Annotated in this window: 57 protein-coding genes and 1 tRNA gene (1 of these 58 only partly in view); 29 read left to right on the forward strand and 29 right to left on the reverse strand. The window is 60.1% G+C overall.

The features are described from left to right. The first annotated feature begins 197 nt into the window (after positions 1 to 197). The 3 genes from VGI36_05960 (at position 198) to VGI36_05970 (ending at position 1952) form a co-directional block, all read left to right on the forward strand. Complete coding sequence (locus VGI36_05960; protein HEY2484672.1) at positions 198 to 656, forward strand: hypothetical protein; 459 nt, start codon at positions 198 to 200, stop codon at positions 654 to 656. Between the two features lie 79 nt (positions 657 to 735). Further along, on the forward strand, positions 736 to 1389 hold the full coding sequence (locus VGI36_05965; protein HEY2484673.1) for an alpha/beta hydrolase-fold protein: 654 nt from the start codon (positions 736 to 738) through the stop codon (positions 1387 to 1389). A 335-nt stretch (positions 1390 to 1724) separates the two neighbouring features. Further along, positions 1725 to 1952: a hypothetical protein gene (locus VGI36_05970; GenBank protein HEY2484674.1), complete on the forward strand. Its 228-nt coding sequence runs from the start codon at positions 1725 to 1727 to the stop codon at positions 1950 to 1952. A gap of 614 nt (positions 1953 to 2566) precedes the next feature. On the opposite strand, the gene VGI36_05975 is transcribed toward VGI36_05970, so the two are convergent. From VGI36_05975 to VGI36_06000, 6 genes are all read right to left on the reverse strand, one after another. Continuing rightward, positions 2567 to 2638, reverse strand: a tRNA-Arg gene (locus tag VGI36_05975). A 26-nt stretch (positions 2639 to 2664) separates the two neighbouring features. Beyond that, entirely contained in the window at positions 2665 to 4038 is a 1374-nt protein-coding gene (locus tag VGI36_05980) for an acyltransferase (protein HEY2484675.1), read from the reverse strand. A gap of 443 nt (positions 4039 to 4481) precedes the next feature. Further along, a complete protein-coding gene (locus VGI36_05985; GenBank protein ID HEY2484676.1) occupies positions 4482 to 5786 on the reverse strand; it encodes a hypothetical protein in 1305 nt (434 codons plus the stop codon). Positions 5787 to 5838: 52 nt separating this feature from the next. After that, entirely contained in the window at positions 5839 to 6672 is an 834-nt protein-coding gene (locus tag VGI36_05990; GenBank protein ID HEY2484677.1) for an inositol monophosphatase family protein, read from the reverse strand. Between the two features lie 99 nt (positions 6673 to 6771). Beyond that, positions 6772 to 7950: an acyl-CoA dehydrogenase family protein gene (locus tag VGI36_05995; GenBank protein ID HEY2484678.1), complete on the reverse strand. Its 1179-nt coding sequence runs from the start codon at positions 7948 to 7950 to the stop codon at positions 6772 to 6774. A gap of 99 nt (positions 7951 to 8049) precedes the next feature. Then, the gene (locus tag VGI36_06000; protein ID HEY2484679.1) at positions 8050 to 9417 is read right to left on the reverse strand and encodes an AarF/UbiB family protein; all 1368 of its coding nucleotides are present in this window, start codon (positions 9415 to 9417) and stop codon (positions 8050 to 8052) included. Between the two features lie 540 nt (positions 9418 to 9957). Here VGI36_06000 and VGI36_06005 point away from each other — a divergent pair. The 12 genes from VGI36_06005 to VGI36_06060 all read left to right on the forward strand — a co-directional run bounded on the left by VGI36_06005 (position 9958) and on the right by VGI36_06060 (position 22985). Beyond that, on the forward strand, positions 9958 to 11208 hold the full coding sequence (locus tag VGI36_06005) for an MFS transporter (GenBank protein HEY2484680.1): 1251 nt from the start codon (positions 9958 to 9960) through the stop codon (positions 11206 to 11208). A gap of 195 nt (positions 11209 to 11403) precedes the next feature. After that, positions 11404 to 12612: an alanine transaminase gene (alaC, locus tag VGI36_06010; protein HEY2484681.1), complete on the forward strand. Its 1209-nt coding sequence runs from the start codon at positions 11404 to 11406 to the stop codon at positions 12610 to 12612. A gap of 36 nt (positions 12613 to 12648) precedes the next feature. Beyond that, the gene (locus VGI36_06015; protein ID HEY2484682.1) at positions 12649 to 13956 is read left to right on the forward strand and encodes a homoserine dehydrogenase; all 1308 of its coding nucleotides are present in this window, start codon (positions 12649 to 12651) and stop codon (positions 13954 to 13956) included. 5 nt (positions 13957 to 13961) lie between these two features. Further along, positions 13962 to 15059, forward strand: coding sequence for a threonine synthase (gene thrC / locus VGI36_06020; GenBank protein ID HEY2484683.1), 1098 nt, complete (start codon positions 13962 to 13964; stop codon positions 15057 to 15059). Between the two features lie 9 nt (positions 15060 to 15068). Continuing rightward, the gene (locus VGI36_06025; protein HEY2484684.1) at positions 15069 to 16301 is read left to right on the forward strand and encodes a cofactor-independent phosphoglycerate mutase; all 1233 of its coding nucleotides are present in this window, start codon (positions 15069 to 15071) and stop codon (positions 16299 to 16301) included. Positions 16302 to 16314: 13 nt separating this feature from the next. Continuing rightward, positions 16315 to 17268 carry a class II fructose-bisphosphatase gene (gene glpX, locus VGI36_06030; GenBank protein HEY2484685.1) on the forward strand — a complete coding sequence of 318 codons (954 nt, stop codon included), beginning with the start codon at positions 16315 to 16317 and terminating at the stop codon, positions 17266 to 17268. A gap of 8 nt (positions 17269 to 17276) precedes the next feature. After that, positions 17277 to 17711 carry a hypothetical protein gene (locus VGI36_06035; GenBank protein ID HEY2484686.1) on the forward strand — a complete coding sequence of 145 codons (435 nt, stop codon included), beginning with the start codon at positions 17277 to 17279 and terminating at the stop codon, positions 17709 to 17711. A gap of 6 nt (positions 17712 to 17717) precedes the next feature. Next, on the forward strand, positions 17718 to 18497 hold the full coding sequence (locus VGI36_06040; protein HEY2484687.1) for an enoyl-CoA hydratase-related protein: 780 nt from the start codon (positions 17718 to 17720) through the stop codon (positions 18495 to 18497). Positions 18498 to 18622: 125 nt separating this feature from the next. Continuing rightward, a complete protein-coding gene (locus VGI36_06045) occupies positions 18623 to 19771 on the forward strand; it encodes an acyl-CoA dehydrogenase family protein (GenBank protein HEY2484688.1) in 1149 nt (382 codons plus the stop codon). 7 nt (positions 19772 to 19778) lie between these two features. Continuing rightward, positions 19779 to 21413 carry a methylmalonyl-CoA mutase family protein gene (locus tag VGI36_06050; protein HEY2484689.1) on the forward strand — a complete coding sequence of 545 codons (1635 nt, stop codon included), beginning with the start codon at positions 19779 to 19781 and terminating at the stop codon, positions 21411 to 21413. Between the two features lie 5 nt (positions 21414 to 21418). Then, positions 21419 to 21823 (forward strand): cobalamin B12-binding domain-containing protein, encoded by a 405-nt coding sequence (locus VGI36_06055; GenBank protein ID HEY2484690.1) that lies wholly within the window; start codon positions 21419 to 21421, stop codon positions 21821 to 21823. Between the two features lie 4 nt (positions 21824 to 21827). Then, the gene (locus VGI36_06060) at positions 21828 to 22985 is read left to right on the forward strand and encodes an acyl-CoA dehydrogenase family protein (protein HEY2484691.1); all 1158 of its coding nucleotides are present in this window, start codon (positions 21828 to 21830) and stop codon (positions 22983 to 22985) included. A gap of 186 nt (positions 22986 to 23171) precedes the next feature. Here the strand turns inward: VGI36_06060 and VGI36_06065 are convergent, their stop codons facing one another. Beyond that, complete coding sequence (locus tag VGI36_06065; protein HEY2484692.1) at positions 23172 to 24743, reverse strand: hypothetical protein; 1572 nt, start codon at positions 24741 to 24743, stop codon at positions 23172 to 23174. A 616-nt stretch (positions 24744 to 25359) separates the two neighbouring features. Between VGI36_06065 and VGI36_06070 the strand changes: the two genes are divergently transcribed. From VGI36_06070 to andAd, 3 genes are all read left to right on the forward strand, one after another. After that, entirely contained in the window at positions 25360 to 26493 is a 1134-nt protein-coding gene (locus VGI36_06070; GenBank protein HEY2484693.1) for an amidohydrolase family protein, read from the forward strand. Between the two features lie 92 nt (positions 26494 to 26585). Next, entirely contained in the window at positions 26586 to 27848 is a 1263-nt protein-coding gene (locus VGI36_06075) for a Rieske 2Fe-2S domain-containing protein (GenBank protein HEY2484694.1), read from the forward strand. After that, positions 27845 to 28357 carry an anthranilate 1,2-dioxygenase small subunit AndAd gene (gene andAd, locus VGI36_06080; GenBank protein HEY2484695.1) on the forward strand — a complete coding sequence of 171 codons (513 nt, stop codon included), beginning with the start codon at positions 27845 to 27847 and terminating at the stop codon, positions 28355 to 28357. Before VGI36_06075 ends, andAd begins: the two co-directional genes overlap by 4 nt. Before the next feature lie 28 nt (positions 28358 to 28385). Here the strand turns inward: andAd and VGI36_06085 are convergent, their stop codons facing one another. Next, positions 28386 to 29099 (reverse strand): tyrosine-protein phosphatase, encoded by a 714-nt coding sequence (locus tag VGI36_06085; protein HEY2484696.1) that lies wholly within the window; start codon positions 29097 to 29099, stop codon positions 28386 to 28388. Between the two features lie 121 nt (positions 29100 to 29220). Between VGI36_06085 and VGI36_06090 the strand changes: the two genes are divergently transcribed. Beyond that, entirely contained in the window at positions 29221 to 29424 is a 204-nt protein-coding gene (locus VGI36_06090) for a hypothetical protein (protein ID HEY2484697.1), read from the forward strand. Between the two features lie 546 nt (positions 29425 to 29970). On the opposite strand, the gene VGI36_06095 is transcribed toward VGI36_06090, so the two are convergent. The 3 genes from VGI36_06095 to VGI36_06105 are packed head-to-tail and all read right to left on the reverse strand — an operon-like array spanning position 29971 to position 34335. Beyond that, a complete protein-coding gene (locus VGI36_06095) occupies positions 29971 to 31983 on the reverse strand; it encodes an ABC transporter ATP-binding protein (GenBank protein HEY2484698.1) in 2013 nt (670 codons plus the stop codon). A 4-nt stretch (positions 31984 to 31987) separates the two neighbouring features. Further along, positions 31988 to 33850: an ABC transporter ATP-binding protein gene (locus VGI36_06100; GenBank protein HEY2484699.1), complete on the reverse strand. Its 1863-nt coding sequence runs from the start codon at positions 33848 to 33850 to the stop codon at positions 31988 to 31990. Continuing rightward, positions 33847 to 34335: a hypothetical protein gene (locus VGI36_06105; GenBank protein HEY2484700.1), complete on the reverse strand. Its 489-nt coding sequence runs from the start codon at positions 34333 to 34335 to the stop codon at positions 33847 to 33849. The genes VGI36_06100 and VGI36_06105 overlap by 4 nt, the downstream gene beginning before the upstream one ends. Positions 34336 to 34458: 123 nt before the next feature. Here VGI36_06105 and VGI36_06110 point away from each other — a divergent pair, with 123 nt between their 5' ends. Both VGI36_06110 and VGI36_06115 read left to right on the forward strand, forming a co-directional pair. Beyond that, on the forward strand, positions 34459 to 35265 hold the full coding sequence (locus tag VGI36_06110) for an enoyl-CoA hydratase-related protein (GenBank protein HEY2484701.1): 807 nt from the start codon (positions 34459 to 34461) through the stop codon (positions 35263 to 35265). A 5-nt stretch (positions 35266 to 35270) separates the two neighbouring features. Beyond that, the gene (locus tag VGI36_06115) at positions 35271 to 35657 is read left to right on the forward strand and encodes a cupin domain-containing protein (protein HEY2484702.1); all 387 of its coding nucleotides are present in this window, start codon (positions 35271 to 35273) and stop codon (positions 35655 to 35657) included. A gap of 15 nt (positions 35658 to 35672) precedes the next feature. Here the strand turns inward: VGI36_06115 and VGI36_06120 are convergent, their stop codons facing one another. After that, complete coding sequence (locus VGI36_06120; protein HEY2484703.1) at positions 35673 to 36677, reverse strand: LLM class flavin-dependent oxidoreductase; 1005 nt, start codon at positions 36675 to 36677, stop codon at positions 35673 to 35675. Positions 36678 to 37082: 405 nt separating this feature from the next. Between VGI36_06120 and VGI36_06125 the strand changes: the two genes are divergently transcribed. Further along, positions 37083 to 37709, forward strand: a complete 627-nt coding sequence (locus tag VGI36_06125) for an alpha/beta fold hydrolase (GenBank protein HEY2484704.1) — start codon at positions 37083 to 37085, stop codon at positions 37707 to 37709. A gap of 237 nt (positions 37710 to 37946) precedes the next feature. On the opposite strand, the gene VGI36_06130 is transcribed toward VGI36_06125, so the two are convergent. Beyond that, positions 37947 to 38249 (reverse strand): hypothetical protein, encoded by a 303-nt coding sequence (locus tag VGI36_06130; protein HEY2484705.1) that lies wholly within the window; start codon positions 38247 to 38249, stop codon positions 37947 to 37949. A gap of 405 nt (positions 38250 to 38654) precedes the next feature. Here VGI36_06130 and VGI36_06135 point away from each other — a divergent pair, with 405 nt between their 5' ends. After that, complete coding sequence (locus VGI36_06135; GenBank protein HEY2484706.1) at positions 38655 to 39122, forward strand: nuclear transport factor 2 family protein; 468 nt, start codon at positions 38655 to 38657, stop codon at positions 39120 to 39122. A gap of 105 nt (positions 39123 to 39227) precedes the next feature. Here the strand turns inward: VGI36_06135 and gspN are convergent, their stop codons facing one another. The 11 genes from gspN to VGI36_06190 form a co-directional block, all read right to left on the reverse strand. After that, on the reverse strand, positions 39228 to 40079 hold the full coding sequence (gspN, locus tag VGI36_06140) for a type II secretion system protein GspN (GenBank protein HEY2484707.1): 852 nt from the start codon (positions 40077 to 40079) through the stop codon (positions 39228 to 39230). 5 nt (positions 40080 to 40084) lie between these two features. Beyond that, positions 40085 to 40735, reverse strand: a complete 651-nt coding sequence (gspM, locus tag VGI36_06145) for a type II secretion system protein GspM (protein ID HEY2484708.1) — start codon at positions 40733 to 40735, stop codon at positions 40085 to 40087. Next, entirely contained in the window at positions 40732 to 42186 is a 1455-nt protein-coding gene (locus VGI36_06150; protein ID HEY2484709.1) for a type II secretion system protein GspL, read from the reverse strand. The genes gspM and VGI36_06150 overlap by 4 nt, the downstream gene beginning before the upstream one ends. A 13-nt stretch (positions 42187 to 42199) precedes the next feature. Continuing rightward, positions 42200 to 43156 (reverse strand): type II secretion system minor pseudopilin GspK, encoded by a 957-nt coding sequence (gene gspK / locus VGI36_06155; GenBank protein HEY2484710.1) that lies wholly within the window; start codon positions 43154 to 43156, stop codon positions 42200 to 42202. Beyond that, on the reverse strand, positions 43150 to 43806 hold the full coding sequence (locus VGI36_06160) for a prepilin-type N-terminal cleavage/methylation domain-containing protein (GenBank protein ID HEY2484711.1): 657 nt from the start codon (positions 43804 to 43806) through the stop codon (positions 43150 to 43152). The genes gspK and VGI36_06160 overlap by 7 nt, the downstream gene beginning before the upstream one ends. Beyond that, positions 43806 to 44237, reverse strand: a complete 432-nt coding sequence (locus VGI36_06165; protein HEY2484712.1) for a prepilin-type N-terminal cleavage/methylation domain-containing protein — start codon at positions 44235 to 44237, stop codon at positions 43806 to 43808. The genes VGI36_06160 and VGI36_06165 overlap by 1 nt, the downstream gene beginning before the upstream one ends. Further along, a complete protein-coding gene (locus tag VGI36_06170; protein HEY2484713.1) occupies positions 44234 to 44824 on the reverse strand; it encodes a prepilin-type N-terminal cleavage/methylation domain-containing protein in 591 nt (196 codons plus the stop codon). The genes VGI36_06165 and VGI36_06170 overlap by 4 nt, the downstream gene beginning before the upstream one ends. 7 nt (positions 44825 to 44831) lie before the next feature. Then, positions 44832 to 45248 carry a type II secretion system major pseudopilin GspG gene (gene gspG / locus VGI36_06175; protein ID HEY2484714.1) on the reverse strand — a complete coding sequence of 139 codons (417 nt, stop codon included), beginning with the start codon at positions 45246 to 45248 and terminating at the stop codon, positions 44832 to 44834. 13 nt (positions 45249 to 45261) lie between these two features. Beyond that, positions 45262 to 46479, reverse strand: coding sequence for a type II secretion system inner membrane protein GspF (gspF, locus tag VGI36_06180; GenBank protein ID HEY2484715.1), 1218 nt, complete (start codon positions 46477 to 46479; stop codon positions 45262 to 45264). A gap of 17 nt (positions 46480 to 46496) precedes the next feature. Next, entirely contained in the window at positions 46497 to 48212 is a 1716-nt protein-coding gene (gspE, locus tag VGI36_06185) for a type II secretion system ATPase GspE (protein ID HEY2484716.1), read from the reverse strand. Positions 48213 to 48356: 144 nt separating this feature from the next. Then, a complete protein-coding gene (locus tag VGI36_06190; GenBank protein HEY2484717.1) occupies positions 48357 to 48764 on the reverse strand; it encodes a hypothetical protein in 408 nt (135 codons plus the stop codon). Positions 48765 to 49038: 274 nt separating this feature from the next. Between VGI36_06190 and VGI36_06195 the strand changes: the two genes are divergently transcribed. Genes VGI36_06195 through VGI36_06205 form a run of 3 tightly spaced genes read left to right on the forward strand, consistent with a single transcriptional unit; the run spans position 49039 to position 50295 of the window. Further along, positions 49039 to 49281, forward strand: a complete 243-nt coding sequence (locus VGI36_06195; protein HEY2484718.1) for a hypothetical protein — start codon at positions 49039 to 49041, stop codon at positions 49279 to 49281. 18 nt (positions 49282 to 49299) lie between these two features. After that, positions 49300 to 50079, forward strand: a complete 780-nt coding sequence (locus tag VGI36_06200; GenBank protein ID HEY2484719.1) for an enoyl-CoA hydratase-related protein — start codon at positions 49300 to 49302, stop codon at positions 50077 to 50079. A 3-nt stretch (positions 50080 to 50082) separates the two neighbouring features. Beyond that, entirely contained in the window at positions 50083 to 50295 is a 213-nt protein-coding gene (locus VGI36_06205; protein ID HEY2484720.1) for a hypothetical protein, read from the forward strand. A 195-nt stretch (positions 50296 to 50490) separates the two neighbouring features. Here VGI36_06205 and VGI36_06210 read toward each other — a convergent pair whose 3' ends face one another. From VGI36_06210 to hisI, 4 genes are read right to left on the reverse strand one after another with little or no spacing between them, the layout of a single operon-like run. Next, the gene (locus VGI36_06210; GenBank protein ID HEY2484721.1) at positions 50491 to 51447 is read right to left on the reverse strand and encodes a crotonase/enoyl-CoA hydratase family protein; all 957 of its coding nucleotides are present in this window, start codon (positions 51445 to 51447) and stop codon (positions 50491 to 50493) included. Further along, positions 51425 to 51595, reverse strand: a complete 171-nt coding sequence (locus VGI36_06215; protein HEY2484722.1) for a hypothetical protein — start codon at positions 51593 to 51595, stop codon at positions 51425 to 51427. Before VGI36_06215 ends, VGI36_06210 begins: the two co-directional genes overlap by 23 nt. Before the next feature lie 51 nt (positions 51596 to 51646). Then, complete coding sequence (hisG, locus tag VGI36_06220) at positions 51647 to 52570, reverse strand: ATP phosphoribosyltransferase (protein ID HEY2484723.1); 924 nt, start codon at positions 52568 to 52570, stop codon at positions 51647 to 51649. Then, entirely contained in the window at positions 52567 to 52992 is a 426-nt protein-coding gene (hisI, locus tag VGI36_06225) for a phosphoribosyl-AMP cyclohydrolase (GenBank protein HEY2484724.1), read from the reverse strand. The genes hisG and hisI overlap by 4 nt, the downstream gene beginning before the upstream one ends. 242 nt (positions 52993 to 53234) lie before the next feature. Between hisI and VGI36_06230 the strand changes: the two genes are divergently transcribed. Further along, positions 53235 to 54122 carry a prolyl oligopeptidase family serine peptidase gene (locus VGI36_06230; GenBank protein HEY2484725.1) on the forward strand — a complete coding sequence of 296 codons (888 nt, stop codon included), beginning with the start codon at positions 53235 to 53237 and terminating at the stop codon, positions 54120 to 54122. Positions 54123 to 54127: 5 nt separating this feature from the next. On the opposite strand, the gene bcp is transcribed toward VGI36_06230, so the two are convergent. Continuing rightward, the gene (gene bcp, locus VGI36_06235; protein HEY2484726.1) at positions 54128 to 54664 is read right to left on the reverse strand and encodes a thioredoxin-dependent thiol peroxidase; all 537 of its coding nucleotides are present in this window, start codon (positions 54662 to 54664) and stop codon (positions 54128 to 54130) included. Positions 54665 to 54857: 193 nt separating this feature from the next. Here bcp and VGI36_06240 point away from each other — a divergent pair, with 193 nt between their 5' ends. Both VGI36_06240 and VGI36_06245 read left to right on the forward strand, forming a co-directional pair. Then, positions 54858 to 55892 carry a homoserine kinase gene (locus VGI36_06240; GenBank protein ID HEY2484727.1) on the forward strand — a complete coding sequence of 345 codons (1035 nt, stop codon included), beginning with the start codon at positions 54858 to 54860 and terminating at the stop codon, positions 55890 to 55892. Between the two features lie 85 nt (positions 55893 to 55977). Further along, positions 55978 to 56619, forward strand: the 5' portion of a protein-coding gene (locus VGI36_06245) for a methylenetetrahydrofolate reductase (protein ID HEY2484728.1). 261 nt of this gene lie beyond the right edge of the window; the window shows 642 of its 903 coding nt (coding positions 1-642); it begins with the start codon at positions 55978 to 55980; the stop codon falls past the right edge of the window.

A 56619-nucleotide genomic window follows, 5' to 3' on the forward strand; every position in this document is an offset into this window, starting at 1 on the left:
CCTGCCGAAGAACGTGGGAAGTGGAAGTCCGACGTACGCCGCAAATCGACATATAGCGAGCAGGAGAGCGAGACCTTCATTTCACGTTTCCGGCTGCGATCCCGAAACTCGCGCTGGCCACGGATAATGAGATCATTCGCGTTTGCGTCGAGAAGAAAAAACCCGACCTGCTGCCAGCCACCGGTCGAAGAGACTGGATGGCTGGCGTGTTTCAGCAACTATTAGGTGTTTACAGCGATAAAAAGAAGCTGTATACGAGCGATTACCCTGTATCGGCGGATAGATCCAACTTCGGATCCATCAAGCCAACCGGTTCCCCAGTGCTCAGCCGGGCCGTCACGCTGGTGACCGACGCCTCGGATGCGCATGCGGAGCTCAAGTTGCTTTCGACGCTCGCCAAAATGGTGGTCGACGGAGTCGTGAAATCCGGCCAGCACGTTTATTTAGGAGGTCTGAAAGCCGCCTGCAAGAAGTGCGACGCATGGATCGCGAAGTACTCGAACTGGCTTTACTACCACAGAACGATAACGCTGCACCTCCCCGCCAACGATCGGAGGCCCTCGGCGACCGCCGGTGTCTGGGAAAACCCGGTCGCGGCTGCCTCCGTTAAAGACGCTTCCGATGTTAAGGCCAATATCTCCACATTGTTCCAGTAAAGGAAGAACGAGTGCGCGCCCGCGCCAGCATAGGGGCGTCGCCGCGTGTGACTGACTAACTGACAAGGAGGCAGCGACAGTGTCGTCCATCGCAGGAGAGCTCGTCACCGAGACATTCGAGTACGACGGTGGCCGGCGGGTCAGGGTGTATGTCCCACCGGAGCCGCCCGAGGCGGTCGTGTTCGCCGGTGACGGTCAGTTGATCTCGCAGTGGGGCGGCGTCCTGGAGGCGGCCGATCTACTGCCCACGATGATTGTCGGCGTATACGGGCTGGCCGATGAAATGTTGCGACTCCATGAGTACTCAGCAGCTCTTGACCCAGAGCGGTTCGCGGCACACGAGAAGTTCTTCGTTGACGATGTCCGCGGATGGGTGCGGTCGCGTTTCGGCGTCGCGCTGCCGAACGAACGCACCGCGGTGTTCGGTGTCTCGGCGGGTGGGGAACTCGCGCTCGCCATTGGGCTGCGGCACCCGGACCTCTACGGTGCGATCTTCTGCGCCTCACCGGGCGGGGGTTACCGGCCGCCTGAGGTAATGCCGAGCTCGATTCCGCGCGCGTACCTCGTCGCTGGCACGCTGGAGCCGTTTTTCCTAGAGAACGCGACCCGGTGGGCGGTCGCGCTGCTCGATGCAGGTGCGGACGTCGTGATGAGCGAGCGGGTCGCGTCCCACGGCGACGCGTTTTGGGGAGAAGAGTTCCCGCTGATGGTGGCGTGGGCGTTTGGACGATGAACCGTCGCGATGTTGGTCGGCGGTTGCGCTCCCCCCGCCGATCATACGCAGCATGCTGGCCGGCGCGGTGCAATGCGCGCCGGCCTGGGATCCAAAACCTGACAGTTTTTCGGCCGCCCTCAGAGAGTGAAGGTCGGCCGAAAAAACTGGTATGAACCATGAGACCACAACCACAGACGACACGCCCCCGGAGGGGCGAATAACCGGCGGACTCTTCGACGCCTTCGGGCAGCTGAGCATCCTGCCTTCGAAGTTCGCGAAAGTCCGACTCGCCGATCTCACTCACCTAGAGATTAGGACGTTTCTTCGCGAACTAGATAGAAAAGAAAACGAGTGTGGGAAAGCCCCTTCAGGCAAACACTATCAACAAGATTCTCGCCCGCGTGCGCACCATGATAAACGACGCGTTCGAGGGCGGTGAGATTGCGAGTCCGCGCAATCCGATGGGCCTCGTAAAGAATCTGACCGTCCCCGAGCGGGAAACCCACTCGTTCGAGCCCAGCGAGCTACTTCGAATCTTCTCAGTATGTAAGGTCGGCAGCGTGCACTTTACATCTTGTTAGCTTTGACCGGACTTCGACCGGGCGAGGCGCTGGCACTGGTACCAGAACACCTCAATTTCACGGATGGCACCATTCTGGTACGTCAGCAGTTGGTGGAGAAAGGCGAGGTGTCAGTACGGCTAAAGACCAAGGCCTCGCGGCGCAGCGTCGAGATGTTCGAGCCGGTCAAGGTAGCGCTCTTCGAGGTGATGGCAGTCAATCACCTTCGAAGCCGTTTCATCTTCTGTGGACCTATGGGACGGCCGATGCTGGAGCGCAGCGTCGGCGATCACCCATGGCGGCGGGCAATAGCGCGAGCGGGTGTCGAGTACCGCGTGCTCTACAATCTGCGCCATACTTACACGACGCTGATGATTCGCAGGAAAACCGCTGCAGTGGATAGCGCACCAGCTCGGCCACGTTGGCCTCAAGAAAATCGACGAGGTCTACGGACGCTGGACGCGCAGTCCAGAGGAAGAGCCGCTCGACCTCGACTCATTCTTCCTCCAGATCGTACGACTGCCGAATGCGGCACAACGGCTACAGAGTCTGCCAAACCCCAGCCAAACCGCGGTTGCGGCGATCGCTAGTGCTGCGAGAAGTCTTGCACTTAGAAGGGTTTTTTCCGATGAGAGTGCCCCGGCCGGGAATCGAACCCGGACTTGAGGTTCCGGAGACCTCCGTGATGTCCTTTTCACTACCGGGGCAGAGTTTGGCGGACCTCATCAATATATCAGGGTTTGGAGCCGGACAAGCACGCCTGCGCCGGATGAGGATGAGATACGGTACCGCCCCCGCTCGCGTTAGCAGAGGAGGGGCGCATCGCAAGAAAGCGCCGTTCGACGTAACGGAAGTGCAAACCGGCGACGATCGAGGTCGCGACTAGGACGATTGCTGACACGATCGCGAATCGCATCACGGTTGGATTCATTGCGGGCGATGGCAGAACCACCAGTTGTATTGATCTCATCCGCGCAAGCGAATCCGGAGTGATTAGATGCAGCGCAAGCCATGCGATCGGCGCATGGAACAGATAAACGCCATACGAAATGCGCCCCAGTCCCGTAAGCGGTCGCCACGACAGCACGCGTGCCGCAATCGATGAAGGCTGGATGAAAACCGCACTTATCAAGGCCGCGGTAGCGCAAGCTTCCAGTGTGTAGCCAAAGGTTGCGCTGCGCCACGAAGCGCTCGAGGGTGTGCCGCCAGTCACAAAGGCGACGCAAAGGCTGGTAAGAACTACGAGTGTTTCCGGTAGCCAGCGCGATTCGCGCATCCGCCTCCACACCAATCGCGCCCGCCGATGCCTCAGCGATAAGGCCGCCGCGCAGCCGAGCAGAATCACACCGATGCGAGTATCAGTGGCGAAATAGATCCAGACCGAAGAGTCTGCTGTAGGTGCGGTCAGATGGCCCCAGTTGAGCCACGAATACAACCCGATTCGATATGCGGTCAAAGTCAAAATCGCGATCAGGCAGAACGGTAAGGCCCGCTTTACTCCCAGCCATCGCAGCACCGTCGGCCAGAAGAGATAGAATTGTTCTTCGACACACAGCGACCAGAGCACGACGATAACATCGAAATGTGTTCCGCCGACGGCGATCTGATAATTGTAGGTGTAGGTCAGCAAGGCGGGCAGAATTCGCGGAATTGCTTTAACCTGGGGTTGGTTGAACACCACAGCTCCCACCAGCACCGCAGTCAGCATCGAGAGATATGCCGGACCTAAGCGTAAGAAACGTCGGCTGTAAAATCGCTTCAGGTTGATGGTGCCGGTGGCGGCGATTTCGCTCTGGAGAATCCAGGTGATCAGAAAGCCGCTGAGCACAAAAAAGAGATCGACGCCGTACCATCCGCGGGTGAGTTCAGACAGAAGTGGTCCATTTGGCAACACGCTGGCGCCGACATGGAGCAGCAGCACCGGCAGTATCGCGACGCCACGTAGCCCATCAAAGGCAGGAACGTAGGCATGGCGATTCTCGTGCGACATGAGGCAATCCAATCCAATCGCTCGTGACAAAATCCTGGGGTGCGGGTGGAGGAGGAAGCCGCCGAAGTGATCGTAACGCCGCAACTGATACGGTGTACATTTTTTTTTGCAACTCACTAGGGAGCTGCTCTGCGATTGTCAATGCATTCGCAGAAATAGCGAGATGAAGCCGCCCAGGACTTCAACATTGCTAAATTTAGAAGAGAATCCCCGTTTTAGTCGTCCTTGTGACAAGCGAACGCCTCAGAAAAGGGCGACGTTAGCGTGGTGCAACTACGAAGTAGCTGGGTAAGTCTGTCTTGCGTCTTACCAATCGCAAAGAAAATTGGTTTTTAGAGTGGTCAAAGATCGAAAAGGAATCTCTGACCGAAGTAGGCACGTCTTCAACCGGTTGTCTTGCCCGCTCTCAGAGTTACTTGACCCTTTTTGCGTTCGAGTGCCAATTCGCAATGAGGGCTTCATTCGAAATCGCTATCAGCCACAGTGAGTGCGAAATGATGGCGCGCCGTCAGCTCCGGTTAGAGAGTTCAGAGAATGTCGGACCCACTCTGAAGATCAGATCAGATGAGATTCTTGCTTCTAAGCTGCCGCACTTGTGCTCTGACCCCGGCGAGACCTTGGCGCGCATAGACGAACATCAAGCGCTCCGCACTGAAATAGCTTAATACGGGGTTCCTGAACTTGTTGTTGAATCGCGCTCGATCACGGGGATCGATGCCGAATTCGGGCGCGAGCTTTTCTAGGATCACGCCGAGATCGAATGCCGCCGGAACCGCGAGGTAATAGTTGCCGTCGGAGAGATTGTTGATCGTGAATTCCGGCAGGAACGCCGTCGGCGAGGTCGGTGCCGCTTGTAGGTCGAAGGTTCCGGTGGCACCGAGCGCGGGCAGCCGAAGTCTGCGCAAGGCGTCTCTCGACAAGTAGCCTTTCGCTACCGGATCAATTCTCGCGATAATCGCTGCTGCGCGAATCCAGTTCACCACCTTATATTCATTCCCCAAGGTCGGCGCTGCGTGCGCGCTCGCTTGGGTAATGACCAGCTCCGGCCCCAGACCGCGTTTCATTGATTCCGCTAGGCCAAGAATATGATGGGCGGGGGTTCGCGAATCTCCTTTGGCTCCGTAGTTGTCACTGGCGCCGTTGCCACCGAAGTTTAGTTCTTGGAACTCCGTCCCATCCGCATTCCATTGAAAGACCATGACCTTGCCCCAATCGTGCCAGATGGGCGCCGCGACTATCAGGTCCTGATTCATCGCGAGATCATCGCCGTATCGGACGAAGGCCGCGTCGCCCGACACATCGATGGTGGGCAACCCGCCGGTTCCGAGATGCCCGTACGCCATGCGATAGTCAGCCGCCAGGCTGAGCGAGCTGATGTCGTTGAATGCCTCGTGCATCGCCAGGCCGCCCGGATACGAATGATGGCCCTCGAAGACGCTGCCGGGCGCCGAATCGAACCGCTGTGGCAGATGCGGACAGGCGGTGCCATCGTCGCGGACCGGAGGGAATATTCCCGCCTCCAAACCGCCGGGGAATTCGCGCCCGTCTGCGGGATTGAGCAGGCCGGCATCCGTGAGCGCCTTGACAATCGCGGCCTTGTCCTTGCCGGTGAGATTGGCACGATGCGCAATGCAGGTGTCGGGATTGGTGAAGGCATCGAGCGTTTCACGTTTCAATTTTGGGTCGCCAACATGCTCGGCCGCCTGCTTGAGAAAACCCATCGCGGAGTTTATCAGCGGCGATTTTTCGGCGATTGCGAGCGCACCATCATTTCCAGCGCCCATGGCGGTCTGGTCTGCGCCCGAGGCGAGGGCGGACATGAACAACAACGCTGCGGCCGTCAGCCCGAGGTTTCGATTCACCATGTGGCTCCTGTCGCGGTAGAGCTTGGACTGAGAGTGAGGGCGGCGCCGCGGGTTACGCCGCGGCGTGGGATTCGCGGAGCATTTCGGCGTGACGACGCTCCGCCTCGGGGCGGGTTTCCTCAAGGACGGCGATCATCTGCGCGTGCACGCGGCCATTGGTCGCCACCACCTTGCCGGCATGAATATCGAGTGAGGAACCATCCATGTTGGTCACGCGACCGCCTGCTTCCTCCACGATCAGCGCGCCGGCGGCAACATCCCAGGCCTTTAGGCCGAATTCCCAGAAGCCGTCGGTGCGGCTGCATGCCACGTACGCAAGGTCGAGCGCGGCCGCTCCGGTCCGGCGCACGCCCTGGCAGCGCATCATGAATGCCTCCCAGAAGCACAAATAGTAGCGTCGCCGCTCGCGGCGGTCGTAGGGAAACCCGGTCGCGAGCAGCGAGGCGCTCAGCGAGTCGGTAGTGCTCACATGGATAGGCTTGCTGTTCAGCCTCGCGCCACGTCCCAGTCTGGCGGTGAACGATTCCTTTTTCAGCGCATCGTAGATCACTCCGAACTGAGTGTGCCCCCGATGCTGATATGCAATGGAAACGCAGAACTGCGGAAACCCGTGCGCGAAATTGGTCGTGCCATCCAACGGATCGATGATCCATTGATGGTCCGACTTGTGGATGCTGGCACCGCTCTCCTCCGCGAGGACGGCGTGGGTGGGAAACGCCCGATGGATAACCTCGATGATGGCGGCTTCCGATTCGCGGTCAGCCTCGGTCACCAGATCGATCGAGTTGGACTTGCGTACGATGTTGATTCGGCTCAACCGCTTGAGATGAATTCTGCCAGCCGCGCGGGCCGCACGCAGCGCGACATTTTCGATTTCGTCGGGCACGGTCCTACGACGATAGGACAGCTGCGCTATTTATTGAAAGCGCGCGGTGCTCATCAATCGACAGATCGGCGCTGCGCAAATTTGTTCGCTGCGCAAGGTCTACCAGCGCGGCGTTTCACCCAGGCCGATCTCCAGCGCTGCTTTGCCGATCAATTCGCGGGCCCGCGCGTTGGACAAGGGATGGTTCACCCCCGCGCGCACGTCGCGGAAATAACGTTCCATCGGAAATTTCTTCAATATGCCGTGCGCCCCCACGGCCTCCATGCAACAGTCGACCGCGCGAATCGCGTTGTTGGTGGCGACGTATTTTGCCATCACCAATCGCGCCAGCCCTGCTTCGCCCTTGAACGATCCCGTTTGTGACAGGTAATCGCGCGCAACGCTCGTGTACAGGGCTCGCGATTGCGCGATCAAGGTATCCGCTTCCGCCACGGCAAACTGTATGCCGGGCAGGTACTTGATGGGACGCGGCAAGGTCAGCGGCTGGTACCGTCCGGCGAATTCCCTGGTGAATTTGAGCGCAGCGATCGCAACTCCGGTATAGACCGCGGCGACCGAGAGGCTGAACCAGGCGAACAGCGAGATGGCCTGGCCATCTATGGGACCGACCGGCCGCGACTGTGACACGGCTATCGCGGGAACCCGTACATCTTTGATGACCAGGTCGTGACTCGCCGTCGCGCGCATGCCCATCGCGTCCCAGGTTTCGACGAGTTGGAGGCCCGGAACGGCCCGCGGTATGAGAAAGGTAGCAGACGCCGGCGGCGAGCTGTCCTCGATAGTGGCCATCACCATGAACAGATCGATGACCGGAGAAAGACTGGTGAAAGTTTTGCGCCCGTTCAGGACGTAAAACTCGCCATCACGGTGAGCCGTGGTGGCAAAAAACCCCCAATCTCCGCCGGTTTCCGGTTCGCTGATTCCGCCCCCCAGGATTTGTTTGCCGCGTCCTATCGCATTGAGGAATAGCGACTCCTGTGGCCCCCCGGTCAGACGCTCCACCATGCTGCCCAACCCGAACAGATGCATATTGATCGCGAGCGCGGTGGCGGCGCAGCCCTGCGCGAGCTGCTCCTGGCAAAGCACATAGTCCTCGAGGTCGGCGCCGAGGCCGCCGTGCTTCTCCGGAAGGACGAGCGCCGTGTAACCGCACTCTTTCATCCGGACGACGTTCTCTAGTGGAAAAGAGTTGTCTCGGTCGTGCTCGCCCGCTCGGGTCGCGAAGTCGGCCGCGAGTTCCGCAGCGAGACTGATCAATCTATGACGCTTTTCGGACATTCCTGCTCCGCAGCTGGTCGAATGCTCTACGCCGTTGGGGCTTCTTTTGCGAGACAGGATGCCACGACTCGCCGGAGCGAAGGAAGCAACTCTGGCGCGCTAGCTTGCGGTCGCTGCCCCGGAAGTGAGCATCAGGCGCTGCGCGTAGGGCATGAGGGTGGCGAAGAGGTTCACCTGCGAATCGAGTGTTTTCCCGAGCCCGCTCAGAAGACCCATTACACGATTGACCAGCAGCACGTCGCCGGGGACCTCCACGATCGGATTGGCGCGTAGGGTCTTCGGGAACTCGTCGGAGAATTGCTCCACGAGCTCCTTGTCTGCATAGGCTTTGTTTTGGCGCAGGGTCTGCCCAAGGAACAGGTCCGCCAATGCGAGCAAGGTCTCGGGCGAGCCATCTTTGGTTCGAAATCCGAGTTCACGGAAGGCCCGGATGATCGCCTCGCGGTCCGAAGTCAAAATCGCGAAGGTGAGACGTACGATCCCCTCGCGAACGTTGCTCGGGAAATCCTTGGCCAGTCCGAAGTCGAGGAAAACTAGCTTGGGCCCGGCCTGCACGAGGATATTGCCCGGGTGGGGATCTGCATGAAAGAAGCCATCGCGAAGAATCATGTCGCAGAAACGATCGATAAGCTTCTGTGCGACCGCGCGCTTGTCGATGCCGGCGCGTTCGAGGGCCGCGATGTCGGTGATCTTGACGCCGTCAACCAGCTCCATCGTAAGCACCCGGCGGGTGGTGAAATCGCAGTAGATCTCCGGGACGACCACGTCATCGCAGGATGCGAAATTGCGCTTGATGGTGATAGCGTTTTCGCCTTCGTGCTCGAAATCGAGCTCCATCGGGATGTACTTCATCACTTCGCGTGCCACCACCTGGAAATCGAAGTCGCGTTCAAGCCACGCCAGCATCCTGAGCACGAACATCATGTTGCGCAGATCGGCGCGCACGATGCCTTCGATCCCGGGATACTGAACCTTGACGGCACAGCGGCGTCCGTCGGGCAAGCGGGCCGCATGAACCTGCGCGAGCGAGGCGGAGGCAATTGGGGTTTGATCAAATTCCGCGAATACCGACTCCAGTGGTCGCTTGAGTTCGGTTTCGATTTGCCGGCGAATGATTTTAAAGGACCGGGGCGGCACTCGATCGTGCAGTCCCGACAGGGTCGAGACCCACTCGTCAGGGAGTATGTCCGCGCGTGTGGCGATGAACTGCGAAGCCTTGATGAGTAGGCCTTCCAAGCGCACCGCGGTCGCGTACATTGCCCGCGCCGAGCGCAAATCCTGCCGGCGAAACAGCGCGTCGCGGTTGCCTCTGGAAATGTATCGGGTCCAAAGCTGGACGGATTTGTAGCCCACGTACACGTAGGCTGCGAGCCACGCGATATTCGCGAAGCGCCAGGCGCGGGTGGAGAGACCCGGTTCCGACGCGTCAGGGGAGAACTGGGGCAGGGCTTTTTCAGCGGACCGCATGTATCGATTCAGAAGCCGTACCGATACTCGGATTGTAGACGATACGAGAACAGCTGAGAATCCAGGATCTCCGCCAATCGCCGTTTCGATCTCAAATCGAAGACTCTGACGGCGGTGGATTCGGATCTTCGTGAGGTGAGTCGTCTGCTGTCCGCAAGTCACCGCTGGTTGCGGCGCAGGGCCGGGTCGCTCGCGTATACATGAGGATAAGGTCTCGCCCGGGCATCCGGGCGGGCAGTCCTCTGCCCTGCAATGGAAGTAAATTCGCTCTCCTACTTTGGAAAAAGATCCCACACCTACGATCGAGCGAGTTCCGTGGGAAACGGATTAGCTCAGCTTGACCCGACGCGCCGGCGCCGCTAATCTCCAGCCATGCCAGATTTCGTAGCCGCCATAACGGGGCCTAATCGCGAATTCCCATGAGTTGAACGACTCCGAAATCCGGCCTCGGAAAAAGCCCTGGGCGCTTCGGAGCCCCGGGGCTTTTTCTTTTGTGTGCGCCGCTGACGCCATGTGGGCGTCGCGAAGAGTGTGGATGCGATGGAAGCGGTTCTCAAAGAAGCTTCGACTATAAAAGGAATAATCCGCCGGTACTATGCGGTCTGGCTCATGTATTCGTTTGCCGGCGGATTCTTGTTTGGCGTCTACCCGATTTTTCTCAAGTCGCGCGGCCTGACCCAATTTCAAATCAACTCGGTGCTGGCGACCTATTTCGTCGTTCTGTTTTTCACTGACGTGCCGACGGGCGCTTTTGCAGATGCACTCGGAAGGCGGCGCTCGTTCGTGGTGGGAACGCTGCTGCGCGTGTCGGCGTTCATCGTTTATTTCTTTGCGCATCATTACTACGTGTTCCTCATCGCGGAGAGCATCGACGGTATCGGTACCACCTTCTGCAACGGCGCAATCGATGCGTGGGGCATCGATGCACTTGATGAGGCAGGCTATGAAGAACTCAAGGACCGCCTGTTCTCGCGAATTTCGCAGATTTCCAACGCTGCCTTCATGGGCTCCGCCATGCTTGGTGCGTACGCCGCCGATATCGATATCGCGTGGCCGTGGTTGCTAGGCGCCGCCGGGTTTTCGCTTTCGTGTGTGGTCGGTGCGACTCTAATGAGGGGCGAGAAGCTGCGGAGTGCTCACCTCGAGCTGCGCGCGATTCCGCTGCACGTCGCGCAACAGGTGCGCAGCGGAATTCAGCTGGGACTGGGTGCCGAGACCGTATTGAAGCTAAGTCTCGCCGGTGCGATCACCTTCGCGGCGTGGGCACCTTACTGGCTCGAATGGCCGATCATGTTCAACGAGCGCTTCAGTGTCGGAGTCTGGATCATCGGATGGATCTACTCCGGACTAACGATCGCGCGCATGATCGGCGCCGAAGTAATGATTCGAATCGGCTGCGATGAGTACGGACGGGCCGCACGCGTAAGCCTGCTGCTGATCGTTGCAAGCGTGATGCTCTTCGCGGCGGGCGTGTTTGGCCATCTCCCGGTTCTGTCCCTTGCGATGCTATTTGCGATGAACCTGGCGACGGGCGCGATGGTGCCACTCTTGCAGAGCTGGTTTAACGAACAGATCGAATCGAGTCAGCGTGCAACCTTGCTCTCGTTCAGCAGCACCTTTCAGACGCTCGGCGGGTCGCTGGGACTGCTGGTGGGCGGCGTCATTGCCGACTCGTCGGGAATTCCATTCGCATGGCAGATCGCGGGGATGATTTCCCTGCTCGCGGCGCCGATCTATTGGTCGTTACGGCCACGCGCGGTGGTTGAGGTCGGCGCCGTGACCCTCGACTGACGGAGGCTTGCTTAAAAGAACCGCACGCCGCCGCGACAGCGACCGGGCTCCCTCTGTCGCCCTTTGCCGTTGAAGGGTGGTCAATGGTGAAGGCGGGAGGCTGCAAACATCTGACTAGCTATCAAGCCAATCGTCCGTTAGACATAATGGCTTACGCGGCGCGTAGCGGCGCCCTGCAGGCGGATGCCAACAAAGATGGATTTCCCCAGGATCAAGCGGCTCCCTCCCTATGTCTTCAACGCGATCGGCGAGTTGTGCCTCAAAGCCCGTCGTGCCGGCGAAGACATCATCGACTTCGGCATGGGAAATCCCGATGAGGCCACGCCTCCGCATATCGTTGCCAAACTGGTCGAGGCTGCCACCAAAGCGCCCAACCATCGCTATTCGGTTTCCCGCGGTGTGTATAAGCTGCGCCTGGCGATCACCGACTGGTACCAGCGCCGCTACGGGGTCAAACTGGACCCCGACTCCGAGGCGATCGTAACTATCGGTTCTAAAGAGGGTATCGCGCATCTTGCGCTCGCGATCCTCGATCAAGGGGATGTAGTGCTAGCCCCCACGCCCACCTATCCGATTCACCAATACGGTTGCATCATCGCGGGTGCCCAGGTCCAGGGCGTGCCCCTGCGTTCCAGCGGCGAGGAATTCTACGACGAGCTGACCGCGCTGGTGAGGCGGACATGGCCGCGCCCCAAGCTCCTGGTTATGAACTTTCCGCATAACCCGACCACCACAACCGTCGATCTCCGCTTCATGAAGCGGGTCGCCGACTTCGCGCGCGAAAATGAGATCATGATCGCGCACGACCTGGCGTACGCGGATCTGTGTTTCGATGGCTACCGAGCGCCTTCGTTCATGCAGGTAGAGGGCGCAAAAGATATCGGGGTGGAATTTTTCACCCTTTCCAAGAGCTACAACATGCCGGGTTGGCGAGTCGGCTTCGCGGTCGGAAACCGGGAGATGATTGGCGCGCTGGCGCGGCTCAAGTCCTACTTCGACTACGGGATCTTTGCGCCCGTGCAGGTCGCGGCAATCGCGGCGCTGAACGGTCCGCAGGATTGCGTTGCCGAGATCATTCAGACCTACCGGAGCCGGCGCGACACCCTGGTAAACGGACTGAATCGCTCGGGATGGCCGGTGGAGAAGCCCAAGGCCACGATGTTCGTGTGGGCTCCAATCCCCGAGCAGTTTCACGCGATGGGCTCGATGGAATTCGCCAAGTACCTAATCGCCGAGGCGAAAGTAGCCGTGTCGCCAGGGGTTGGTTTCGGTGCCGACGGAGACGGCTTCGTGCGCTTCGCCCTTATCGAAAACGAGCATCGTACGCGCCAGGCGCTCCGCGGCATCCGCCGCGCCTTGTCCCGCCTCGAGCCGCGCTTGCCGCGCCGGGCCGCGGCTTCCTGACGCGCAAACTCCAGAGTGGGGCGGCGGGGTGATACCTTGAAACCGGTACGGATTGCCCTGCTCGGCTGTGGCACCGTGGGCGGCGGAGTGGTCAAACTGCTGCGCCGCAACGCGGGAGTCTACGCGCGCAAGTTGGGACGACCGCTCGAACTGGCCGCGATCGCGGATCGCAGTCTTCAGCCGGACCGTGCTCTCGGCATAACCTCAAACCTGATTACCCGCGACAGTGCCGCGCTGGTCGGACGGCCGGATATCGACATCGTGGTCGAACTGTTCGGCGGGCATCAGCCGGCGCGATCCCTCATCTTGAAAGCCCTGGCGACCGGCAAAGACGTCGTCACCGGCAACAAGGCGCTTCTCGCCGAGTACGGCGGCGAGATCTTCCAAGCCGCTGCGCGGCACGCGCGCGCAATCGGTTTTGAAGCGAGCGTTGGCGGTGGCATTCCGATAATTCGCACGCTCCGGCAGGCGCTCGCGGGCGACCGCCAGCGCGCCGTGTACGGAATCGTGAACGGGACCTGCAACTCGATTCTGACCACCATGAGCGAGCACGCGGTCGAGTTCCAGGCTGCGCTGGCCGCCGCGCAGAAGAGCGGAATCGCTGAGCCCGATCCTACTCTCGACATCGAGGGTCATGATGCGGCCCACAAGCTCTGCCTGTTGGTCACGCTGGCGTTTGGGGGCCTGCTGACTCCACGGCAGGTTCACACAGAGGGAATCACCCGTATCACTCCGGATGACATCACTTATGCGCGCCAGCTCGGCTACTCGATCAAGTTGCTGGCGATTGCCAAAGAGGATGGAGGAGCGATCGAGGCGCGGGTGCATCCCACGATGATCTCCGCGGATCATCTGCTTGCCGGAGTCGGGGGCGCGTTCAACGCCATCTATATCCACGGCGAGGCGCTCGGTTCGACGATGTATTGGGGTCTAGGCGCCGGGCAAATGCCCACTGCAACCGCGGTGATGGCGGACATACTCGAAATCGCGCGCGATCGAATTGCCGGTGCCACCGCTCGCTCACATGCGCTCGGACTCCCGATGGAGCACGTGCGGCGTGCCCATGTTAAGCCGATGGACGACGTGGTATGCGAGTACTACCTGCGATTCATGGCGCGCGATAAGCCGGGTGTGCTGGGCGCAATCGCGTCGATACTGGGGCGCAACGGCATCTCGATCGCGTCGGTAATCCAGATGGACCGGGGAGCGGAAAAGACGGTGCCCGTCATCATGCGCACGCACGAGACCCCCGAGCGCAACCTCAAGCGAGCGCTCCGTCACATTCACCGTCTGAAGATGGTTGGCGCTAATCCAGCGTTCATTCGAATCGAGGAGAATCTGTAGGCCGTATGCCGGACGCCAATCAGCATGGAGCAGGACGGCCCACTCGATGGCCCGGCCTCATCGAGCACTATCGCCGCTTTCTGCCGATCGACGAGCAGACCCCGGTGGTCACGCTGAATGAAGGAAACACCCCGCTCGTCGAGGCTCCGCACATCGCGGAGCGGCTCGGGGCGGAAATAAAGGTTTACTTGAAGTGCGAGGGGGCCAACCCGACCGGTTCTTTCAAGGATCGGGGGATGACGTTGGCCATTTCAAAGGCGTCAGGCCAAGGAACGCGCGCCGTCATCTGCGCCTCTACCGGCAACACGGCGGCCTCGGCCGCCGCCTATGCGGCTCGGGCCGGACTTAAAGCGTTTGTTTTGATTCCCAAAGGATCGGTCGCGCTCGGCAAACTCTCGCAATCGGTCATGCACGGCGCTCGGGTTCTCGAGGTTGTGGGAAATTTCGACATTTGCTTGAAAGTGGTGCGCGACCTCGCCGAGCGCGACCCGGTGAGAATCCGGTTGGTTAACAGCGTCAATCCCGATCGAATCGCGGGGCAGAAAACCGCGGCGTTTGAAATTTGTGATCAACTCGGCGACGCGCCGTCGCATCACTTCCTGCCCGTGGGCAATGCCGGGAATATCACCGCATACTGGGCCGGGTACCAGGAATACCAGGCGGTCGGACTGGCGACCCGAGTACCCAAGATGATGGGTTACCAGGCCGCCGAATCCGCGCCGATCGTTCTGGGGCACCCGATTGACGATCCGCATACCGTCGCGACCGCCATCAAAATCGGCAACCCGGCGAGCTGGAAGGGTGCGGAGCGCGCGCGCGACGAGTCCGGCGGTACCATCGACATGGTGACGGATGCGGAAATTCTGGCCGCCTATCGGATGCTCGCCCTGGGCGGAGTATTCGCGGAGCCAGCCTCCGCGGCCTCTGTCGCGGGACTCATGAAGTTTGGCGCGGCCGGCGGAATTCGCCCGGGCTCGACCTGCGTTTGCACCCTTACGGGTCACGGACTTAAGGATCCCGACACCGCCCTCAAGAACCTGAGCAATACGATCGTCGTCGAACCGGATATCGCCAAGGTGTTGAAGATTCTCGACAACGACTGAGCAACCAGCATGAAGTACGTCCTCATTCACGGCGATGGGATGGCCGATTGGCCTTGCGAGGAGTTGGGTGGAAAGACCCCGCTCGAAGCCGCCCACAAACCCAACATGGACCAGATCGCCACGCGCGGGGCGCTGGGTCTGGTGGCAACCATACCGGAAGGCATGCCTTCCGGCAGTGACGTCGGGACAATGACCATGATGGGTTACGATCCCCGGCGCTATCACACCGGACGTGCACCGATCGAAGCGGCGAGCCAGGGAATCGAGCTAGGCCCGGCCGATGTGGTCTTCCGAATGAATTTGGTGTCGCTGAAGCCAGCGCCGGCCGGCGGGCGCCAGGTGATGAATGACTTCACCGCAGGTCACATCACCAGCGAGGAGGCCGCGCAAATCGTGACCGATCTTAGTCGCGAACTGGCAGGGGACGGAATCGAGTTTTTCAACGGGGTCAGCTACCGGCACCTGATGGTCTGGCGCGAGGGAAGCGCCAAGATGAATCTCACGCCACCACACGATATAACCGGCAAGGAAATCGACGCGCACTTGCCGAAAGGCGAGGGGGCGCAGCAGTTGATCGATCTGATGCGGCGCGCGTCCGCCCTGCTCACCGATCATCCGGTGAATCGCCAACGGGGTGAACGCAACCTGCCGGAAGCCAATTCGGTTTGGTTTTGGGGGCAGGGGACGCGTCCCGCGGTGCCGAGCCTAAAGACGCGCTTTGGCTTGGAAGGCTCGGTCATCTCGGCAGTCGACCTGGTAAACGGCATCGGCCGTCTCGCAGGCCTGCAGCTGATTAAAGTACCGGGGGCCACGGGGTTCCTTGACACCGACTATGCGGCCAAGGGTCGCTATGGCCTGGAATCCTTACGCACCCGTGACTTTCTGCTCCTCCACATCGAAGCGCCCGACGAAGCGGGGCACATGGGTCGCGCCGATCTAAAGACCGAGGCGATCGAAAGAATCGACGAGTTGATCGTCGGTCCGATGATTGAAGGGCTCGCCGGTCTGGGTGACTTTGCGATTCTTCTCATGCCCGACCACGCCACCCCGTCGAAGCTCAAGACGCACTCGCCCGAGCCGGTGCCATTTGCGCTGATGACCGCTGCGGATCTTGCGCGCCCGGATCGACCGCAGCGCCGCTATACTGAAGCTGAAGGTGCAAGGACCGGGCTTAGGGTCGATGAGGGCTGCACGCTGATTGGCGCGCTCTTCGGACGCGATCAGCTCGCCCATCGAAATTGAAACGGAGAAGGGGATGGAGCGAAATCTCGCGCTTGAGGTAGTACGGGCGACCGAAGCCGCGGCGCTCGCTGCCGCGCGGTTCATCGGCAAAGGCGACGAGCGGATGGCCGATCGGGCGGCCTGCGAGGCGATGCGCAAGACCCTCAACTCGATTGCGATGGACGGCAAAATCGTTATCGGCGAGGGCAAGGAAGACGAAGCCGAGTCTCTCTACGAAGGTGAGATAGTTGGCAATGGCGCGGGCACCGAAGTCGATGTCGCGCTGGATGCGCTCGAAGGTTCGCTGATCTGCGCCACCGGTGGTCCCAACGCACTATCCTGCGTCGCACTGTCTGAGCGGGGCAAGATAATCCGCTGCCCCGATACCTACATGGACAAGATCGCAGTGGGACCCGCCGGCCGCGGGGTAATCGATCTGGACCGCTCTCCCAGCGACAACCTGAAGGCACTAGCTGAAGCGAAGAAGGTTTACGTCGAAGACCTGCGCATCGCGATTCTCGACCGCCCACGCCATGAGAAGTTAATCAATGAAGTCCGCAAGGCCGGTGCCGGCATCAAGCTGCTCTCCGCCGGCGACCTTTCCGCGGCGATTGCCACCACGCGGGTCGAAAGTGAAATCGATATGCTGATCGGCATCGGCGGCGCGCATCAGGGCGTGCTCGCCGCCGCCGCGATCCGCTCGGTCGGCGGGGAGATGCAGTGCCGGTTCATGCCGCGTAACCCTCAGGAAGCCGAAGCGTGTCTGGTCGCGGGAGTTCTGGATCTGCAGCGACGTTATACGCTGGAAGAGCTGGCCGGCGACAACGTGATGTTCGCCGCAACCGGTGTGACGACCGGTGACTATCTGCGCGGGGTGAGATTCTTCTCAGGCGGAGCTTTGACCAACAGCGTGGTAATGCGCTCGAAAACCAGAACCGCACGCTTCATAGAAGCGGTCCATCATTTCGATTTCAAACCGGAATATTGATGGAGCCGGTGATCACCAGGAACGGGCAAGTCGCGCTGTCCCTGATATTTGCCGCGGCGTTGGGCGGATGCGCCCCGGCGGGGTCCCAAACCAGCACCGCGGCGCTCGACGCGATCGGGTGCCAATTCGAGGCGAAAAAAGTCTGCGAGCAGGCGCTGCTCCATCCGATCAATTTCTCTTCCGGCATCACTACCGGCAACCAGTCCTACTTTCAGCAGAACGCTCCTGCCACCGTTTGGGGACAGGTCCCCATCAAAGCGCCGGGCGGCTCGGAAGTCGACGTTCAGTGCCAGGTCAATACCCAGAACCGGACGGTGGTCTACGCTTATGCCGCGCCGAGCGGCACCGTATCGGACAGCGACCGTGAGTGGCTGAAAAATGTAGGATGGTGTCGCGGCGTGCCCGCCACCATGACTGCGCCGCCGGTGCGCTCGGAGGAGTAAAAATTGATGGAACTGAAGAACCTAATTTTCGAGCAGGCGCCCATCTCCATCGCGACCATAAATCGTCCCACCGCGCTGAATGCGCTCAACCGCGAAGTACTCGAGGACCTCACCCGGGTCATTCGCGAGGTGCGCCATGACGCTTCGGTCCGGGTACTGATACTGACCGGCGCGGGCGACCGGGCCTTCGTGGCAGGCGCGGATATCGCGGCGATGGCGGAGATGTCGACTGCGGAGGGCTTGGACTTCTCACATCTCGGACATCGGGTACTCGCGAGCCTCGAAGACCTGCCGATTCCCGTGATTGCCGCGGTGAACGGTTTCGCGCTGGGGGGAGGCACCGAGTTGGCACTGGCGTGCGACTTGGTGATTGCGAGCGAGAAGGCGCGTTTCGGCCAGCCGGAAATCAATCTTGGCCTGATTCCGGGCTTTGGAGGGACCCAGCGTTTGGCCCATCGCATCGGGCAGGCCAAAGCGCGTGAACTGATCCTGACCGGAGACATGATCGACGCGAAGACCGCGCTCGCCCTGGGCCTGGCCAACCAGGTGGTTGCTCCAGAAGAGTTGATGAACGCCGCTCGCGCGATGGCCGGAAAACTGACGAGCAAATCCGCCTTCGCGCTGCGCCAGGCGAAAGCCGCCCTGCGTGCATCGTTCACCATGAACGAAGATGCCGGCCTCAGGTTCGAGCAGGAAGCGTTCGCGGTGACGTTTTCCAGTGCCGACCGCGTCGAGGGTACCAAGGCGTTTGTCGAGAAGCGCCCGCCGGCGTGGCGTCACAAGTGAGGGGCGCGCTAAAGCACGCGCTTCGCGTGGCCTGCGGATTTCTGAGCGAAGGTTCAGACCATCCGTTCCACTCTCTGCGGGACGTTCTATCGACCACCAGCCCGTGGTGAGCTAAAACAAAATCAATGGAGCTGGAACTCACTTCCGCCCAGCGTGCGGCGCGCGACACTGCGCGGCGCTTCGCCACGGAAAAGCTCGAGCGCATCGGCGTCGAGGCCGATCGCACCCATCGGTACCCCAAGGAAGGCATCGACGAACTCGGCCGCTTGGGTATGCTGGGCACCTTCGTTCCCGAAGAATACGGGGGCGCCGGCCTCGACCAGGTTGCGTACGCGCTGGTGATCGAGGAGCTCGCCGTCGCGTGCGCAGCTACCGCGGTCATCGTCTCCGCCCATTGCTCGCTCGCGTCTTGGCCGATCCTGGGACTGGGCACGGACGCGCAGAAAAAACATTTCCTGCCCCGAATGGCATCCGGCGAATGGCTCGGATGCTTTGCGCTTACCGAGCCGCAGGCCGGATCGGATGCTGCCGGACAGAAAACCCGCGCGGTGCGCGACGGTGACACCTACGTCATCAACGGAACCAAGAACTTCATCACCAACTCGCCCCAGTCGAAGGTCGCAATCATTTTTGCGATGACCCAGCCCGAGCGGGGTCATCACGGAATTAGTGCCTTTGCCGTCGAAACCGATTCTCCCGGATGGCAGGTGGTGCGGATCGAAGACAAGATGGGCATCCACGGCGCACATTCAGCGCAATTGAGTTTCACCGATCTGCGTGTGCCGCGGAATAATCTGCTACTGGGCGAGGGCGACGGCTTCAAGGTCGCGATGAAGACGCTCGACGGCGGCCGGATCGGAATCGCATCGCAAGCGGTGGGGATCGCTCGCGCGTCGCTGGAAGCCTCGCTCAAGTACGCGCAACAGCGCCAGACGTTTGGCCAGCCGATTGCCCAGTACCAGGCTATTCAATGGAAGCTTGCGGACATGGCGGTTGATGTCGATGCGGCGCGCCTCCTGACGCTGCGCGCGGCCGCGCGCAAGGATGCCGGCCAGCCGTGCACCAAGGAATCGGCCATGGCGAAGTTGTTTGCCGCGGAGGCAGCAATGAAAGCTGCTACCGAGGCCGTTCAGATTCATGGTGGCTATGGCTACACCCGCGAATTCAAGGTCGAGCGCTATTTCCGCGATGCCAAAATAACCGAAATCTACGAAGGTACTTCAGAGATCCAGCGCCTGGTCATTGCCGGACAGGTGCTCGAACGACAGCAATGAGGATCCCGTGAGCTCAAAACGCGAATGGCTGGAGACCACCTATAAGCAGGCTTCGGAGCGGCCGGTCCGCTTTTCCACCATTTCCGACATGGAACTGGCTGCCCTTTATACCCCGGACGATGCGCAAGGTGGCTACGACGAAACCCTGGCCAATCCCGGTGAATACCCCTACACGCGCGGGGTCTATGGCTCCATGTACCGCGGACGGCTCTGGACCATGCGCCAGTTCGCCGGGTTCGGGCTCGCCGAGGATACCAACGCGCGGTTCCACTACCTACTGTCGCAGGGTCAGGATGGTCTCTCCACCGCATTCGATATGCCGACCCTGATGGGATACGACGCCGATCACGAACGCGCACAGGGTGAGGTCGGCCGCGAGGGAGTTTCGGTCAGCTCGCTCCAGGACATGGTCCGCCTGTTCGATAAGATTCCGCTCGATCGGGTAACCACCTCGATGACCGTGAACTGCTCGGCCTCGGTGTTACTCGCGATGTATCTGATTGTCGCGGAACGGCAGGGCATTCCATGGGATCGGGTCGGCGGTACCATCCAGAACGACATGCTCAAGGAATTCATCGCGCAGAAAGAATGGATCTGTCCGCCCCGACCGTCGCTGCGCATCGTGACCGACATGATTGAGTTCTGCGCGCGCAAAGCCCCGCGCTGGCACGCCGTGTCGATTTCCGGCTACCACATCCGCGAGGCCGGCTCGACTGCGGTTCAGGAACTGGCGTTCACCATCGCCGACGGTCTCTGCTACGTCGAGGAAGCGGTGCGGCGCGGACTGGCGGTCGACGACTTCGCGCCGCGGCTGTCGTTTTTCTGGAACATCCACAACGACTTCCTCGAAGAAGTCGCCAAGCTTCGAGCGGCGCGCCGGATGTGGGCGCGCATAATGAAGGAGCGCTTCGGCGCGAAGAATCCGCGTTCGATGATGTTGCGGACCCACGCGCAGACCGCCGGCGCATCGCTTACCGCGCAGCAGCCGGTCAACAACGTGGTCCGCGTGGCGCTTCAGGCAATGGCTGGAGTGCTGGGAGGTGTACAGTCACTCCACACCAACTCGATGGACGAGACGCTGGCACTGCCTACTGAGCAGGCCGTCACCGTCGCCCTGCGTACCCAGCAAATCATCGCCGAGGAAACCGGTATCACCAACACCATCGATCCTTTCGGTGGCAGCTACGCGATCGAGGCATTGACCGATCGCATCGAGCACGATGCGATGGAATACATCCGGCGGCTCGACGAAATGGGCGGGATGGTGCAGGCGATCGAGACCGGTTATCCGCAGCGCGAGATTGCCGAAGCCGCGTTTCATTACCAGCGGCAGTTGGAGAAGGGGATCAAGACCATCGTCGGGGTCAACAAGTACTCGGTACCCGAGGAACTTCCGATCGACACTCTCAAGATTGATCCGGCTATCGAGGAGCGGCAGGTGCAGCGCGTGCGCAAGATGAAACGCGAGCGCAATTCGCTCGCCGTGCGCGAAGCGTTGGCGCGGGTCTCCGAAGCCTGTCGCTCGAACGAAAACCTGATGGAGCCGATACTCGAGGCCGTCCGCCGCGAGGTCACGGTCGGTGAGATCAGCGAAGTCTTTCGCACCGAGTTCGGCGTGTATCGCGACCCAGGCTGGATTTGACGACCATGGCAGACAAAAGACTCAGAATCCTGGTAGCAAAGCCCGGGCTCGATGGGCACGACCGGGGCGCAAAAATCATCGCGCGGGCGCTGCGCGATGGCGGGTTCGAAGTCGTCTACACTGGACTGCATCAGACTCCGGAGATGATCGCCGAGGCTGCCGTGCAGGAAGACGTCGACGCTGTCGGCCTGTCGATACTCTCGGGCGCACATATGACCCTCTTTCCGGAGGTCATCAAGCTGCTCAAACAGCGGGGCGCTGGCGACGTGGCGGTGTTTGGTGGCGGCATTATTCCAGATGACGATGCGACCAGGTTGAGGGAACTTGGCGTGCGGGAGATATTCACCCCCGGCGCGTCGACCGAAGACATCGTCAAGTGGGTGCACGAGAACGTCCAGGCGCGCCAGTAGCTTTATGAACTTCGATCTGACCGAAGAGCAGCAGCGGATCCGCGATACGTTGGCCGGGTTCGCCGAGCGCGAAATCAAGCCCTTCGCGGCGAAATGGGACAAGGAAGAGACCTTTCCCCGCCACGTGATTGAAAAACTGGGAGAGCTGGGCTTCTTGGGGGTCGCCTTCCCGGAGAAATGGGGCGGGGGTGGCGCCGACACATTGTCGCAGGTGCTGGTGGTGGAGGGGCTCTCGCGCTACGACGCGTCGATCGGGCTTACCTGTGCGGCCCACATGTCGCTGTCGACCGGGCACATCGCGATGTTCGCCGCCGATGAGCATCGCGATCGCTACGTGCCGGAAATGTTGAGCGCGAAAAAGCTCGGCGCCTGGTGCTTGACCGAGCCGAGCTCCGGTTCGGATGCGGCTGCGATGAAAACTCGCGCGGTCCGGGTTGGGGACAATTTCCAGATCACCGGCTCCAAGATGTTCATAACCAACGGTACGGTTGGCGATGTCTACGTCGTGATGGCGGTCACCGACGCTAACCGGGGGCGCGACGGAGTGTCGGCATTTATAGTCGAACGAGGCACCGCGGGGCTCGCCAATGGCAAGAGGATTGAGAAGCTCGGGTTGCACGCTTCCGATACGGCTGAAGTTGTTTTCGACAACGTTACCGTGCCGGCACGAAATCTGATCGGGGACCTTGGCGCCGGCTATCGCCAGACGCTGAAGGTGCTGGAAGGCGGGCGCATCGGGATCGCCGGGTTTGCCGCTGGAATCGCGCGCGGTGCATTTGAGGAAGCACGCTCTTACGCGCTGGAACGCAATCAGTTCAAAAGGCCGATCGCAGAGTTTCAGGCAATCCAGTGGATGTTCGCCGACATGGCTACGCGAATCGAAGCCTCTTGGGTGTTAATTTGCCGCGCTGCTGCGTTGAAGGATGCCGGCCGACCGTTTGCGCGCGAAGCCGCGATGGCCAAGCTGTTCGCTTCCGAGACCGCGATGTGGACGACCATCAAGGCGGTACAGATTCACGGTGGCTACGGCTACGTCACCGACTTTCCGGTCGAACGCTACATGCGCGATGCCAAGCTCACCGAGATAGGCGAGGGAACCAGCGAAGTGCAGCGAATGATCATCGCGAAGTCGCTATTGCGCGAGGGATACTTGCCCGCTTAGCGCTCAATTTCCCCTTCGCTTAGGGAGCGCCCCGGCTTTGGCGGTGGCGATACGAGATCACAGTTGTTCCGAGTCGGTAGGAAACGACCGGTTCCGGCCCGCAGCCGATCCCGGATGGGCTGTCGGTCATCAAAGCTCTCCCTCGATCCGCGACTATTTTGCCGAAGCGAACCTAAACCTTTAGCTTTACATCGCCCCACCCAATCCGGATGATTCAAGGCGTGCGAATTTTTGCAGCGAAGATTGATCCGGAAGGTCAAGCTTAAGGCGCAGTTCCCGAAGCGAAGCCTTCAGCGCCGACGCGCTGGCGTCCAGCCGCTCGCTCATCTCCTTAGTACTGGCGCCTTTGCGTAACAGCATCAGTAACTCGGCCTGTCGCGCGCTGAGCCGGTAGCGGCTGCTTAGCCGCTGCCGTAACAAAGTTTCAGTTTCTCCGAGCTCAATCAGAACCGTGAAGTGCCCGTTGTTTTCGCCCGAATCGCTGAGGAAGCCCCGCAGGCGGAGGATGGCGCCGGAGCGATGTGCATACATCCTTACCACCGGTTGGTCGGCGCCGATGGAAAGCTCGTCTCGACTTCCAAAAATCGCCCGAAGCTCGCGCGCTATATGGCTCAACGCTTCCGCGAACCCGCGGTTGGCAGAAATCCCTGCTCCCCGGTTGTCGTAGATCGCAAATTGTCGGAACAGTGCCTTCGCCGCTCCGTTGAGCGACAACACTTTCCCTCTCCAATTCATTACTACAACGCCGGTGGGAACGTCGCGGAACGGCGCAAATGCATCGCCATCCGATAAATATGGAGCAACCACACTGGCTGTGCCGATCCCCTGCGCTACGTCGGGGGCGACCGCCTGAAGAAAGTCAATGTCGTCCCGGCCAAAGGGCTTCATCTTTTCGCTGCGAAAAATGGGGTAGTAACCCAGGAACCCTCCGTGCTGGTCGCGCAATAATGTTAACAGGCCATGGTGCATTCCCATCGAGCGAAAAAATTCGTTGTAGCCTTCCGAGCGATAGTAGTTGGGGCGCACAATCTCGTCGTGGCGCAGCACGGTCCGCGGGTTTTCCGGCAATAGTGAAGGTGGACGAAAGCCGCTGATTTCTGGGCTGGCGTCGAGCAGATACCTTTGCATGTGGTTAAACCAGCGCTCGAAATTGAAGTCGCGGACAATCCAGCGCGGGCCCTGGCCGGAATAGGCCACAAGGCCGGGACTGGCTTCGTCGTACGGTACCGCGTCGCGAACAATATCAAACAGGGTATACACGAAGGGCTGGAGTGGCAGCCCGGAACTAGCCAGTCGTTTTATCCGCGCCCTCGCCTGACGCTTGTGCTCGAAGTCATTCAGGGAAGGCTGGGGAATGGCCAATTCCTTGTGCCCAGCGATCGTGTCTTCAGAAAATCGACGGCTTCGCGCAACACCAGCGGGAGGAGAGGGTCTGGTCGCGCCGAGCCTGGTCAACAGTCGTCGGCAGTGACGCTGGCTGAAGGCTATCCCGAGGTTGCCCCGAAGATGCTTGGTCAGCAGGGCCGCGGTCCAGTACGGCTGTGTCAATCCCCGAACAATTGGCGGGCGTCTGACCGCAGCGGCCACGAGCTTCCACTGTTCGTCGGTCAGTTTGGACGTTTGGTAGTTGTGCGCGCGAACCCCCAACGCACTGCCACCAAAAGTGCGCGCGCGCTTGGCCCATCGCTGGACAGTACGCAGAGAAGCCTTCGCTTGGTGCTCGATCTGGCGTACATCGGTACGCTGAAGAAGCAGCACGACTGCTTCAAGCTTCCTTCTGAAGGCCGCGTCTAGCGGTTGTGCGCACAGACCCTGAAGTTCAAACGCCAGGTGTTCGTCGGAGGAAAGCCCGCGAGCACCACTCTGTGGTCTTGCGGCAGGATGGTCGCCGACGCCGTGACATCTGGAAGTCCGCGACACTTTCGTGTCCTCCCTGCTAAGGCTATTTCATACGCCGCACATTCTCGCTAATGCAACACCGACTGGGACCTGCGCCTAGGATTCAATGGCTGCGAAGCATCGGTCTGATTAAACATTCAAGCGCACGATGGAGACAATAAGTGAACAATTGCAATCCGCCAAGGCGAGCTCCCTCGTAGTTGAGGATAGGCTATTTTGCTCGAGACCTTGCCGTGGCCAACTTACCGATTCCAACCCGGACGCGCGATGTATCTGATGCTTCACGAAGGTGGCTACGAGCGCAGCGGCGGTGAATATCGCCCTCTATATCGAGGCATGGCAGGATTTGACTAGACCTCTATCTGGCCAGCCGCCAGCGCCCCTATTCCGGGACCGCCCGTATGAGGCCCAGCCAACCGGTGACTTGCTCAAGGTGTCTGGGCCGAGTCTCTAAAGTTCAATCGGAGGAGAGATCGTGCCAGTCATCGATGTCGACAGCCACGTGACGGTCACCAAGAGACTTGAGGGAACTCCATTCAGGGTTGACATTCTTCCAGACGGGGGACACGGGTTCGAGTTCAACAAAGCCGGCTTGAGGTTCACGCCTCCAGGCGGAAAGATCCCGAGGTCCGGCAAAGAGCCGATTTCGGTGCAGTCCTTTTGGGATCTCAACCGTCGCCTCGAGGATCTTGATCGCGACGGGATCGACAGACAGGTGCTTATCTTTCACACCGCCCACGTCTTTTACGGAGCTGAGAGCCGCACCGCGATCGAAGCAGCACAAAAATACGACGATGGTCTGGCCGAAATGATTGCGACCTGCAAAGCACCGTCGCGCTACCTCGGCGCGGCACCGGTCCCGCTGCAGGATCCGCAGGCGGCGGCAGATGAAGCCGAGCGCGCAGTCAAGGACCTTCACATGGCGGTGGTCGTGATTGGCACGAACGTACGCGGCCGAAATCTGGACCTGCCCGAGTTCCGGCCATTTTTTGCCCGTATCAGTGAGTTGAACGTTCCTCTCATAGTCCATTCCGACGGCTTAACCTCGTTTCAAACCCACCCCGCCGCGGGCGATCGCACCGGCTGGTCCAATCGTGGAGTATTTGCCTCGGGCGGTCGCGACCGCTCGGAGGGCCTAGAGCAGGGGTCGGAATATCCGATCTGGTGGATACTAACTCATCCGTTCGAGCACATAATCGCCATCGCGCGGATCATCTACGGCGGGCTGCTTGATCTCTACCCCAATCTCAAATTCATTTTCGAAGAGGGCAACGTCGGCTATGCGCTCTATCTGTTCGACCGGCTCGAGGAGGGCTGGGAGTTCGGTGAATTCATACATGGCCCACGAGTGCACTTGGGCGGGCCGAAGAAGCATCCGCTGGAGTACCTGGAGAATTTCCACTGGGCGGTCGAGTCGGAAGATTCCCTGATCGGACAGGCGATTAAACGATGGGGCGCCGAGCGCATCCTCTTCAGCTCTGACTACCCACACACGGATACCGCTTGGCCGGAGAGCGTGGCGGGGATGAAAAAAGCGCTCACCGGCTTTTCCGCCGGTGACCAAGAGAAGGTGATGAGCGAAAACGCCGCTAGACTACTGCACCTGTGATAGTTCCGAGGGCTCTGAGGCGCTCCACACAAGGTCCGATCACGAGGTCCTAGAGACCAAATCAAAAACCCGGAACACTTCCGGAGGACAGGATGAACCAAACAGCGAACCCCGCGCAGACTAAGAAACTAGTCCGTTTCCCACGGGAAGATGGCTCGCGGATTCCTTACGAGGTCTATAGCTCGCTGGAAGTCTACCGGCTGGAGCAGGAGAGGATTTTCCGCGGTCCGATTTGGAGCTTCGTTGCGATGGAGGCCGAAATTCCGCATCCTAACGATTTCAAGAGCACCTTCGTCGGCGATACCCCGGTGGTCGTTGCGCGCGACGGAGGCGGGCTTTTGTCGGCGTGGGTCAATCGGTGCGCCCATCGCGGCGCAATGGTCTGCCGGGCGGCCCGTGGTAACGCGCGGAGCTTCACCTGCGCTTACCATCAGTGGACCTACGACTGCCGCGGGAATCTGCGCGGCGTGCCGTTCCGCAACGGACTTAAGGGGATAGGCGGGATGCCTGCGGACTTCGATCCAGAGCAACATGGCCTGGAGCAATTGCGAGTCGATGGCTACCGCGGCCTGATCTTCGCAACTTTCAGCGACCGTTCACCCTCCCTCGCGGACTATCTCGGCCCGCAGATGTGCCAGCGGCTTGACCGAATTTTTCACAAGCCGACTACCTATCTGGGCTGTACCCGCCAATATTCGAAGTCAAACTGGAAGCTCTATACCGAGAACGTGCGCGATCCTTATCACGCGTCGCTTCTGCATCCATTTTTCAGCACCTTCAACCTCGTGAGAGCGTCGACGCGAATCGAACACATTTTCGACGACGGTGGTCTACACCACTGCGTAATGCTTTTCCAAACCGAAGACACCAGCGGCGGCGCCGCCTATGCGGAAAGCAAGATTGAGTCATTCAAGGAAGGACTGAGGCTCGAGGATTCGTCTATTTTGGCGAATGTCAGAGAATTCCAGGAGGAAGCGAACTTTCAGATCCAGTCCATCTTTCCGCAACTTGTAGTCCAGCAGATCCAGAACAGTCTGGCGGTAAGACAGCTCTTGCCAAAAGGGCCACAGAGCTTCGAATTGATCTTCAACTTCTTCGGTTATTCTGACGACACCCCCGAGATGATCCAGCATCGAATCAAAGAGGCCAATCTGGTAGGCCCGGCCGGGTTGATCTCGATGGAAGACACTTTTGCAACCGAGCTGGTGCAATTTGGGACGGCCGGCGCTGGCGGTGCGCTCTCGGTTGCTGACCTGGGCCGCGACGCTTCGGACACCGAAAACGCAGGGTCCGTGATTTCGGAAGAACCGGTGCGGAGGTTTTGGCGCGCTTACCAGGAGGTCATGGGCTTATGAACATGAATGAAGACGGCGTCCTCGCTGAAACGACCCTCGCGGATATAGTTCTCTGGCACGATCTGCACCGGCTGCAGGAACGCTACGTCAGCGTCATCGATACCGACCGCCTCGAGGAATGGCCGGATCTGTTCACCGAGGACTCCGTTTACGAAATCGTTCCTAAAGAGAACGCCGATCGCGGCTTGCCGATGGGGATCATGCACTGCTTTGGCCGCCCGATGTTGCGCGACCGGGTTATCTCGCTGCGCAAGGCTAACGTCTTCGAGCCGCACACTTACCGGCATATGACTTCCGGATTGGAATTCACCCAGATCGACATGCGGACGATCGACATGCAGTCGAACTATGTAGTCGTGCAGACCTTGACCGATGGAGAGTCGCGCGTATTCCAGGCCGGGCGGTACTTCGACCGGGTCGTGCGCACCGCAAGCGGGTGGCGTTATCAACGCAAGAGAGCAGTTTACGATACTTCACGGGTCCAGACTCTACTGGTTACTCCGGTCTGAGGGAGTGCCCGACGCGCAGATCAAACCATCAGGATTCCAGCAGATCTGCGCGGATCGCTTCGAGGTGCGAGGACTCGATTCCCAGCACTTCGTGCATGAACGCGTCGATGCCGCCCATCTCGTCGATGGTTTCGAATACCGGAGCGAGCTGCTTCGGGGTCAGCAGGTCGTTCGGAAAGGTGGTATTGCTCTCGAGGAAGTCGGCAACGACCTGATCGCGGTCGACGCCCAGTACCTCCAGAAGCATCACGGCGCCGACCCCGGTGCGGTCGCGGCCCGCGGAACAGTGAAACAGCACGGGGTAAATGTTGCCCTCCGCCAGCAGTTTGAAGAAGCGTTGCCAGTCCTCACGAAACTGCATCACCAGTTCGAGGTGTGCGCGTCCCGGCTCACTACTGCGTCGCGTATAACCGTGTTCACTAAACCATTGATCACCGATCGGAATGTGCTCCCATCGAACCCCGTCGCGCATCACGCGCGCGGGCGGCCCGATGTGCTTGACCTCCATTCGGCTCTGCAACGTAATCAGAGTCTTGAGCTGCAGGGTCTGGAGGGGGCTCCCGAGCGGAACCTCCGCCAGATGTGAAGAACGGTAGACATGGTTGCGTCGAACGCGTTTTCCATCCCTCACCGGATGACCGCCTAGATCGCGAAAATTTCGAGCGGCCAGCGTGCGCAGAAGGTCGAAGTCGACGACGACTTCGCGCTTGCGCGAGTCCGGTGTATCACTGCTTTGGGACAAGGGGGGATTTCCTGATCGGCATCTTACTCGTCGTGGAGAAAGCACGAAAGCCGATCGGGTAGTCTCCAAATTTGAGAGCTTAGGTCCTTAAAAGAATTGATTGATGCAATAGGAGGAGAATATGCCTGGCAATCCGCTTGATGATCGGCATGCTGCAAATAGGGCGAGCGTCCGTCGTCAGTTCGAAGAGCTGTGGAACAACGGTCGGGTTGAAATGATCGGCGCGCTCTTCGATAAGGACTTCATGAATTTCGGTAAGCAACATCAGGGATGGGCATGCGCTGGTCAAGCACATCGTCGGCGTGTGGCGCGCGGCGTTCCCTGACCTGCGCTTCGTGGTGGATTTGATGGTCACGGAAGGCGATTTGGTTATGTGCGAAGTGACCTGTCGAGGAACGCATATGGGGACCTTCCAACTTATTCCGCCTCTGGAAGGACCCAGTTTGCCCCCGAACGGTAAGACCTTCAAAGTCAAACACATTCATCGCTTTCGCCTAAGGGACGGGAAAGTCATTGAGCACTTCGCCGTGCGAGACGACCTAGGTATGTTCCAACAGCTCGGCCATCTCAGCGCTCTAGCCGGGTAGAGTCTGTCAAATTGGGACACCGCGGCCGATCGGCAACAGCTTGGCTCTCCGTTAATCGAAAAAAGCTTTCCCCAACGCGCGAACCTAAAGAGAATCGAACCCACGGGAGATTTATCAGCAAAGATGAACTGGTTTTTGCGTCGTGGTTTCGAAGCGGTGACCATCGAAGATTTTACCACCTCGCGGCTGTCGCCGAGCGCCCTTCCCTCCGCTTTGCTCAAACGAAATTGTCTGCCTGGTGGCCGCGAAGTTCCAACCTCGGCATCCAGCGCCGGGTCGACTACCTAGGCGCGAATCTCTGATTCAGTCGCCGCCAGGTAAGCGCGGTACGACGAGGAAGACTCCAATAGCTGGGCGTGGGTTCCAGACGCCTCGAGAGTGCCCTCGTGTACGAACAGAACGCGATCACAGGCCGCGAGAGTACTCGCCCGGTGAGCGACAACTATTACGATCCGGGTGCGCGCCAAGTCGCACAGCATCCCGATCAGGTTAGCTTCGCTCAACGAGTCGAGCGGCGCCGTGGGCTCATCCAAAACCAGTACCCCGGGACGGGCGAGCAGGGCGCGGGCGATCGCTATTCGCTGCTTCTGGCCGACTGAAAGGCGCGTTCCACGCCGCCCCAGCATCGTGGCGTACCCGTCGGGCAACCTTTCTATGAATTCCGCGGCACCGGCCATCGTTGCCGCCGCGTGAATCTGCTCCACGGTGGCGTCGAGCCGTCCGTATCGGATGTTGTCTTCTATGGTCGCTGAAAACAGCGCCTCCTGCTGAAAAACGAACCCCACCTGACTTCGAAGTGATGCGGCTGCCCGTCCGTCGCTGTCGATACCGTTGACTACGAGGTGTCCGTCAAGTGGTGGCAGGAAACCGGGCAGCGCCAGTATCAAGGTGGTTTTTCCGGCTCCGCTGGGGCCCGCCAGCGCAACCATTTCTCCGCGCTTGAGCTGAAAGGAAATTGAGCTGAGCACCGGAGCGTTACGGGTGTAGCCCACGCTCACGTCGCGTAGAGCGAGCGAATCGATCGAGCCGACATCAGTTGCACCTATTTCAACCGACCGATTCGCTTCCAGACGGTCCAGCACGCTGTGAATTCGCCGCAAACCTGCCGCCGGGAGTTGCATTGCCGCCCAGGTATTGCCCAGCGTGGTCATTGGAAACGCAAGGAGCGCACCATACCCCCCCAACAGAACTATGTCGCCCAGCGTCATGCTGCCTGCGATTACCTCCTTCATCGCATGATAGAGCGCCGTGTACATGAGGAGCCCAACCATGGGCGCGAGTACCAGGACGAGCGCCAGAACAATTCCGAGCATTCTTAGAGTGGATCGAAACGAGCCCCAGCTCGCGGAGTCTATCGACTCCGATTCCCGGGCCTCCTGTCCAAAGGCCTTGATCAGCTGCACTTGTGAAAGGCGCTCTTCGAATGCCGCCATTACGTTACTGCCGCGCTCGCGCATTTCCTGGCTCTGGTCGCGCAGAAGCCGACCAAAGAGGGTGGTGCAAATCGCGAAGATTGGCAGACACAGCGCGGCGAGTATCGGGATGAGCGGTTCCTTGGGAAATTCCGCCCACAGCACGGCGAGCGCCAGGATGAACATGACGACCGACGTGATGGGCGCTAACACGCCGCGGTAAAACACGGCGCTTACCGCCGCAGAATCGTGCATTACCCGGAAGACCGCATCGCCGATCTTTTGATCGGAATACATGCCCAGGGGCGAATCCAAGAATGCCTGGTAGACCGCAACGCGAACCGCCTGGGTAATGCGCTGCGTCAGATCGAGCGTGACGTGGGTCTCCAGGTAGCCGAATAGCCCGTTCCAGAGACTCCACCCGTCATTGGCATCGTTCTGGGTAAAGCCAGCCTGGTCGAGACCACCGCTCTGTACGTCAGTGCCCAGCGCGACGGCGCGGTCGGCGACCATCCCCACCAGCAGCGCCGCGACGGCGAGGAAACCCATGACCACCAGCAGAATTCTGGCCGGTTCCGTCCCGGCCAGCGGAAGAATCAAAAAGCCAGGAATGCCGGTCAGCGGATGGCGGTCCAGCACATTGTCGATCACAATCTTGAGTGGCCACGGAGTCACCAAAAAAAACGCCAGCGACCCGATGGCGAGCAGCGCCTTGAGCCAGACCAGCCGGCGCAAGTCGCGGATGAAGCGCCAGCTCCAAACGAAGAGATGCCATACTTCGCCGGGCTTCAGCGGCCGTTGCTCTTCGGAATAAAGAAGGTTCGCGCGCGCGTCGATGGCCGCGCCATTGGCATGAGTGGGTGGATTTTGAGCGGTCGAGCCCATCGAATCACCTGCCGCCGGCTTCCTGCACAGCCAAGTCGCCGCGCAGTTCAAGCTTGCCCCCGTCGACTCCATAGATTCGGTCGGCCTTGGACGCGCTGCCACGCCGATGCGTCACCAGGATGACCAGTCGTCGCGCGGGCGCTTCGGCGAGCCAGCTGCGGATTCCTGCCATTACGATTTCCTCGGTCTGGCCATCGAGCGCGGAGGTAGGTTCGTCCAGTAGCAGGATCGGAGCGTCGCGTAGCAGCGCGCGAGCCAGACCGATCCGCTGAGCCTGACCGGCGGAGAGCTTGGCGCCTTTTTCCCCGAGCATGGTGTCCAGCCCCGCAGGAAGCGAGCGGACAAAATCCAGCAGCCCGGCGCGCCTAATGGCGATACTCAACTCGGCATCCGACGCCTGCGGGCGGCCGTAGGCGATATTGTCGCGAAGCGTCGCGGTAAAGAGCGGATTCTCCTGCAGTGCGACCGAGAGCATCGATCGCCACGCCGCCAGATCGAATTGCTCGATCGGCACTCCGTTGAAGAGGATCCGTCCCGAGTCCGGGTCGAAGAAACGAAGCAAAAGCCCGAGGATTGTGGTCTTGCCCGATCCACTGGCTCCGGCGAAAGCCGTCAGTTGGCCCACCCGGGCTTCGAACCAGACTTGGTTCAACACCTGTGACCGCGACTCGTAGCCGAAGTTTACTGCCTCGAACGCGATCGATTCGACCGATCTTCTCGGCACCAATGATCCGCTCCTGACCTGTTCCGCTGCCGGCATCGTCAGCATCTCGAGCACCCGCGAAATCGCGACGCTGACATCCTGCAAGCTGCCCCAGGTGTCGGCGAGGTGTCGCGCGCCCGCGCTCATCCACCCGAAAACGGCCAGCGACGATTGGAACAAGCCCAGCGAAGCGGCGGTCATCGCCACTCCCGCATATCCTCCAAGCAGGACACGGCGAGCGCCGAAGTACGCCGCGGCTACATACGCCAGGCCGCGGACCGTGTTGGTGGCCACCCGGTAACGCGCGAGCATCAGGCGCGCGCGGCGCGCGGCGAGAAACGCGTCCCAATTGTCGCGCGCATATCGTTCGGTCTCGAACTCTTCGCGTTCGAAGGCCTTTACTGCCTTGATGGACGCAAGGGTTTCCTCGATACGCGTGGTCGCGGCCGCGGCCGTCTCACGCTCGGCGATGAAGGCGCGTCGTAGCGCGGTCCCGTAAAGCACGGCGAGTAGCAAATCCAGCGGCAATACCGCCACCGCGATGAGCGCCATCGCCCGGTTGAAGAGCACCAGGAACCCCAGAGTTCCGATCGCAAGCGGAATCCACCGGATCGGCTGAATGATCAGGCCGTCGACGACCTGCGGAATCGCGGCCGAATCCTGGAACATCCGGAAAATTGCGTCGCCGATCTTTTCTTCGCCGTGGAAACGAATCGAGAGTTGCTGCATCCGGGAATACAGGTTGACGCGGAATAGATTGGACATGCGCTGCAGGATCCATACGGCGTAGGCGAGGATCACGGCGTTGATGGGAACGATCAGCATCGTAGCTGCGCCGCCCACCAGGCAGGCACGCCATAAGATCAGCTCGCGGCTCGCATCCAGGGAAACGTGCAGCAAGCGCGCCTCGCCCGGCCGCAGCGCTTGTCCATTGGCGACAACGTCAAAGAAGATACGAATCAGATCGAGAACCGTCAGACCCACTGGCAACGCCAGCAGCATCAGCAGGAACAGAAACAGCAGGTGGCGCCGGTAGGGCCGGATAAAGGGCCACGTGCGTGCGGCCAACGCGAAAACGTCGCGCGCACGCAGCGCACGCGCGTGCGGAAAGACGAGCTCGGACGCGAGCGGAGCGGAAAAAACACGCTCTGGCGCTGCGCTCAATGACTTTCCTTTGATGGTCCGCCTGCGACCGCGACCAGATCCTGTTCGAGACTACCTTTGGAGACGCAGTCGATGGTCGCTTCCTGGCTACCGAGCCCGTAGTTGCCCTGGAAATCGGCGCTCACGGTGACAAACGCCGACTGATTGCCGGCCTTTTGAAGCTGGACCGTCACGGTCACCGTTCCATCCTCGAATTGATAAATCATTTGCGGGGCCGAAGTCTTGCAGAACGCCCACGTATTCCAGTTCTCGCCGTCAATGCCAGAGCGCGTCGCGATCAGAGTCCATGACTTGTCGTCAGCACTGGTGAGCCGAAAGCCGCTCAGGGAAGAATCGTTGAAGTAATGCTTGAGTGTGCCGAAGACTTGATCGACTGGATGCTCCACGCGCTCCGATCGCGAGATGATCCTGGGAGTTTCAATCCCGAAAGCTGGGAAGGCAGTCATTACCAGTAAGAGGGATATGACAATCGACCGGTTCCGCATCGCGAGCTCCGCAGCCAGGTGTTCGACTTTCTCCAGCGATGATAACGGTGGGCGAAGTGGCTGGTAAAGCCGGAGCCGTGGTAGGTTTCGCGGCGATCCTACAGAAGCGCGAGGACTAACCGCATGCCATCACTTTTGTTCGAGAAACGCGACCACGTCGCTTACATCACTTTCAACCGCCCGCAAGTGCACAATTCGTTCAATCCGGAAACCATCGTGCGGCTCTCGGAGGCGTGGGAGGAGATTAATCGCGACGCGGAAATTCGCGTAACCATCATAACCGGCGCGGGCGAGGTTGCGTTTTCAGCGGGAGCCGACCTGGGCCGCCTGATTCCCTTGTTTACCGGGGCGCGAAAACCGGACGACGAATGGGATCGGCGCCTGCTGGCCAATCGACGTTTCAGCGCGATGGCCCTGCTGCGCAACTACGACGTCGACAAACCCATAGTGGCCGCGATCAATGGCTTTTGCATCGCCGGCGGAATGGAACTCATTCAGGCCACCGATCTTCGGGTCGCCTCCGAGAACGCTAGCTTCGGATTGCAGGAAGTCAAATGGGCCATCATTCCCGCGGCTGGCTCGCTCGCGCGCCTGCAAAGGCAGATTCCGTATTGCAAGGCGATGGAGATTCTGCTGACCGGCAACCGGATCGACGCGCAGGAAGCTTGGCGCCTCGGGCTCGTCAACTACGTCGTTCCGCAATCGCAGCTTCTCGAAAAAGCGCAAGAGTTGGCGGAAACCATCGCAGCTAACGGGCCAATCGCCTTGCGCAAGATCAAAGAAGCGGTGCGTCGCACTTCGGGCCGCCCCCTGGAAGAAGCATTTGCAATCGAAAACGAATGTGCTCGCGAGGTGATACGATCTGAGGACGCAAAGGAAGGACCCCGCGCCTTCATGGAAAAGCGCAAACCCAACTACCAGGGGAAGTGACCAGTATGAGTAAGATCAGGCGCGTCGACACATCGGGATATTCTGTGACCATATCCCGCGACCTGGAGATGGCGGCCATCAAGAATCGGCCGGGACCGCCGGTCCGCATCGACGGGCTCACAGTCGGGTTCGTGAACATGACCCGTGATGCGCCGCATCGAGGGGAACTCCATTCCGACGGCGACGAACTGCTATACGTGATTTCGGGCCGCGTCAGAGTTACCGCTGAATCCACGCCAAACGAGGTCTGCGAGTTGGGCGCGGGCGAATGCTGTATCGTACCGAAAGATGAATGGCATCGGCTGCACCTGCTTGAGCCCACCCAGCTACTCCACATCACACCCGGCCCCCACGGCGATCATCGACCCTTGGGTGGTACGCAGGACACTTAGCACTCCGATTAAATTCTAGACGCTAGCCAGCTCGCGCATGGTGGTGACGTAATCGCGCGCGTAAGTTGCCGCTGGTCCGATCGGAAAGACCACCGGGTGAGTCACTCCCGCCGCGCGGAAACGCGCGACGAATTCTCGGCAGACTTTGGGAGGACCGAAAGCAGCGATCTTGCGTGCCGATGCGTCGCTGATTGCACGGGGGGCTTCCTCCCGCTTTCCCTGCTGCCATAGGCGGCGAAGTTCCACAAATTCGTCGCCAAGTCCGTAGCGGGCGAACATTTTGTTGTAGCTGTCGACGAATGCGTAGCTCGCGAGCTCCCGCTTGAACGAATCAACCGCCTTGTCCTCGTCGGGGCTGGTGCACATCCGGATATAGATCCCGATGTCTATCGAGGCAGGGTCGCGCCCCGCGGTGCGTGCTCCCTCGTAAATTTCCTTGACCATTGGCGCGACGGCTTCCGGCGGCGAATAGTTCATCAAGACGCCGTCAGCGATCTCACCGGCTAGCCGCAGCATCGGAGTGTTGAGCACACCCATGAAAATGCGGGGAGGGCGGGGCGCGGTGCTACGCATCCCGAGCCGGAAGTCGCTTTTGTAGACCTTGCCATCAAGCTTGGATCGCCCTTCGCTGAAGAGTTGGCGCATGATGGTCGCGCACTCCCGCATAGCTGTGACCGGCTTGCGATACGACGCGCCGTGCCATCGCTCAACGATGATCGGGCTCGAGACTCCGAGCCCGGCGATCGCGCGGCCCTGGGAATATTCGTTGATCGTAAGAAAGCTCATCGCCATAGCGCCCGGAGTGCGTATCTGGATCGGGATGACTCCGGTGGCAAGGTCAGGCTTGGTGGTGTTAAGCGCGAGCGCACCCAGGCTGACCAGCGCATCGGGTCCCGAAACTTCGGCGACCCACAGTGAAGAATAGCCAAGGTCTTCAGCTTCTTTCGCAAGCGCAAGGCGCTCCCGGATCGGGCCGGAACCAAGCGAGATCTGTAGTCCAAGCTTGTGTGGTTCACTCATGTCATGTTCTTAACACATGGCACTAAAACGAACAGACCCTAGTCCGTAGCGCAGAGCGCTGTCTTTCTGCCAAGCGGAGGATCTCGAACTCGGCGAGCGCCGACAAACAAGAGCGACAAGATCGGGCGTGGATGCGATTCCCGGGCGCCGCGGAAAGATGCCCCGACGCGCTGGGCGTTAGCTTAAAAAAAACACCACTTAGTTGAGTGAAATGAGGCTCGGGTTGTGGCCGTGAGTTCAACCTCTGTAAATTCGAAGCGCTGGGAGGCGGATGCAATGCCATTTTTCGATTCCGATGGGTTGAAAATTCATTATGAAGATCGCGGCAGTGGAGACCCTGCGTTGCTGGTTCACGGCTTCGCGTCGAATGCGAAGAACAACTGAGGCGTTACCGGATGGCTCGATCTGCTCGCGCGCGATCATCGCGTGGTTGCCCTCGATTGCCGCGGTCATGGTCAGAGCGACAAACCCCACGAGCCTGCGGCTTACACAGCAACGTCGATGGAAGACGATGTCATCGCCCTCATGAATCACGCAGGTATAAGTCGGACGCTGCTCATGGGCTATTCGATGGGTGGGCGAATCTCGATGGGCCTGCTGGTTCGGTATCCGGAACGGTTCCGGGCCGTCGTGCTCGGTGGAATTGGGCAGGTTGTCGCGGTTAGCAATCCCGCGCGTCGCGCTTCGATCGTCGAGGGTCTGCTGGCCGCAGACGTTTCCTCGGTCAAGGCCGAAATTGCGAACCAGTTCCGTCGCTTCGCCGAATCAAATCGCAACGACCTGAAGGCGCTGGCGGCCTGCATGGGCGCAGATCGTTCGACTATCAATGCCACAGCGTTCGCGAATAACCGCGTGCCAGTTCTACTGGCGGTCGGTAGTAAGGATACCGTCGTCGGCTCGACTCGCGCCCTTGCTACGACAATCCGAAACAGCCGACTAGTGGAAATCGAAGGTCGCGACCACCTGAACACTCCCGGGGACAAGCGCTACAAGGAAACAGTGCTGGAGTTCTTCGCAAGTGCACCCCCTTAGGATCCTGACGGGGCGGCTTCCGCGGGAGAGGCTGGAGCAAAACGCTGACGGTGGTGCACCTGGGCTTGCCAGAGAATCGGGACAAGTACTGTCGTCAATCAGCCTCATGGAGACCTGCTCAGCCGCTCAAGAGAGATTGGTCGAAACGTCACGCGTTGGAAAAATCCTCACTAGGGTTAGTACGCCCTACCGAACGTCCAAGACCGAATTTCCAGGAGTACTAGAATGAGCGAGCACCTAAACGTTGAAGCCGTTCGACGCATCTATCAGCTTACAAATGACGGAGATCTTCCATCGGTTCTGAATCTGGTGTCTGACGATGTGGAGTTGTTCCCCTTCGGTTCCTCGAAAGTCCCTTGGGCTGGCCATTGGCGCGGGCGGCGGGGTGCCGAGCAATTCCTTATGACGATGGGTCAAGCAGCAGAGGTTGAGGATATCCCCGACGTTCTGGTCGGGGCTGGCGATTTGGTCATCGCGATCCACCGTCCTAGAGTGCGGATACGAGCAACGGGTCGCGATGGCGCCTTCAATTGCGTTCATGTTTGGACTCTTCGTGACGGCTTGGTCGTGCGAATGAGGGAATATGCAGACACAGCTGTCTGGGAGGCTGCCTTTGATCAGAGTGTCTGATCAAAGAGAAGACCTCGAAGGGTAGGCCGCACAAGCGAAAGAAGCTTAGCAAGGCTGGGGGCTGACGGGACGGAACCGCAAACGGTGAGAGGAGCGCGGCCCGGCACAGTTAAGTGAGTAGCGGCGTCGTGCGTCATGAACAGCAGAAAGCGATTTTAGGGACCCCGTACAGAACTATGGGCTAGTTCGCGCGACCAAGTGGCGGAAGGATTAGGACGATCTAGTTAAGGCGATCACGCGAAACGAGTAAGGCCGCATGCGTCTCAACGAATTCCGCGACGGGCGACGTGTCGACCACGTTCATGGAGAAAAATCATGTCGAAGAATCCACCATTGCCCCCATTTTCCCGTGACACTGCGATCCAGAAAGTTCGTCTCGCCGAAGATGGCTGGAATTCCCGCAATCCGGAAAGAGTAGCGCTCGCCTATACCGAGGACTCTCGCTGGAGGAACCGCGCAGAATTTGTGAACGGACGGCAGGAGATCATCTCATTCCTTACCCGTAAATGGACAAGAGAGCTTGACTACCGTCTGATCAAGGAGCTCTGGGCATTTACCGAGAACCAGATCGCCGTGCGCTTCGCTTACGAATGGCACGATGACTCTGGAAATTGGTTTCGTTCGTATGGGAATGAAAATTGGGAATTCGAGCAGAACGGCCTCATGCGGGTTCGTTTCGCGTCCATCAATGACCTGCCGATCCATCCATCACAACGCAAATATCATTGGGTTCTTGGGCGCCGCCCGGACGATCATCCGGGATTGAGTGATCTCGGCCTCTAGGTCACTGCCGTAAGGTCGTGTTGAAACCTTCATCAGTGGGCCACCCGGAACCGGACGCGGGAGCGCACCGCTTTCAGGGATGGCCCTCGCCTGGTGCGGTGAAGGCTAAGACAGCAGCGGCGAAGCGATCGTTCCGCCTAGCTTGTAAGGAACCCCGTTGGGCGGATGCGGCAGCAAGTTGATGAGAAAGGCGAGACCTTGGCGGGCGGTTGCCGCGGGCGTCAGCATGAACTGCAGCGCCAAGGCGCTTTGGTGCCAATCCTCGGTGTCGAGACGAATTGAGCCATGGCCGTCGACCGCCAGATCGCCCTCGCTACTTTTCAGTTCTTCCACTTGCAAGACTCCCTTGTCGAGGCGGACCTTCAGATCGACTTCGCCGAGTCGGGTGGCTGGCATCGGTCCGGGAATCCGGATTAGGAAACCCTTCGCGATCAAGTGCGCCGTGCCACTGTTGTCGGCGGGTGAAACCGGATCGATTGCGATTCTTCCATCGCCGGAAAGTTCTCCGCCCAGGGCTGCTCCGATCTGCCGGAGGAGATGAAAACTCGCCAAGTCAAGCTTGTTCGCGTCGAAGCTCACTTTCGCGCCGTCTCCCAGCCGATGCACGTTGAACCAGAGTGAACCGCCATAACTGTCGGCGTTGCCGCTGACACCCGGATGGAGCAGCAACAGCGAGCCGAGCGCTGGCCAGATCCGTACGCTGGGGCTCTGGAAGATAGGCGCCGTTTCCGGGGTAAACGATCTGACGCTGACATTGCTTAGCCGTGCGCCGAATGGCAGCGCGAGCTGCTGTTCTCCGCTGTCGAAGCGCAGGCCCAAGGGCAACAGGACCCCTTTGATCGCTGGCGCATATGGAAAGGTTGCGAACAGAAAGACCAGGAACAGTACAAAACCCGCGATCCCATACCAGAGTTCCAGCGAATGCGTGCGCCAGTAGTCGAGACTCAAATATTGCATAGAGGTCAGGCGCTCCGGCCCAACGCCACGCAGGTGAGATCGACGTCAAAGGAATGGGTATTCTGCATACGTCGCTGAATGCGGAGGTTGCCGATGCCCACCGGCATCGGCAAAGTGCGCACCGCGTACAGCGCATCGACAATTTGGGCAAGGCTGACGTCGTTCAACTTGAGCTGCACACTATATTGCACCAGTCCGTCGGGCAGTTTTCGATCTGCTTCGGGCGTGATCGACGCGATCTTTTCATGCCCCAGACTCTTGCTGAAAGACGCCTCCACGACCGAGAACAGCGAGAAATCCTTTCCACCTGGCACGGTATTGTGCCGCACGGCGTTGAGATCCGCCTTGACGGTGGCGTAGGTGGCAACCAGCCGCTGAACGCCTGCCAGGTCATGCTCCCGCGTCGCGATCCGTTCATCCAGTCCATCGACATAATCGGCGATTGGCGAATAGATCAGGGTGTAAACCACAAACAGCGCGAGCAGTCCCGCCGCGACTTGGACCAGCAACCGCTCGCGCTTTTCGAGCTTGTCGTAGCGGGCGCGGGCCTGTGCGAGGTACGGGTCGATCTGCGCGCGCAACCGGCGGGTCTGTGGCTCGAGAAAAGCCGAGAACCGCTGCCGCAGCCCGGCGAGATATTCGCGCAGCGTGGTCACGGATTGCCTTCGGCGCCTTTGAAGTCGGCACTCAGTCGGAACTCGACCTTGTTGGGTTCACTGCTGGAGTTCGCGTGCGTCACCTCGATCGAGCCAAACGCGCCTGACTGGTCGAGTGCGCGTTTCACCTGGTCGACGGTACCGAACGAGTCAGCCAGGCCGGTAACGCGAAGCCCGGTCGGATCAACCTGAAATTCCTCCAGCTGCGCCGGGATGCGCGCAGGTAGCGTTTGCGACACGGTCATCAGCGTGTCGAGCGCCGAGTTCCGACTTGTATTGCCGCCGAGCAGCCGAAGTTGCTTGTCCATCGCCGATATACCCGAGCGCAACTGGCCAATCGGGTCGGACGACACATCTTCACCCAGAACCGGCGCCGCCATTTTGGCGATCTCGCGGTCGATTAGGTGCAGGTGGTGAATTTTTCCATACACACCCAGCAAAAAGTGAAGCAGCATGAAGCCAATCAGACCGGCGGCGAGGATGCCGGTGGTGTAGAAGGGAGTTAGGTCGCCGCGCGTCCTGCCGTGAAAGGCGAACTCACCCTGACGAAAATTAAGCAGCTCGACCGGATGGTTTGGCATTTCGCCGAGCAGCATCGCGACTGGAGTGACGAAACGAATCATGTCGGGACGCGCGCCTTCGAACAGTGCGGAGCAATCGAAATCGTGGGTAGCGAGAGCAAGCGCATCCGAGAGGTTGCCGCGCAGCTTCGGTATCATCGCGCCGCGCCCGGTGATCACCAGGTGGGCGTGATCGAGCTCACCCGTGTGCGCAAGAATCGTCTGGCGCAGGGTGTTCACAATTGGGGCCATCTCGTCCGCTGGGCGCGCGGCACCTTGAGGGGTAAGCAGACCCGCCGCGATGGTTCGCATTGCGCGCGGAATTCCTTTTTGGTCGAGGAGCACAAACGAGGTCGAACTCTGCTCGGCGTCGATCACGAGGTGGGCGGTGGTCTGCTTCCCGTTTTTCGATCGTGCAAACAGCGCGGCAACCGCAAACGGCGCGATGGTCACGGTTTTGGGGTCGAGTCCTGCGCTGGCAAGCAGCTGAAGATGGTTTTGCATTTCCTGCTTGCGCGCGGACGCGGCCAGCACCAGCGATTTGTCCCCCGATCGTCCCACCCGCACGAACGTCACTGTGGCACCATCGACCGGGAACGGCAGATGCTCCTCCAGCGCGAAGGGGACCACCTGATGGAGCTTGCGCAGATCCCGGAACGGCAATTCAAGCAGTCGCTTTGCGACCGCGTCGGTCGGAATAGCGGAAATCACAACATCCGGGTGACCGGTCTTTTCCGTCAGGCGACGCAGGGCGGGCGCGAGATTCTCCTCGCCTTCGGCGCGATGCGTCTCAAACACGCCGATGAATTGAAAAGAGTTCCAGGTGCGATCCGCGGTGGCGGCGCGCAACCGGTCCCCGGCGACTTCTATCGCTAGTATGCGCTGCGGCATTCGGCTTAGCTGCTTAGTCCTCTTGCCAAGATATGAGCAGCCCCGTGCCGTTAGGCTGGCGCCGAAAGGTCGAGTGGACCAGCTTGCGAGCCCCGGCAAAAGTCCCCATTCCGTTTATGGTAAAGAAATTACTGCGGGTGGTTAATACCTTGGATAGATCGGTGATGTACTGACCAAGGCCCGGGATGTTGCCCACGTCGGTCAGGTTGGAAAAAGGCCGGATCATCCGCGCCGTAACGATCGCCTTGACCAGGTCCGGGTTGGCGAAGAGCTGGGGACTCAAGGCGGCCAGCACCTCCGGCGGGGCGGTATTGGCGTTGACCTGCATTTCCGGAACGACCGTGACAAAGGGGAGCAGGCGATGAAAAGTCGCGTCATCGACCCCGCGCACCATCTTTAGGTCTCCTATCGTCGGCATGAGTCCGTTGCGCGGCGCATAGGGTGGCACGAGTCGCAAGTAGTAGTCCATTTCCGCGCCCCCCTGGGGTAAGGGGAAGCTGTCGGCGTCGATCCAGTCGGCCAGCGCCGGAATGATTTCCGGAGGAATGTTCAGGATAGCAAAGAGCCGCTCCAGGACGATCGCGTATTGAGGATCGATCTCACCGTTGGTCGGATTGACGAGCTGATTGATGTTCAGCTTGCGGGTCTCGTCGATTACCGATATCGACGCGGTTCCGCCATCGACGTTGATCGGCGGAAAGGGCGCCGCCCATACGTCGTTGAGACTGTCGTAAGGGGTCTGCATTTGCGCGTCCATGCGGGAGTCTTCGGCGAGCAGTCCCAGCCCTACCGCCACACTCGAGCGCGCCAGAAAATATGCGCGCAATTCGTTGGCCTGATTCGCCGCCGACAGGTAGCCAAGCGCGGCGGTGGTTCCGAAGTCGATAACGATAAGCGTCATGAGTGCGACGCCGAGCAGGACCACCAGCAGCGCAACCCCACGCGGGTTGGTTTTGCGGGATTTCACCATTGCGCGATCGCCATTGGCACCGTCACCTGGGTGGAGAAGGCCAGCGGCTCGCCCCTGGGACCTGCGAGGCTCAGATCAATGGACACCGCGACCGGCACCTGCCGCCCGGGCGACATGTTCTCGGAATTCCAGACCTGGCCCCATTGCTCTCCGTCGAAGTAGCGAAGCTTGAGGCTCAGCATGTTGTCGGCGACGATGATCGGCGCCTGGCTCGCGCCGGAACCGAGGCCGCTGTACTGCGAGCGCTCGAGTAGGAACCATCCGCGATGGTTAGGGTTGGGGGCCGCAGTGTAAGTTACGATCTCTTCAGCGCCATAGCCATCGAGCGATCGGCGATGGCCGGGATCGAGCGTCGAAACCGTCAGCGTATTGACCGGGGAACCGCCCTGATATCTGGCAGCACCCAGCACCAGTACCCGGCTGGGAGCAAGTGGAGTCTGAACGGCACCGCGAATCTCGTTGCTTATTTGCCAAAGAATCGCACGGCCACTGCGTTCGGAGTACAAGCGCTCCTCGGCGTGAAGTTTGCTCATCGCCACGGCATGAAACGATTCCGCGAGCATCACGACAATTAGCCCCAGGATTGCCACCGCCAGCATCAGTTCGAGCAGGGTGAAGCCGCGCTCCGAGCGGAGAATTCGGTTGCTCATTATTCCGTTGGTGTAACCGGAACCGGGTTGTGAAGGTATTCGGTTATCGAAAAAGTGCGCGAGAACTTCGGTCCATAGAAGACAATCACCCTCACCTTGCGTACGTCCGGGAAGACTCCCGATTCTAGGACGTCTCGCTCCCAGCGAAATTTCTGGTACTCACCGGGGAAATAGCGTTCGAAATTTCCCTTGGTCACACCGAGTTGCGGGAACTGCTCCAGCTCGGCCTGGCTCATGATCGTCTGACACAGCATTCCGGCACGCGAGATGTCCCGGCTGTGAATTACGCTCTGCAGGCTCTGATGATGCAGCGTAAGCAGCGCGAGCAAGGCGATTCCCAGCACCGCCATCGCGACCATGACCTCCAGCAGGGTGAAACCAGCAGCCTCTCGGGAGGATACGATCCGAACCGGGCGACGGCTGCAAATCATCGTGTCAGCACCTGCGCCATCGAGAGGTCACCATCAGCGACGATCACTCGGCCGGTCACCGGATTGAGCGCCAGCGTCATCACGTGACCCGACAAATCGATCATGTGGATGAGCGTAGCGTCCACGTATCCCTCCGGGTAGAACTGCGTCGCCACGGTGCCCGCGCTGAACGTTCCGAGGTCGCCCACGGTCACGTCGCGGATCGCGATTGACGCGGGCATCGTGACCGGCGCGCTGGCGCTGCTATGGTCGGGACCGAACGAGGGTGTGGGCGTCGCGTACGGGTCAAGCCGCATCACTCCGTAGACCTGGTGATCGAGGTCGAAGACCAGCCGCAAAAAGACCTTCTGCGCGGACGCTTCGTCGAATAGATAGGACGCGCGACCGGCTAGACGCCGCGCCTCGCTCTTGAGGCGCGCCTTGCGGTAGCCGCCGGTGTAAGGCACCGCGAGGGTGAACATCAGGGCCATGATAAAGATAACGATTGCGAGCTCGAGCAGGGTGAAGCCGGGCGCCGAACTTTGGCGCCCCTCGGTTGACCGCCCCGGTCCGATCGCCAGGCGGCGAGGGAAACGCGCGCTACTCATAGTTCTTTCAGGTTGAACTGCCGTCTATATCATCGGCACTTTGCACGCCGTCAGGACCGAAGGACTTGAGCGCATAGGTACTACCATCGCTTTGATAGAAATACTGGTTGCCCCACGGATCGTTGGGAAGTTTTTCAATGTACCCGCCTTGCTCGTAGTTGCTCGGCGGGCGCCCTCCGGTAGGAGGAGTGACCAAAGCCTGCAGACCCTGGTCGGTGGTAGGGTAAGAACCGTTGTCGAGATAGTAGCGGTCGAGTGCCTGCTTCAACTCCTGGATGTCGGCTTGAGCCTTGGTGCGTTTGGCGCGGTCTGCGACGCCGCGCAGGCGGGGAACGACCATCAGTGCCAACAACCCGATGATCAGGATCACCACCATGATCTCGATCAACGTGAAACCATCCTGGCCTCTGAAGCTTCTGTTCATCGCAGCGTACCCACTACTGCATGATCTGGTTGAGCTGGAAAATCGGCAAGAGCACCGCAACCATCATGAACACGATAACCGCCGCCATCACCAGCGTCATCACGGGTTCAAGAATGGTGGTGACCTGGCTCAGCGAATGCGCGACTTCGCGCTCGTAATTGTCTGCGACTCGTTCTAGCATTCGCTCCAGCTCGCCCGAACGTTCCCCCACCCGGATCATCTCGATCAGCATGGGCGGAAACAGTTTGCTCTGCGAGAGGGTCTGCGCCATCCCGTGGCCCTCGCGAATTTCCTCCCGGCTTTTTTCTATCGCCTCGCGCAACAGGCCATTGGTGACAACCGCTTTTACCGCTTCGAGCGCCGGCAGCAGCTGTACACCCGCCGCGAGCAGGGTTGCCAGAGTGCGCGCGAACCTTGCGCAGATGATTCGCACCACCGTCTGACCAACGTATGGCAGCCGTAGAGTCAGGCTGTCATAGAAGCGCCGCCCGCGGGCGGTGGAGAGACCGTAGAGAATCCCGGCGGTAGCGCCCAAAAGGACGAGGGCAATCCACACCCAATAGCCGGTTAGAAACGATGACATCGCGATCAGGATTTGCGTTGCAAGCGGAAGTGCGGCGTGTTGTTGCTCGAAGATCGTCGCCACCTGCGGAACCACGTAGGTGACCAGGAAGGTCATGATCGCAGCGCCGACAATCATCATGATGATCGGGTAGGTGAGGGCGCCGCGGACCTTGGCCATGAATTCCGCCTGCCGTTCGCTGTAGTCGGCCAGGCGATCCAGTACCGCCTCCAGCGCCGCTGCTTGCTCGCCGGCTCGCACCATGCCGACGTAAAGGTCGGAGAAGATATGCGGATGCACCTTGAGCGCCTCCGCGAGCGACGAGCCTTCGCGCACGCGCTCGCGCACCTGTGACAGCATCCGTTTGACCGCCGCGCGCGCGCTCTGTTCGGCCAACGCCCCGAGCGCATCCACCAGTTGTACGCCCGCACCGAGCAGAGATCCGAGTTGCCGGGTCAGCAGGGCCAGGTCCCCACCCGACATTCCGCGCCGGCGAAACGGGATTTCCCGCCTCAACCGCGGCTGGCCGACGATCTCTTCGGCAAGGTCGGTGGGAAACACTCCCGAGCCGCGCAATTTCTCGCGCGCGGTGCGCGCGCTGTCCGCGTCGATCACGCCGGAAACCGAACGGCCTTCGGTCGATAGTCCGCGGTACGCAAAAACCGGCATGATCGCGAGGGCGATTACTAGACGACTTCTTCCTGGGTCTGGCGCAGGAGTTCCTCGATGGTTGTCTCCCCGGCCAGGATTCGCTCTGCTCCGTCCTGGCGCAGCAGCTTCATACCCAACGAGGTGCAATGGCGGCGCAGAGTCGCGCCGTCGCTGTTTGCCATTACCAGCGCGCGGATCTCGTCGTCTACTACCATCAATTCCTGAATCGCAACGCGTCCGCGATAGCCACTGTTGCGACACGCGCGGCATCCCTTGGCCCGATAGATCTGCTTCTCTGTATGGGAGGCGTACAGCCCGATACGGGCCAGCTCGGCTTCGGTGGGCGAGTGGGGCTCGCGACACTCCGGGCACAAGCGGCGAACCAGACGCTGTGCCAGCACCGCAAGAATCGAGGACGAGACCAGGAACGGTTCGATCCCGAAATCGAGTAAGCGGCTCACCGCGCCAAATGAATCATTGGTGTGCAAGGTGGAGAACACCAGATGGCCGGTGAGCGCGGATTGAATCGCAATCCCCGCGGTTTCTCCGTCGCGGATTTCGCCAACCATGATCACGTCGGGGTCCTGCCGGAGAATCGAACGCAATCCGCTGGCGAAGGTCAGATCGATCTTCGGGTTTACCTGCATCTGGCCGACGCCGCGCAGCTGGTACTCTATTGGGTCCTCGATGGTGATGATGTTCTTCTCGGGGGAATTGATGCGGCTCAGGCACGCGTACAGGGTCGTCGACTTGCCCGAGCCGGTGGGTCCCGTCGCCAGGACAATCCCATGGCTCTGGCGGATAAGCCGATCCAGTTTGCGCAAGTTCTCACCCGAAAACCCCAGGTGGTCGAGGTTAATAATCTCGACGGCCTGGGCGCGATCGAGCAGACGCAGGACCAGCCGCTCGCCGAACGCGGTTGGGATGGTGGAGACGCGGATATCGATGTCACGCCCGGCGATCCGCAGCCGAATACGTCCGTCCTGGGGTAGACGTTTCTCGGCGATATCCAGGCCCGCCATGACTTTGACGCGCGAGGTTATCGCGGGCTGATAGCGCTTGTGCGGTTTGAGGACGTCATAGAGCATGCCATCAACCCGCAAGCGGACCTCCATGTCGGTCTCGAACACTTCAATATGGATGTCGCTGGCGCGGTCTTTGACCGCTTGCGAAAGAATTCCGTTGACCAGCTTGATAATCGGTGCTGAATCGTCGGCGTCCAACAGGTCGCGCGGCTCGGCCGCCAGCTCGCTCGCTAATGCGTCGAGGCGTTCCTCATCGAGATCAAACATCAGTTCTTCGGCGGTAGTGGTGGTGGCGTTGTCGTAGGCGCGGTTGATGGCCTCATTGATCACTTCCATCGGCGCCAGAACTGGCAACACCGGAGCGCCGAACAGGATGTGAAGGTCGTCGAGGGGCTGGTAGTTAGCCGGGTCAGCGATCGCGACGGTCACTCCGGCATCGTCGACGTGCAACGGCAGCAGGTGATTCTTTTTTGCGTAGTTGATGGGGACCTTGGTGACCAGGGTGTGATCGAGCGCGTGCTCATCGATGTGCGCCTGGAAGGGCATGCGGTATTCCTGCGCGAGCGCCCGAGCAAGGCGCTGGGGCTCAAGCGCGCCCATTTCCACCAGAACTTCGGCCAGTTCCTGGCCGGGTTTGCGCCGCTGCCGTGCTTTATCGAGGTCTTGCGGGGATACCCAGGAACGGTCGAGCAGAATGCTCTCGAAGCTCTTACTCGCGGTAGCCATTAGAGATTTTTCGGCATAAAGGTGCGAACCGACGACGCGTTTCGAGCAACCGTATTATGCCCTCCGGCCATTCGCGAATTGCGGTTCCGCGCCAATTACACACGATGGCGCCGTGGCCTTGCAAGCACGTTCCCGTTGCGTTCCTTAGTAGTGGCTTGATTGGCCAGACGTATTGCCTGGGCCCAGAATTGCACCTCCGTTGATTCCTGCTCCGATACCCGTTCTTTCCTTTGGGGGCATCGTATGCTCGGCTTCAGCCCAGGAGACCAGTTTGCCGTCCGTAAACTTCAGATCGAGAAAGGTTCCTTTGTCACCTTCCTTGGTCGAGGTGTAGAGCAGGGCCGCGGTAATATCGTTGGAATTCGGCTTGTAAGCGTAGCTCCAAACCTCGGTCGTATCGCTGGGATACTCACGCAAAGAAGGTTCACCGAACTTCTTGTGAACCTCCGACATCGACTCGCCCTGTTTGAGCTGGTCGGACATGTGCGAGGCTTTGATGCGGGTACCGGCCTGGTAGAAAACCCCGCATCCGGCGAGGTTTCCGACCCACATCGCCAGTAACATTCGCGAAATAATTGGTGCACGCCAAAGCATCGCCCGGATTCTGTTGGGCAAGCGGGACGTTGTCAACGCCGCTCTTCAACCGATTCACCAAACGCGGGAACGCGTCACGCGTAAACCGTGCTGCGAAACCGCCGCCCACCTCCGCTTTCTGCGCGAGTCCACTACAACACCATCACCACAAAGAGTGGCGTTTTCTGGCACAGGCAACTCGCCGAGGGGGTGTGCTATACAAATCCCATGATAGCAAGCACGGGAGACCGGGATGCCTCGCAGGCTTCATCTGGTTAAAGGCGCTTCCCAGCGCGGCGCGCTGGTTTATGGGATGAGAATTTTTGACGGCCAGGTTGCATCGGTTGAAGATGCACGTGTCACCCTGATGGATGGAAATTCAGGCCGGGTAGCCATGCACTATATAGAAGGAACGCGGGCGCAAATCCGGCGCCAGCTCATGCAGAGCATCGACGCCTTCTTCGAACTGCTCGATGAGCCCGTAGAACGGAAGTGAGGAGCTAGTGAGGAGCTAATGAAGCTGGAATTCATCAAGTATGAAAAGCGCGAACATATTGCTTACATCACGTTTAACCGCCCGGAGCGGATGAACGCCCTGCACCCCGCGTGTCATGTCGAGATGGACCAGGTTTGGGATGACTTCGTCGCCGACCGCTCCATGTGGGTTGCAATCGCCACCGGCGCGGGTGACAAGGCGTTCTCAGCCGGGAATGACCTGCGCTGGACCGCCGAGCATCGCGGCGAACAGCCTATGCGGTCAAAGGGTGGTTTTGCGGGGATAACCGCGCGTTACGATATTTTCAAGCCGATTATCGCGGCAGTGAATGGCTTCGCGCTGGGTGGTGGGTTTGAAATCGCCCTTTCCTGCGACATTATCATCGCGGCCGAGCATGCTCGTTTCGGATTGCCGGAACCACGCGTGGGACTGATGGCAGCGGCCGGTGGAGTCCATCGGCTCCCGCGCCATATTCCGCTCAAAATCGCGATGGGCATGATGCTGACCGGCAAACACATTACCGCGCAGGAGGCGCACAAGTGGGGTATCGTTAACGAGGTGGTGCCCCTGCAGGACCTCATCACTGCTTCAGAGCGATGGGCGCACGAAATCATGGAATGTTCGCCGCTCTCGGTGCAGGCCAGCAAGGAAGCCGCGCTCACCGGGCTGGGGCTCCCGGTCGAAGAGGCTATCGCGAAGCACTACGAGGGTCAGGAGCGGCTGTTCCGATCAAAAGATGCGGTTGAAGGGCCGCTGGCTTTTTCGCAGAAGCGTAAACCCAACTGGACGGGCGAATAAGCTATGGGAGACCTGTGGAAGGCTGGTGAACTCGCACAGTCGATGGTGCTTATCGCCACGACCGTCGGCTTCCCGCCCTTCAACAGTGGCGCCTTCTGGGGAATCATGAGCTTGTGGGGCATCATCACGATCTTGTTCGATGATGAAACTCCGCGCGGCATTCCGGGCATCGAACACTTGTCCGCCCATCACGACACGCAAGGTCAGCATCCGTAAAGTCATCACAGCGCCCAAGCTCAGCGTCCCGGCTCTGTCGAGGGTATCGAGGGCGCTCGAAGCTGATTAAAGGCGGCTTCTGCGCGGCCCGGACCGAGACGGCCATAGAGTTCGGCGTGAGCGCGAACTCATGGCGTCCCTCTCTGGTCGGGTTTGCATCAAATCCGAAGGTTCTTGGATATCGATTACACCCGCTTACGAGCTCGCCCTTAGCGGGTTCCAAGAGACCGGTACGCTTCGAATGAACCTAATGGAGGTCGGAAAGGAAGAGCCAGAGTTATCGCGACTTGCCTTTGCCGCGTCGGCTCCTGGAGCGGGTCCCGAGCCATAGTCGGCGAATGGCTCGTCACGTTCACGTACCGCCTGGCGAAAACCAGTCTCCTGCGCACGCCGCACAAAATCGAGCCCCTCCTGCGTGTGTCGCGCAACTCCATCAAAAAACGATCCCAGCAGGCGCGAGGTCGCGAAGCCCATCTGCTCCGCGGTATGATTGCACAGCAGTTTCAGCATCTGGAGTTGGTTGAGTGGTAAGCGTGCCATCCGTTCCGCAAACCCGGTGGCATGTTCGCGAAGCCTTCCCTCAGGCACGGTTTCAAGAATTAGTCCGATTCGCGCCGCCTCGGGCGCGGGGATTTCGTCACCGGTCAGCAGGTATCGCTTGGCCTGCTCTAATCCCATTCGGTAAACCCACATCGCAGTCGTGGGTGTTCCCCACACCCGCGACGGCGGATAACCAAAGGACGCGGTTTCCGCCGCGATGATCAGGTCCGCACACAACACCATGTCGGTGCCGCCGCCGATACACCAGCCCTGAACGGCGGCGACCACCGGTTTGCTGGCGTACCAGAGCTTCAGATAGGTGTTCACGTAACGTGAAATCATGTGATAGTCCGCAACCGAATCCCACGCTCGTTGCCGGGACCCCTCTGCGATTTGCGCTTGCGTGGAAGTGTCCAGCCGGTAGCCGGCGCAAAACGCGTCGCCCTCGGCCCGCAACAGAATCACGCGAATCCCCCGGTCGGAATCCGCCTCGTCGATCGCTGCGGCGAGTTCATCGCGCAGCTCGGGGGTGATGGTGTTGTACTCGGCGGCACGCGTCAGAACTATCGAGCGCACGCCATTGTGAGTGTCAGTCCTTAGCGTCTTGCCCATCGCCAAATCCTCCCGCCGCCGATACGGGGGCGTAGTTGTCAGCGACAGCGTAGAGTGGCGCCATCGAGACCGCCAGCCGAAGTTGCGACTTCCGCTCAAGCGCGCCGAAAATCGTCGGCGTGGACCAGTGCTCTGCAGCGATGGCCATTCTCGAAAGCGCTTTCAACCCGCGGCCTAGTCGCGAACCTAGAGCTTGGCTTCAGCCGATGATCTTATTGAGTGGATACTCGACGATTCCCACCGCGCCCGCCTCGAGCAGCTTGGGGAAGAGCTCCCGAACAGTCTGCTCCGCGATCACGGTTTCGACAGCGAGCCACTCCTTACCTTTGAGATTCGGGTGTGGGTAGAGCTGCGACACGGTCGGGGCAGTGATGGACGGGAGCAGCTCGATAACTTTTTTCAGGTTTTCACGGGCCACGTTCATTTTGATACCGACCCGGCTCTCGGCATCAAGCGCGCCACGAATCAGTACGCCAATCTGCCGAATCTTCGCTTTTTTCCAACGGTCGTCCCACGACTGGGGATTTGCGACCAGGACCGGATTCGAGGTCAGCAGTTCTTCGACTATCCGGAGGCCATTGGCGCGCAGGGACGAGCCGGTCTCGGTGACGTCGACTGCCGCATCGACGATACCCTCGGCCACCTTGGCTTCGGTCGCTCCCCACGAAAATTCAACTTCTGCTTTAATTTTTCGGTGTGCGAACACCCGCCGGACGAACCCCACGATCTCGGTTGCGACGCGCTTGCCTTCTAGGTCTTCCAGGCACCTGACTGGCGATCGTTCCGCAACGCACAGCACCCAGCGCGAAGGATTCAGAGAGACCTTGGAGTAGATGAAGCTTTCGACCGTGACGAGTTTAACGTTGTTCTCGACAATCCAGTCGCTGCCGGTAATCCCGGCATCGAGCGAGCCATCCGCAATATAGCGCGGTATCTCCTGAGGACGGAGAATCCTGCACGCCAGCGAGGAATCATCGATATTGGGGATGTAGGAGCGCGCGTCGACCGAGATTCGCCAACCGGACCTGCGCATCAACTCCAGCGTCTGCTGCTCGAGGCTGCCTTTGGGAATTCCGAATTTGAGAATCGCCTCGGGCGTTTGCTCAGCTTTGCGCTGTTTCATCGAGGCGTCTTTGACTGATGCCCATAGGCGGGCCCGTACTTGGCGGGGTCTACCTTGCGCGCTTCGACTTCGCGCCATTCTCCATTCTCAAGCCGGCGGAAGAAGCATGATTCGTGGCCGGTGTGACAGGCGGCGCCGTCACCCATCTGCTCAACCATGAGGACGATGGTGTCCGCGTCACAGTCGATGCGGATCTCCTTGACGACCTGGAAATTTCCCGACTCCTCGCCCTTGCGCCACAGGCGCTCGCGGCTGCGCGAAAAATAGCACGCGCGTCCGGTCGCCACGGTTTCCTCGAACGCTTCGCGGTTCATGTAGGCAAACATCAGCACGCGCTGGCTGGCGTGGTCGACCGCAACCACCGGGACCACGCCGTCGCCCTTCGCGAAATCGATTACTGCCGATGCTTGCGTTGTTGTCACAGTCCTTAGTCTCAGCGCCGGACCGCCAAAGCAGGTGATTCGTCCCGCGAGAACTAGTAAGTATTTGTGAAAGGCGGACCTGATTCAACGCCACCCACGCGTTAACTGGTTTTCCCCGAAAAGTGCCGAGCTCATTGCGAAAGGCAGGCTGCGTGCCTAAATTTCAGGTTGGCCGGCGTGGATGATGTCAACCGCGGATGCTATTCCCTTTAGACTACCTGGCGAGTACATTTGCGCTGCTTATGAAGACTTCCCGAGAGCCGGTTGTGGCGGTTGTGCCGCGGTCGCGCCCGCGCCTGACTCTGCTAGTTACTTTCGTTCTCGGCCTCGCGCTCAGCGCTTGCCACGCGAGCCCGGCGGGCTTTTTGCGGAAGCATCAGAACGTAGAGTCCTTTAATTTTGAGATTGCTCTGGGGCCCAATCAGTATCAGATAGCCGGCTACCTGGCGCTCAGCAGCGATGCGGGCCGCCTTCCCGCGCTACTGGTGTTAAGCGGCGACGGAGACAGCGCGGAGCGCTGCGTCGACGCGAACAGCGGTGTGGTGGCGATGGGAATTCACGTCGCGTGCGTCAGCATTCCCGGTTACGGGCGCTCCTCCGGGCCTGGGCGGTTTGTGGGTCCCCCCACGGTGGCGGCCTCGCGACGCGCACTCGACTTGCTGGCGGCGCGGCCCGAAGTGGATCCCGCCAAGGTCGCGGTCTGGGGATCCGGCGACGGCGCCGTCGCGGCGGGTTTGCTGATGGACTACGATTCGCGTCCGCGTGCGCTTATTCTCCAATCAGGCGCGTACGACCTGCTGAAACTATGGCCGCAGGCTCCGCTCCGCACCAAGCTTGCGATCATCCACCAGGTGTGGCCCAGCAAGCGCGTGCTCGCGGAACGCAGTGTAATGCAGCATCTTCCCGAGCGGCTGGATTGCAGCGTCCTGATTCTTCACGGCGAGGGTGACCGCGCCATGCCAGTGAGCCAGGCCGTGAGGCTTGCCAGTGCGCTACGGGAACGCGGGGCGCACGTCGAGACACGCTATTATCCCGACGCCTCGCATCACATCGCGAAGCGGATTATCGAGCCCGAGCTCCGCGCCTTCTTGCGGGAAAACCTGTTGCAGACCGCGCGAGCTGGCGACTGAGTCCCTCATTCGATCTCTTTGAGCGCGGCGAGTACCTGCTCGGTGTGGCCCGCCACCTTCACTTTGGGAAATACCTTGCGCACGACACCATCCCTGCCGATAACGAAGGTGGTGCGCTCGATCCCCATGAACTCGCGCCCATAAAGAGATTTCTTTTTGTACACGCCATAGGCGCGCCCGACCTCATTTCCCACATCGCTCAGCAGGGGGAAGTTCAAGTCGTGTTTCGCGCGAAACTTCTCGTGTAAGGCTGTCGAGTCGCCGCTGATCCCCACCACCTGCGCACCGGCCGACCGTAGCGCCGCCTGCTGGTCGCGAAAGCTGCAGGCTTCGATGGTGCACCCGGGCGTGAGGTCTTTCGGGTAGAAGTAGAGCACGAGCTTCTTCGACCCTATCAGATCGGCCAGCTTGACGGTGTTTCCCGCGTGGTCGGCCAGCGCAAAACTAGGGGCTTTGCGACCTTCCAGCGAAGTCGAGTCTTTAGCGGCCGCTGTTCCGGCAGCTGATTTACCCTTGGGTGGCGCTTTTTTCCTGGTCGGCATCAGGTTTGATTTAGGCGCTAAGTCAGGGCCGACGCAATGATTTCGCCGCCCCTTTTCCGGGGGTAGCGAGTCCTAAAGAGCGCTCAAAGCTGCATACCGAGCGTTTAAGCGTGAGATTTCCAGACCCTAGTTGACCCGCCTTGAGCTTGGCTCTAAACTTCCCGCGGATTCCGCGGGCGAAGCAGATCCTTCCATGGCCGTCTATACCGAACTCAACAAACCGTTCCTCAAGGAACTGGCAGACGATTACTCACTGGGGCGAATAACCAGCGCGAACGCAATCCCGCAAGGTTCGATCAACAGCAACTACCTGATCGACGCCGCCAAGGGAAAATTCCTGCTCCGTATCGATGAAGTAAAGAGCGAGAACGAGCTCAAGCGCGAAATCGATCTGCTGTCCTTTCTGCGCAAGCACACTTTCCCGTGTCCGCATCCGATGCAGGATCGGATGGGCCGCTACCATCGCGCCTTCAACAACAAATGCGTGTCGCTGTTCAAGTATCAGGAGGGCAAGGTTCCCGCCCCCGAGAAGCTTAAGTTCTCGCAGCTGGAGACCATCGGGCACGCGATCGGCGAGCTCCACGTCATTGGGAAGGCGTACAAGAAGGGAATCGACAACCGGTTCAGCTTCGAACGAATTGCCGATTTGTACCTGAACGTGAGAAGCCGCCTGCCCAATTACTTTCGCAAGATCTGCAGAACCCTCGACGACGAAATCGAGTACCTGACCCGATACCTCGAAGGCAAGCTGCCCAAGGGCGTGATCCACGGAGACATATTCTCGGACAACCTGCTGTTCCGCGGGGAGAAGCTGATGGCGGTGCTCGACTTCGAGTCGGCCTGCCGTGGCAAGTTTATCTTCGATATCGCTACCGCGGTGAACGCGCTGTGTTTCGTGCGTGGCGGATACTCGCTGGAGCGGTTCCGCGCGCTGCTCGGCGGCTACGAATCGGTCAGGACCTTGTCGCTCGCCGAATGGGATGCGTTTCCCAATGAACTGAGGTTCTCGTCGCTGCGCTTCACCGTGACGCGTCTGCACGATTTCTTCCTGCAGCCAATTGACGGCGCCCAGCGAATCGACAAGGACTTCCGCGAATTCTTCGACCGCCTGCGCGTGCTGCGGCGCGAGAAGGAGGGCGGCATGGAACCGCTGCTCATGGCGATGGCGACCGGATACGACTATCGCAAGTATCAGAAGGTGAAGGCGACCGAGCGCCGACAGGCTTAGTCCTGGGCGCCCTGGCGCTCCCCGCTTGCATGGTTCCCCTCAACCTTCCCGCGCGCGCGTCCCGCGTCAGCAGCGGAGCAGCTGATTGTCGTCGCTAGCAGACATTCTGGGCGCCTCCCGGCCCGCCGTGTGGCTGGAAGTGGCTCCGCCGCGGGGCGCCAACCCCGCGCCGCTGCTCAAGCGCCTGGAAGCCTTCGCCGGGCACGTCGACGCGATCAATCTGACCGACAACGCGCTCGGCCGGGTAAAGATGTCGGGCTTGGTGTTTGCTTCTTTCATTAAGGCCAGATTGGGAATTCCGGTCGTGCTTAATTTTTCCTGCCGCCATCGCAACCGTTACGCCCTCAAGTCTGACCTACTTGGCGCTGCGGCTTTAGGCATTGACGGCATCGTCGCGGTGGCGGGCGACCGGGTGCCGAACGAGCAATCGGACCAGTCTGCCGCGGTACGCGACCTGAATCCATTTGGTCTGCTCGATATGATTGCCGCGCTGAATCGGGGCGACACCGGCGAAGGGCGGGCGCCGCTCAAAACCCTGCCCAAGCTCTACCCCGGCGCGGTTGCCAACCCGAACCGCGAAGACTTCGCTCGCGAGATCGCCATGCTTGAGCGCAAGGCGCAAGTGGGGGCTAAATTCGTGATTACCCAACCGGTTTTCCAGACCGCTACCGCGCGCCGCTTTCAGGCGCAGGCCAAGCGGCTTTTCATCCATGCGATGTTGGGAATT

This window comes from Candidatus Binataceae bacterium (assembly GCA_036495685.1).
Lineage (GTDB): Bacteria > Desulfobacterota > Binatia > Binatales > Binataceae > JAFAHS01.

Excerpts from the sequence above, each read along its gene's own strand:
- gspK (HEY2484710.1), bottom strand. The coding sequence starts at position 43,156 with ATGGTGAAATCCCGCAAAACCAACCCGCGTGGGGTTGCGCTGCTGGTG.
- alaC (HEY2484681.1), top strand. The coding sequence starts at position 11,404 with ATGGATTTCCCCAGGATCAAGCGGCTCCCTCCCTATGTCTTCAACGCG.
- andAd (HEY2484695.1), top strand. The coding sequence starts at position 27,845 with ATGAACATGAATGAAGACGGCGTCCTCGCTGAAACGACCCTCGCGGAT.
- VGI36_06115 (HEY2484702.1), top strand. The coding sequence starts at position 35,271 with ATGAGTAAGATCAGGCGCGTCGACACATCGGGATATTCTGTGACCATA.
- VGI36_06215 (HEY2484722.1), bottom strand. The coding sequence starts at position 51,595 with ATGGCCATCGCTGCAGAGCACTGGTCCACGCCGACGATTTTCGGCGCG.
- VGI36_06190 (HEY2484717.1), bottom strand. The coding sequence starts at position 48,764 with ATGTGGGTCGGAAACCTCGCCGGATGCGGGGTTTTCTACCAGGCCGGT.
- VGI36_06090 (HEY2484697.1), top strand. The coding sequence starts at position 29,221 with ATGCCTGGCAATCCGCTTGATGATCGGCATGCTGCAAATAGGGCGAGC.
- thrC (HEY2484683.1), top strand. The coding sequence starts at position 13,962 with ATGCCGGACGCCAATCAGCATGGAGCAGGACGGCCCACTCGATGGCCC.
- VGI36_05960 (HEY2484672.1), top strand. The coding sequence starts at position 198 with ATGGCTGGCGTGTTTCAGCAACTATTAGGTGTTTACAGCGATAAAAAG.
- VGI36_06240 (HEY2484727.1), top strand. The coding sequence starts at position 54,858 with ATGGCCGTCTATACCGAACTCAACAAACCGTTCCTCAAGGAACTGGCA.
- VGI36_06160 (HEY2484711.1), bottom strand. The coding sequence starts at position 43,806 with ATGAGCAACCGAATTCTCCGCTCGGAGCGCGGCTTCACCCTGCTCGAA.
- VGI36_06120 (HEY2484703.1), bottom strand. The coding sequence starts at position 36,677 with ATGAGTGAACCACACAAGCTTGGACTACAGATCTCGCTTGGTTCCGGC.
- VGI36_06075 (HEY2484694.1), top strand. The coding sequence starts at position 26,586 with ATGAACCAAACAGCGAACCCCGCGCAGACTAAGAAACTAGTCCGTTTC.
- VGI36_06095 (HEY2484698.1), bottom strand. The coding sequence starts at position 31,983 with ATGGGCTCGACCGCTCAAAATCCACCCACTCATGCCAATGGCGCGGCC.
- VGI36_06210 (HEY2484721.1), bottom strand. The coding sequence starts at position 51,447 with ATGGGCAAGACGCTAAGGACTGACACTCACAATGGCGTGCGCTCGATA.
- bcp (HEY2484726.1), bottom strand. The coding sequence starts at position 54,664 with ATGCCGACCAGGAAAAAAGCGCCACCCAAGGGTAAATCAGCTGCCGGA.
- glpX (HEY2484685.1), top strand. The coding sequence starts at position 16,315 with ATGGAGCGAAATCTCGCGCTTGAGGTAGTACGGGCGACCGAAGCCGCG.
- gspF (HEY2484715.1), bottom strand. The coding sequence starts at position 46,479 with ATGCCGGTTTTTGCGTACCGCGGACTATCGACCGAAGGCCGTTCGGTT.
- VGI36_06195 (HEY2484718.1), top strand. The coding sequence starts at position 49,039 with ATGCCTCGCAGGCTTCATCTGGTTAAAGGCGCTTCCCAGCGCGGCGCG.
- VGI36_06170 (HEY2484713.1), bottom strand. The coding sequence starts at position 44,824 with ATGAGTAGCGCGCGTTTCCCTCGCCGCCTGGCGATCGGACCGGGGCGG.
- VGI36_06105 (HEY2484700.1), bottom strand. The coding sequence starts at position 34,335 with ATGCGGAACCGGTCGATTGTCATATCCCTCTTACTGGTAATGACTGCC.
- VGI36_06040 (HEY2484687.1), top strand. The coding sequence starts at position 17,718 with ATGGAACTGAAGAACCTAATTTTCGAGCAGGCGCCCATCTCCATCGCG.
- VGI36_06205 (HEY2484720.1), top strand. The coding sequence starts at position 50,083 with ATGGGAGACCTGTGGAAGGCTGGTGAACTCGCACAGTCGATGGTGCTT.
- VGI36_06200 (HEY2484719.1), top strand. The coding sequence starts at position 49,300 with ATGAAGCTGGAATTCATCAAGTATGAAAAGCGCGAACATATTGCTTAC.
- VGI36_06025 (HEY2484684.1), top strand. The coding sequence starts at position 15,069 with ATGAAGTACGTCCTCATTCACGGCGATGGGATGGCCGATTGGCCTTGC.
- gspN (HEY2484707.1), bottom strand. The coding sequence starts at position 40,079 with ATGCAATATTTGAGTCTCGACTACTGGCGCACGCATTCGCTGGAACTC.
- VGI36_06165 (HEY2484712.1), bottom strand. The coding sequence starts at position 44,237 with ATGATTTGCAGCCGTCGCCCGGTTCGGATCGTATCCTCCCGAGAGGCT.
- VGI36_06000 (HEY2484679.1), bottom strand. The coding sequence starts at position 9,417 with ATGCGGTCCGCTGAAAAAGCCCTGCCCCAGTTCTCCCCTGACGCGTCG.
- gspG (HEY2484714.1), bottom strand. The coding sequence starts at position 45,248 with ATGAACAGAAGCTTCAGAGGCCAGGATGGTTTCACGTTGATCGAGATC.
- VGI36_06135 (HEY2484706.1), top strand. The coding sequence starts at position 38,655 with ATGTCGAAGAATCCACCATTGCCCCCATTTTCCCGTGACACTGCGATC.
- VGI36_06045 (HEY2484688.1), top strand. The coding sequence starts at position 18,623 with ATGGAGCTGGAACTCACTTCCGCCCAGCGTGCGGCGCGCGACACTGCG.
- gspE (HEY2484716.1), bottom strand. The coding sequence starts at position 48,212 with ATGGCTACCGCGAGTAAGAGCTTCGAGAGCATTCTGCTCGACCGTTCC.
- VGI36_06110 (HEY2484701.1), top strand. The coding sequence starts at position 34,459 with ATGCCATCACTTTTGTTCGAGAAACGCGACCACGTCGCTTACATCACT.
- VGI36_06130 (HEY2484705.1), bottom strand. The coding sequence starts at position 38,249 with ATGAACGCAATTGAAGGCGCCATCGCGACCCGTTGCTCGTATCCGCAC.
- VGI36_05985 (HEY2484676.1), bottom strand. The coding sequence starts at position 5,786 with ATGGTGAATCGAAACCTCGGGCTGACGGCCGCAGCGTTGTTGTTCATG.
- hisG (HEY2484723.1), bottom strand. The coding sequence starts at position 52,570 with ATGAAACAGCGCAAAGCTGAGCAAACGCCCGAGGCGATTCTCAAATTC.
- VGI36_06060 (HEY2484691.1), top strand. The coding sequence starts at position 21,828 with ATGAACTTCGATCTGACCGAAGAGCAGCAGCGGATCCGCGATACGTTG.
- VGI36_05995 (HEY2484678.1), bottom strand. The coding sequence starts at position 7,950 with ATGTCCGAAAAGCGTCATAGATTGATCAGTCTCGCTGCGGAACTCGCG.
- VGI36_06055 (HEY2484690.1), top strand. The coding sequence starts at position 21,419 with ATGGCAGACAAAAGACTCAGAATCCTGGTAGCAAAGCCCGGGCTCGAT.
- VGI36_06230 (HEY2484725.1), top strand. The coding sequence starts at position 53,235 with ATGAAGACTTCCCGAGAGCCGGTTGTGGCGGTTGTGCCGCGGTCGCGC.
- VGI36_06150 (HEY2484709.1), bottom strand. The coding sequence starts at position 42,186 with ATGCCGCAGCGCATACTAGCGATAGAAGTCGCCGGGGACCGGTTGCGC.
- VGI36_06005 (HEY2484680.1), top strand. The coding sequence starts at position 9,958 with ATGGAAGCGGTTCTCAAAGAAGCTTCGACTATAAAAGGAATAATCCGC.